Annotated in this window: 50 protein-coding genes and 1 pseudogene (1 of these 51 cut by a window edge); 21 read left to right on the top strand and 30 right to left on the bottom strand. The window is 71.2% G+C overall.

What is annotated here, in order from left to right:
- On the top strand, nt 1-979 hold the 3' portion of the coding sequence (locus ACFWXQ_RS12395) for an alpha-L-fucosidase (protein ID WP_383952346.1). It extends 287 nt beyond the left edge of the window; 979 of the gene's 1266 nt are visible here — the last part of the coding sequence; its start codon lies off the left edge, out of view; its stop codon occupies nt 977-979.
- Nucleotides 980-1003: 24 nt separating this feature from the next.
- On the opposite strand, the gene ACFWXQ_RS12400 is transcribed toward ACFWXQ_RS12395, so the two are convergent.
- From ACFWXQ_RS12400 to ACFWXQ_RS12440, 9 genes are all read right to left on the bottom strand, one after another.
- On the bottom strand, nt 1004-1285 hold the full coding sequence (locus ACFWXQ_RS12400; RefSeq protein WP_200400358.1) for a metal-sensitive transcriptional regulator: 282 nt from the start codon (nt 1283-1285) through the stop codon (nt 1004-1006).
- Nucleotides 1286-1379: 94 nt separating this feature from the next.
- A complete protein-coding gene (locus tag ACFWXQ_RS12405) occupies nt 1380-1940 on the bottom strand; it encodes a cysteine hydrolase family protein (protein WP_383952344.1) in 561 nt (186 codons plus the stop codon).
- Complete coding sequence (locus ACFWXQ_RS12410) at nt 1937-3430, bottom strand: purine-cytosine permease family protein (RefSeq protein ID WP_383952342.1); 1494 nt, start codon at nt 3428-3430, stop codon at nt 1937-1939. The genes ACFWXQ_RS12405 and ACFWXQ_RS12410 overlap by 4 nt, the downstream gene beginning before the upstream one ends.
- 127 nt (nt 3431-3557) lie before the next feature.
- On the bottom strand, nt 3558-5777 hold the full coding sequence (locus tag ACFWXQ_RS12415; RefSeq protein WP_383952340.1) for an NADP-dependent isocitrate dehydrogenase: 2220 nt from the start codon (nt 5775-5777) through the stop codon (nt 3558-3560).
- A 135-nt stretch (nt 5778-5912) separates the two neighbouring features.
- Nucleotides 5913-7403, bottom strand: coding sequence for a hypothetical protein (locus ACFWXQ_RS12420; protein ID WP_383952338.1), 1491 nt, complete (start codon nt 7401-7403; stop codon nt 5913-5915).
- A gap of 271 nt (nt 7404-7674) precedes the next feature.
- Complete coding sequence (locus ACFWXQ_RS12425) at nt 7675-10056, bottom strand: bifunctional salicylyl-CoA 5-hydroxylase/oxidoreductase (RefSeq protein ID WP_386268113.1); 2382 nt, start codon at nt 10054-10056, stop codon at nt 7675-7677.
- Between the two features lie 11 nt (nt 10057-10067).
- The gene (locus tag ACFWXQ_RS12430; RefSeq protein WP_383952334.1) at nt 10068-11774 is read right to left on the bottom strand and encodes an AMP-binding protein; all 1707 of its coding nucleotides are present in this window, start codon (nt 11772-11774) and stop codon (nt 10068-10070) included.
- 41 nt (nt 11775-11815) lie between these two features.
- Nucleotides 11816-12730, bottom strand: a complete 915-nt coding sequence (locus ACFWXQ_RS12435; protein ID WP_383952332.1) for an acyl-CoA thioesterase — start codon at nt 12728-12730, stop codon at nt 11816-11818.
- Complete coding sequence (locus tag ACFWXQ_RS12440) at nt 12727-13209, bottom strand: cupin domain-containing protein (RefSeq protein ID WP_055610413.1); 483 nt, start codon at nt 13207-13209, stop codon at nt 12727-12729. Before ACFWXQ_RS12440 ends, ACFWXQ_RS12435 begins: the two co-directional genes overlap by 4 nt.
- A gap of 165 nt (nt 13210-13374) precedes the next feature.
- Here ACFWXQ_RS12440 and ACFWXQ_RS12445 point away from each other — a divergent pair, with 165 nt between their 5' ends.
- Complete coding sequence (locus ACFWXQ_RS12445) at nt 13375-13794, top strand: RidA family protein (RefSeq protein WP_190228612.1); 420 nt, start codon at nt 13375-13377, stop codon at nt 13792-13794.
- Between the two features lie 106 nt (nt 13795-13900).
- On the opposite strand, the gene ACFWXQ_RS12450 is transcribed toward ACFWXQ_RS12445, so the two are convergent.
- From ACFWXQ_RS12450 to ACFWXQ_RS12470, 5 genes are all read right to left on the bottom strand, one after another.
- The gene (locus ACFWXQ_RS12450) at nt 13901-14935 is read right to left on the bottom strand and encodes a hypothetical protein (RefSeq protein ID WP_383956682.1); all 1035 of its coding nucleotides are present in this window, start codon (nt 14933-14935) and stop codon (nt 13901-13903) included.
- Between the two features lie 259 nt (nt 14936-15194).
- Complete coding sequence (locus tag ACFWXQ_RS12455) at nt 15195-15629, bottom strand: hypothetical protein (protein ID WP_383956679.1); 435 nt, start codon at nt 15627-15629, stop codon at nt 15195-15197.
- Between the two features lie 52 nt (nt 15630-15681).
- Nucleotides 15682-16146 carry an SHOCT domain-containing protein gene (locus tag ACFWXQ_RS12460; RefSeq protein ID WP_383956676.1) on the bottom strand — a complete coding sequence of 155 codons (465 nt, stop codon included), beginning with the start codon at nt 16144-16146 and terminating at the stop codon, nt 15682-15684.
- Nucleotides 16147-16251: 105 nt separating this feature from the next.
- The gene (locus ACFWXQ_RS12465; protein WP_383956673.1) at nt 16252-17604 is read right to left on the bottom strand and encodes a hypothetical protein; all 1353 of its coding nucleotides are present in this window, start codon (nt 17602-17604) and stop codon (nt 16252-16254) included.
- A 53-nt stretch (nt 17605-17657) separates the two neighbouring features.
- Nucleotides 17658-18359, bottom strand: a complete 702-nt coding sequence (locus ACFWXQ_RS12470; RefSeq protein ID WP_383956670.1) for an HdeD family acid-resistance protein — start codon at nt 18357-18359, stop codon at nt 17658-17660.
- Nucleotides 18360-18671: 312 nt separating this feature from the next.
- Between ACFWXQ_RS12470 and ACFWXQ_RS12475 the strand changes: the two genes are divergently transcribed.
- Together ACFWXQ_RS12475 and ACFWXQ_RS12480 are read left to right on the top strand one after the other, a co-directional pair.
- Nucleotides 18672-19166, top strand: a complete 495-nt coding sequence (locus tag ACFWXQ_RS12475) for an ion channel (RefSeq protein ID WP_386268118.1) — start codon at nt 18672-18674, stop codon at nt 19164-19166.
- Between the two features lie 40 nt (nt 19167-19206).
- The gene (locus ACFWXQ_RS12480) at nt 19207-20616 is read left to right on the top strand and encodes a DUF2252 domain-containing protein (RefSeq protein WP_383956265.1); all 1410 of its coding nucleotides are present in this window, start codon (nt 19207-19209) and stop codon (nt 20614-20616) included.
- Between the two features lie 75 nt (nt 20617-20691).
- On the opposite strand, the gene ACFWXQ_RS12485 is transcribed toward ACFWXQ_RS12480, so the two are convergent.
- The 4 genes from ACFWXQ_RS12485 to ACFWXQ_RS12500 all read right to left on the bottom strand — a co-directional run bounded on the left by ACFWXQ_RS12485 (nt 20692) and on the right by ACFWXQ_RS12500 (nt 26226).
- A complete protein-coding gene (locus ACFWXQ_RS12485) occupies nt 20692-20889 on the bottom strand; it encodes a hypothetical protein (RefSeq protein WP_383956262.1) in 198 nt (65 codons plus the stop codon).
- A 190-nt stretch (nt 20890-21079) separates the two neighbouring features.
- Entirely contained in the window at nt 21080-21598 is a 519-nt protein-coding gene (locus ACFWXQ_RS12490; RefSeq protein WP_383956259.1) for a hypothetical protein, read from the bottom strand.
- Nucleotides 21599-21637: 39 nt separating this feature from the next.
- A complete protein-coding gene (locus ACFWXQ_RS12495; RefSeq protein ID WP_383956256.1) occupies nt 21638-23275 on the bottom strand; it encodes an MFS transporter in 1638 nt (545 codons plus the stop codon).
- Nucleotides 23276-23475: 200 nt separating this feature from the next.
- Complete coding sequence (locus ACFWXQ_RS12500) at nt 23476-26226, bottom strand: LuxR C-terminal-related transcriptional regulator (RefSeq protein WP_386268121.1); 2751 nt, start codon at nt 26224-26226, stop codon at nt 23476-23478.
- Between the two features lie 284 nt (nt 26227-26510).
- Here ACFWXQ_RS12500 and ACFWXQ_RS12505 point away from each other — a divergent pair, with 284 nt between their 5' ends.
- From ACFWXQ_RS12505 to ACFWXQ_RS12525, 5 genes are all read left to right on the top strand, one after another.
- The gene (locus ACFWXQ_RS12505) at nt 26511-26684 is read left to right on the top strand and encodes a hypothetical protein (protein ID WP_383957151.1); all 174 of its coding nucleotides are present in this window, start codon (nt 26511-26513) and stop codon (nt 26682-26684) included.
- Between the two features lie 78 nt (nt 26685-26762).
- A complete protein-coding gene (locus tag ACFWXQ_RS12510) occupies nt 26763-27533 on the top strand; it encodes a response regulator transcription factor (protein WP_383957154.1) in 771 nt (256 codons plus the stop codon).
- Entirely contained in the window at nt 27520-29667 is a 2148-nt protein-coding gene (locus tag ACFWXQ_RS12515) for a sensor histidine kinase (RefSeq protein ID WP_386268123.1), read from the top strand. Before ACFWXQ_RS12510 ends, ACFWXQ_RS12515 begins: the two co-directional genes overlap by 14 nt.
- A gap of 123 nt (nt 29668-29790) precedes the next feature.
- A complete protein-coding gene (locus ACFWXQ_RS12520) occupies nt 29791-30150 on the top strand; it encodes a hypothetical protein (RefSeq protein ID WP_383942187.1) in 360 nt (119 codons plus the stop codon).
- 152 nt (nt 30151-30302) lie between these two features.
- Nucleotides 30303-30938, top strand: coding sequence for a class F sortase (locus ACFWXQ_RS12525; RefSeq protein WP_383942183.1), 636 nt, complete (start codon nt 30303-30305; stop codon nt 30936-30938).
- A gap of 25 nt (nt 30939-30963) precedes the next feature.
- Here ACFWXQ_RS12525 and ACFWXQ_RS12530 read toward each other — a convergent pair whose 3' ends face one another.
- Entirely contained in the window at nt 30964-31167 is a 204-nt protein-coding gene (locus ACFWXQ_RS12530) for a hypothetical protein (protein ID WP_383942180.1), read from the bottom strand.
- Between the two features lie 23 nt (nt 31168-31190).
- On the opposite strand from ACFWXQ_RS12530, the gene ACFWXQ_RS12535 reads away from it, so the two are divergent.
- Nucleotides 31191-31454 carry a WD40 repeat domain-containing protein gene (locus tag ACFWXQ_RS12535; protein WP_383942177.1) on the top strand — a complete coding sequence of 88 codons (264 nt, stop codon included), beginning with the start codon at nt 31191-31193 and terminating at the stop codon, nt 31452-31454.
- Here the strand turns inward: ACFWXQ_RS12535 and ACFWXQ_RS12540 are convergent.
- Nucleotides 31373-32290 carry an NADP-dependent oxidoreductase gene (locus ACFWXQ_RS12540; RefSeq protein WP_383942174.1) on the bottom strand — a complete coding sequence of 306 codons (918 nt, stop codon included), beginning with the start codon at nt 32288-32290 and terminating at the stop codon, nt 31373-31375. The genes ACFWXQ_RS12535 and ACFWXQ_RS12540 overlap by 82 nt on opposite strands.
- Before the next feature lie 543 nt (nt 32291-32833).
- Nucleotides 32834-33112: a hypothetical protein gene (locus ACFWXQ_RS12545; protein ID WP_383942171.1), complete on the bottom strand. Its 279-nt coding sequence runs from the start codon at nt 33110-33112 to the stop codon at nt 32834-32836.
- 644 nt (nt 33113-33756) lie between these two features.
- On the opposite strand from ACFWXQ_RS12545, the gene ACFWXQ_RS12550 reads away from it, so the two are divergent.
- Entirely contained in the window at nt 33757-35154 is a 1398-nt protein-coding gene (locus ACFWXQ_RS12550) for an MFS transporter (protein ID WP_383942168.1), read from the top strand.
- A 54-nt stretch (nt 35155-35208) separates the two neighbouring features.
- On the opposite strand, the pseudogene ACFWXQ_RS12555 reads toward ACFWXQ_RS12550, so the two are convergent.
- From ACFWXQ_RS12555 to lnt, 4 genes and pseudogenes are all read right to left on the bottom strand, one after another.
- Nucleotides 35209-37133, bottom strand: a pseudogene (locus ACFWXQ_RS12555) (helix-turn-helix domain-containing protein).
- A 58-nt stretch (nt 37134-37191) separates the two neighbouring features.
- A complete protein-coding gene (locus ACFWXQ_RS12560) occupies nt 37192-37992 on the bottom strand; it encodes a 3-hydroxybutyrate dehydrogenase (RefSeq protein ID WP_383942166.1) in 801 nt (266 codons plus the stop codon).
- Between the two features lie 60 nt (nt 37993-38052).
- Nucleotides 38053-38526, bottom strand: a complete 474-nt coding sequence (locus ACFWXQ_RS12565; RefSeq protein ID WP_383942163.1) for an NUDIX domain-containing protein — start codon at nt 38524-38526, stop codon at nt 38053-38055.
- Between the two features lie 77 nt (nt 38527-38603).
- Nucleotides 38604-40217 (bottom strand): apolipoprotein N-acyltransferase, encoded by a 1614-nt coding sequence (gene lnt, locus ACFWXQ_RS12570; protein WP_383942160.1) that lies wholly within the window; start codon nt 40215-40217, stop codon nt 38604-38606.
- Nucleotides 40218-40438: 221 nt separating this feature from the next.
- On the opposite strand from lnt, the gene ACFWXQ_RS12575 reads away from it, so the two are divergent.
- Nucleotides 40439-41512 carry an O-antigen ligase family protein gene (locus tag ACFWXQ_RS12575; protein WP_383942199.1) on the top strand — a complete coding sequence of 358 codons (1074 nt, stop codon included), beginning with the start codon at nt 40439-40441 and terminating at the stop codon, nt 41510-41512.
- 79 nt (nt 41513-41591) lie between these two features.
- On the opposite strand, the gene ACFWXQ_RS12580 is transcribed toward ACFWXQ_RS12575, so the two are convergent.
- On the bottom strand, nt 41592-42149 hold the full coding sequence (locus tag ACFWXQ_RS12580) for a hypothetical protein (protein WP_055610377.1): 558 nt from the start codon (nt 42147-42149) through the stop codon (nt 41592-41594).
- A gap of 96 nt (nt 42150-42245) precedes the next feature.
- Complete coding sequence (locus ACFWXQ_RS12585; protein ID WP_383942156.1) at nt 42246-43031, bottom strand: glutamate racemase; 786 nt, start codon at nt 43029-43031, stop codon at nt 42246-42248.
- A 58-nt stretch (nt 43032-43089) separates the two neighbouring features.
- Between ACFWXQ_RS12585 and ACFWXQ_RS12590 the strand changes: the two genes are divergently transcribed.
- Entirely contained in the window at nt 43090-44277 is a 1188-nt protein-coding gene (locus ACFWXQ_RS12590; protein ID WP_383942153.1) for a glycosyltransferase, read from the top strand.
- Between the two features lie 49 nt (nt 44278-44326).
- On the opposite strand, the gene ACFWXQ_RS12595 is transcribed toward ACFWXQ_RS12590, so the two are convergent.
- Nucleotides 44327-45637 carry a TerD family protein gene (locus tag ACFWXQ_RS12595; protein ID WP_383942150.1) on the bottom strand — a complete coding sequence of 437 codons (1311 nt, stop codon included), beginning with the start codon at nt 45635-45637 and terminating at the stop codon, nt 44327-44329.
- 294 nt (nt 45638-45931) lie between these two features.
- Between ACFWXQ_RS12595 and ACFWXQ_RS12600 the strand changes: the two genes are divergently transcribed.
- The 4 genes from ACFWXQ_RS12600 to ACFWXQ_RS12615 all read left to right on the top strand — a co-directional run bounded on the left by ACFWXQ_RS12600 (nt 45932) and on the right by ACFWXQ_RS12615 (nt 50616).
- Nucleotides 45932-46366, top strand: a complete 435-nt coding sequence (locus tag ACFWXQ_RS12600) for a DUF6643 family protein (RefSeq protein WP_383942147.1) — start codon at nt 45932-45934, stop codon at nt 46364-46366.
- Nucleotides 46367-46411: 45 nt separating this feature from the next.
- Nucleotides 46412-47236 (top strand): MOSC domain-containing protein, encoded by an 825-nt coding sequence (locus tag ACFWXQ_RS12605; protein WP_383942144.1) that lies wholly within the window; start codon nt 46412-46414, stop codon nt 47234-47236.
- Between the two features lie 161 nt (nt 47237-47397).
- Nucleotides 47398-48003 (top strand): hypothetical protein, encoded by a 606-nt coding sequence (locus ACFWXQ_RS12610; protein ID WP_383942141.1) that lies wholly within the window; start codon nt 47398-47400, stop codon nt 48001-48003.
- A 177-nt stretch (nt 48004-48180) separates the two neighbouring features.
- Nucleotides 48181-50616, top strand: a complete 2436-nt coding sequence (locus ACFWXQ_RS12615) for a right-handed parallel beta-helix repeat-containing protein (protein WP_383942138.1) — start codon at nt 48181-48183, stop codon at nt 50614-50616.
- Nucleotides 50617-50670: 54 nt separating this feature from the next.
- Here the strand turns inward: ACFWXQ_RS12615 and ACFWXQ_RS12620 are convergent, their stop codons facing one another.
- On the bottom strand, nt 50671-53073 hold the full coding sequence (locus ACFWXQ_RS12620; RefSeq protein WP_383942136.1) for a hypothetical protein: 2403 nt from the start codon (nt 53071-53073) through the stop codon (nt 50671-50673).
- Between the two features lie 291 nt (nt 53074-53364).
- Between ACFWXQ_RS12620 and ACFWXQ_RS12625 the strand changes: the two genes are divergently transcribed.
- Together ACFWXQ_RS12625 and ACFWXQ_RS12630 are read left to right on the top strand one after the other, a co-directional pair.
- A complete protein-coding gene (locus ACFWXQ_RS12625) occupies nt 53365-54201 on the top strand; it encodes a DeoR/GlpR family DNA-binding transcription regulator (protein ID WP_383942131.1) in 837 nt (278 codons plus the stop codon).
- Nucleotides 54202-54396: 195 nt separating this feature from the next.
- A complete protein-coding gene (locus ACFWXQ_RS12630) occupies nt 54397-54879 on the top strand; it encodes an SRPBCC family protein (protein ID WP_383942128.1) in 483 nt (160 codons plus the stop codon).
- 69 nt (nt 54880-54948) lie between these two features.
- On the opposite strand, the gene ACFWXQ_RS12635 is transcribed toward ACFWXQ_RS12630, so the two are convergent.
- Nucleotides 54949-56046: a PLP-dependent cysteine synthase family protein gene (locus ACFWXQ_RS12635; protein ID WP_384078965.1), complete on the bottom strand. Its 1098-nt coding sequence runs from the start codon at nt 56044-56046 to the stop codon at nt 54949-54951.
- A 417-nt stretch (nt 56047-56463) separates the two neighbouring features.
- Here ACFWXQ_RS12635 and ACFWXQ_RS12640 point away from each other — a divergent pair, with 417 nt between their 5' ends.
- Both ACFWXQ_RS12640 and ACFWXQ_RS12645 read left to right on the top strand, forming a co-directional pair.
- A complete protein-coding gene (locus ACFWXQ_RS12640) occupies nt 56464-56787 on the top strand; it encodes a hypothetical protein (RefSeq protein WP_383942125.1) in 324 nt (107 codons plus the stop codon).
- A 227-nt stretch (nt 56788-57014) separates the two neighbouring features.
- Nucleotides 57015-57548, top strand: a complete 534-nt coding sequence (locus ACFWXQ_RS12645) for an ATP-binding protein (protein ID WP_383942123.1) — start codon at nt 57015-57017, stop codon at nt 57546-57548.
- Nucleotides 57549-57671 lie beyond the last annotated feature (123 nt).

A 57671-nucleotide genomic window follows, 5' to 3' on the forward strand; every position in this document is an offset into this window, starting at 1 on the left:
CACTCCGGCGGGGCGCGACCTGGTCACCGGCTTCGTCGACGCGCTGCGCGCCCGTGACCTCAAGGTCGGCCTCTACTACTCGCACTCCGACTGGAACCACCCGGACTACGCGACCGAGCGGCACCCCGGACCCGTCATCGTGCCGCCCAACGAGTACTCGCACGCCGAGCCCGGCAAGGAGGACCCGGTGGCCTGGGGGCGCTATCTCGCGTACCGCGACGGCCAGGTCGGCGAGCTCGTCGAGCGCTTCCGGCCCGATGTCCTCTGGTTCGACGGGGAGTGGGAGCGCACCGAGGAGCAGTGGCGGATGGGCGAGCTCGCCGAGCTGATCCTCTCCGGCAATCCGGACACCATCCTCAACGGCCGCATGCTCAGTTACGGCGACTACGCCACGCCTGAGCAGGGCACCCCGCTGCGGGCCCCGGACGGCCCGTGGGAACTGTGTCTCACGATCAACGACTCGTGGAGCTTCCGGCCGCAGGACCGCGACTTCAAGTCGGTGCGCCAGCTGGTGCGGTACTTCACGGAGACGATCGGCATGGGCGGCAATCTGCTGCTGGGCGCCGGGCCCCGCGAGGACGGGACGATCCCCGAGGAGCAGATCGAACGTCTGGAGGGCCTCGGTGCGTGGATCGCGCGGCACTCCGACGCGGTGTACGGCACGGTCGCCGGGCTGCCCGCCGGGCATCACTACGGCCCCAGCACCCTGTCCGCCGACCGGCGCACCCTCTACCTGGTGTGCTTCGACGCTCCCCGCGACTCGGTCTCGATCCGCGGCCTGCGCAATCCCGTCCGGCGGGCCACGGTCCTCGGTACGGGTGCGGAACTGGGCCACCACGTCACCGGCGGTCTCGACGCCGTTCCCGGGGTGACGTGGATCGACGCGCCCGCGGCCGCCGATCTGGACGACCAGGCGACGGTGATCGCCGTCGAACTCGAAGGGGAGCTGGACCTCTACACGGGGGCGGGGCGCCTCTGACGGCGGCCTTCCGGCAGGGGCGCGTCAGGCGAGGGACAGGAAGAGCTTCTCCAGGCGCGCCCGCATCTGGTCGCGGTCCAGGTCCTGCTCACCGCTCTCGTCGGTCATGCAGTGCTGGAGCCCGGTCGCGATGATCGCGAACCCGGCGCGGTCCAACGCCCTTGAGGCCGCGGCGAGTTGAGTGACCACCTCTTCGCAGGAACGACCTTGTTCGATCATGTTGATCACACCCGCGATCTGCCCCTGGGCCCGCTTGAGGCGGTTGATCACGGACTTCAGCTCATCGGCCGCCATCTGCAGTTCCATGTGGAGCGCTCCCTCGGTATATACCCCACCCGGTATGGTACGCCTCGCCCGATGGAGCCTGGGGTGCTGTGTGAGGACTGCGGTGCTCAGGGACCTACGCGACCCGGGCGAGCACCTCGGCCACAGTCGCAACCCGGATCAGCGGCCGGTACAGGTCCATGATCTGCAGGGCTTTGGCATGCGAGGCGTCGTCCGCCCCGGCGCAGGCGTCGGCCGCCACCCACACCTCCACTCCGGCGTCGGCGGCGGCCAGCGCGGTGGAGAGCACACAGCAGTCCGTACTGACTCCGGCGAGCACCAGACGGCCCTCGGGACCGACCCGCTCGGCCAGCTCCGGAGTCCACTTTCCGAAAGTCGGGGCGTCCACCAAGTGCCGGGCGTGGGGCGCGAGTTCGTCCACCAGCTGCCAGATCCGGTCATGCGGCGGCCGCAGCGCGAAGGGCCACTGCTCGTAGTACGCACGCCAGGCGCCGGCGGGCTTCTCGGGTGCCAGGAACCGGGTGAAGGTGACCCGTTCCTCGAAGGCCGGCAGCAGACGGCGTACCCCTTCCACCGCCTCGGTGAAGCGGGGCGCGGCCCAGGAGCTGTCCGGCTCGGCGAAGACGCGCTGCATGTCGATGACGGCCAGCCGGCTCTGGGTTCCCGGTCGGCTCATGCGCCCGGCACCTCCACGTCCAGCGGGCGACTCGGGGGCCCCGCCTCCTGCGTACGGACCCTGCCGCGGCCGAGTGCGAGGGTGCCGAGGAAGCCGAGGGCGAGCGCGGCGAGTACGCCGAGGTTGGCGTAGGCCCAGGAGCCGTCCTTGCCGCCGAGGCCCAGCGGGCCGAGCAGATAGCCCTGCCACTCCAGCCAGCCGGCGGCCGTGTTGGTGACGAGGCCCCAGCCGATCGCGGTGGCGGCGAGGGTCAGCAGCAGCGGCAGCGGTTCGACGTCGCCGTAGCGGCCGCTGGTGCGGAACAGGTCCGCCTCGTCGTAGTCGCGGCGCCGCAGCAGCAGGTCGGCGAGCATCACACCGCACCAGGCGGCGACGGGCACACCGAGCGTGGTGAGGAAGCCGATGAACTGGCCCAGGAAGTCGTCCGTGAGGAAGACGATGTAGATCGAGCCCGCGATCATCAGGACGCCGTCCAGCAGGGCCGCCAGATAGCGCGGCACCCGCAGGCCCGCCGCGAGCAGGGCGAGACCGGAGGAGTAGATGTCGAGAACCGCGCCGCCGACCAGACCGAGTACGGCCACGGCGGCGAAGGGGATCAGGAACCAGGTGGGCAGGATCGTGGTCAGCGCGCCGATCGGGTCGGCCGCGATCGCCGTATTGAGCTCGGTGGACGAGCCGGCGAGCAGCAGGCCGAAGACCAGCAGGAGGAGCGGTGCCACCGAGGCGCCGAAGGCGGTCCAGCCGACCACGCCCCGGCCGGAGGAGTCGCGCGGCAGATAGCGCGAGTAGTCCGCGGCGGCGTTGACCCAGCCGAGGCCGAAGCCGGTCATCATGAACACCAGCGCGCCGATGAACTCCTGGGCGGAGCCGGAGGGTACGGCGCTGACTGCCGACCAGTGGATGTGGTCGGCGACGAGCCCGATGTAGACGACGGTCAGGACACCGGTGACCACGGTGATCACCGTCTGCAGCCGCATGATGAGGTCGAAGCCCATCACTCCGCCGACCACGACGAGCGCCCCGACGACGATCAGGGCGACCACCTTGGTCCCGGTGCCGCCGCCCCAGCCGAGCCGGTCGAGAACGGTCGCGGTGGCCATCGTCGCCAGGGCGGTGAGCACGGTCTCCCAGCCGACGGTGAGCATCCACGAGACGACCGACGGCAGCCGGTTGCCGCGTACTCCGTAGGCCGCCCGGCTGAGCACCATCGTCGGCGCGGATCCGCGCTTTCCCGCCACCGCGACGAACCCGCAGAGCAGGAACGAGAAGACGATCCCGATCACCCCGGCGGCCAGCGCCTGCCAGAACGAGATCCCGAACCCGAGCGCGAAGGACCCGTAGCTGAGTCCGAGAATGGACACATTCGCCCCGAACCAGGGCCAGAACAGGGTCCGGGGCGTGCCCTTGCGCTCGGCATCCCCGATCACATCGAGCCCATGCACCTCCACCTGAAGCTGCCGACTGCCTGCGCCTCTGTCGGAAGAGTCCACGGGAGAGTCCGTCATCATCGGCCTACCCATCTGGCGGGACCCGCGCCCCTTTAGGGGCGCGGGGAACTGCGCGACAAGCCACGACGCACCCGCAGACGACAACGGGCAACCAGCGGAGCGCTACGGCTCAGGCGAGCGTGTCGAGCGCCGCGTTGAGCGTCGCAGACGGCCGCATCACAGCCGCAGCCTTGACCGGGTCGGGCTGGTAGTACCCACCGATGTCGGCCGGCGACCCCTGCACCGCGATCAGCTCGTCGACGATCGTCTGCTCCTGCGCGGTCAGCGTCTCGGCGAGCGGGGCGAACACCTTGGCGAGCGCCGCGTCGTCGGTCTGCCTGGCCAGCTCCTGCGCCCAGTAGAGGGCGAGGTAGAAGTGGCTGCCGCGGTTGTCGATGCCACCGAGGCGACGGCTCGGCGACTTGTCGTTCTCCAGGAACGTGGCGGTCGCGCGGTCGAGCGTGTCCGCGAGGACCTGGGCACGCGCGTTGTCCGTGGTCTGCGCGAGGTGCTCGAAGCTGGAAGCCAGCGCGAGGAACTCGCCCAGGCTGTCCCAGCGCAGGTAGTTCTCCTTGACCAGCTGCTGCACGTGCTTGGGCGCGGAACCGCCGGCGCCCGTCTCGAAGAGGCCGCCGCCGTTCATCAGCGGGACGACCGAGAGCATCTTGGCGCTGGTGCCCAGCTCCAGGATCGGGAACAGGTCGGTCAGGTAGTCGCGCAGGACGTTGCCGGTGACCGAGATGGTGTTCTCGCCGCGGCGGATGCGCTCCACGGAGAGCTTGGTCGCCTCGACCGGGGCCAGGATGCGGATGTCCAGGCCCTCGGTGTCGTGCTCGGGCAGGTACTGCTTCACCTTCTCGATGAGCACGGAGTCGTGGGCGCGGGTCTCGTCCAGCCAGAACACGGCCGGGTCGCCGGTCGCGCGGGCACGGGTGACGGCGAGCTTGACCCAGTCCTTGATCGGGTCGTCCTTCGTCTGGCAGGCGCGGAAGATGTCGCCGGCGGAGACCGTCTGCTGGATGACGACGTTGCCGGCCTGGTCGACGAGGCGGACGGTGCCGGTGGTCGGGATCTCGAAGGTCTTGTCGTGGCTGCCGTACTCCTCGGCCTTCTGCGCCATCAGACCGACGTTCGGGACCGAGCCCATCGTCGACGGGTCGTAGGCGCCGTTGGCGCGGCAGTCGTCGATAACGACCTGGTAGACACCGGAGTAGCTGCTGTCCGGGAGGACCGCGAGGGTGTCGGCCTCTCCGCCGTCCGGGCCCCACATGTGGCCGGAGGTGCGGATCATCGCCGGCATGGAGGCGTCGACGATGACGTCGGACGGGACGTGCAGGTTGCTGATGCCCTTGTCGGAGTCGACCATGGCGAGCGCGGGGCCGTCGGCGAGCTCGGCGTCGAAGGAGGCCTTGATCTCGTCGCCCTCGGGCAGGGACTCCAGGCCCTTGTAGATGCCGCCCAGACCGTCGTTCGGGGTCAGACCGGCGGCGGCGAGCGTCTCGCCGTACTTCGCGAACGTCTTCGGGAAGAAGGCGCGCACCACGTGACCGAAGACGATCGGGTCGGAGACCTTCATCATCGTGGCCTTGAGGTGCACCGAGAACAGCACGTCCTCGGCCTTGGCACGGGCGATCTGCGCCGTGAGGAACTCGCGCAGGGCGGCGACGTGCATGACGGACGCGTCGACGACCTCGCCCGCGAGGACGGGTACGGACTCGCGCAGGACCGTGGTGGTGCCGTCGTCGCCCACCAGCTCGATGCGCAGGGAGCCGGCCTCGGAGATCACCGCGGACTTCTCGGTGGAACGGAAGTCGTCGACGCCCATGGTCGCGACGTTGGTCTTCGACTCGGGGGTCCAGGCACCCATGCGGTGCGGGTGGGCCTTGGCGTAGTTCTTGACCGACGCGGGGGCGCGGCGGTCGGAGTTGCCCTCGCGCAGCACCGGGTTCACGGCGCTGCCCTTGACCTTGTCGTAGCGGGCGCGGATGTCGCGCTCCTCGTCGGTCTTCGGGTCGTCCGGGTAGGCGGGCAGCGCGTAGCCCTGCGCCTGCAGCTCCGCGACAGCGGCCTTCAGCTGCGGGATCGACGCCGAGACGTTCGGCAGCTTGATGATGTTGGCCTCGGGCGTCTTGGCCTGGTCACCGAGCTCGGAGAGGGCGTCGGGGATGCGCTGGCCCCCCTCAAGGAACTCGGGGAAGAGGGCGATGATCCGTCCGGCCAGCGAGATGTCACGGGTTTCCACAGTGACACCGGCCTGCGACGCGTACGCCTGGACCACCGGCAAGAACGAATAGGTCGCCAGGGCCGGGGCCTCGTCAGTGTGCGTATAGATGATGGTCGAGTCAGTCACCGGGTGCTCCGCTCCACGTCTGCAACATTGCTCGACATCAAGATATCTCCTGATCGGACCTGACCGGACAGGAGGCCGCACAAGTACGTCACAGTCCGGCCGGAGGCCGTGTGCGGTCGGCCCGCCGCGCGGGCCTCAGCCTGCCGAGGGCGCGACGTGGAGGAGCAGTCCTGCGACGCGGTGCCGTTCCCAGGCCCTGGCGAATTCGGGCGGTCGCCCCTTCGATGTCGTGAGGGCGGCGACCGGCAGCCGCTCGGCGGCCCCGACGATGTCCGCCGGGGTGGTGTTGGCGTTGTGCCCCTGGGTCTGGACGGAGCGGCAGCCCGTGTAGAAGGCGATCGGGATGGCCAGGTGCCCGGTCAGCAGACAGGGCGGCCGTACGCCGAGCCGGTGCAGCTCGGCCGCCGTGCGGGCCCAGTCGCGGTGGGAGGCGGTGGTGCGGTCCACGGCGTGGTCCAGCACGGTGTACTGGACCGCCAGATGCCCGGCGAGGCCGAGCGCCACCAGGGTCGCGGCCACCGGTCGCCGTTTCTGGAGCGACGTGGTGACGAGGTGGGTGAGCGCGTCGGCGACCGGGATGGCCAGCAGCGCGTAGTAGGGGAGCAGGAAGCGCGGCGCGGCGTATCCGATCATGAACAGATAGGGGATGCCCGCCGTCGTGGCGCAGGCCAGGGGCAGGAGGGTGCCCGGGGTACGCCGGGCCCTGACCGCGACCGCAAGGCCGACGGCGGCGAGCAGCGGCAACACGAACCACCACACGATGATCGGTGTGGCCGGAACCGATCCCGCGCACGGGCGGCACAGGCTGCGTCCGCCCAGGGTGCGCAGCTGGTCCAGGACGGCGATGTTCCAGCCCAGGCCGCCCTGGATCCCGGAGGCGTCGGCCAGCCGCTCGCTCAGACCGCCGAAACCGACGTACGCCTCGACGACCCACCCCGCGGCCCCGGTCGCCAGTCCTGCGACGAGCGCCGCCAGCACGCGCGGTCGTCTCCAGCGAGGGAGGCACACCAGCACGGCGAACAACGGCAGCGTGAGCCAGACGGCGTCGGTGGGCCGCATCCACGCCATCAGCGCCGCGCTCGCGCCGACGCCCCACAGAGCCGCCCGGTCGCCGGGGTCGGCCTGGCCGCGCAGGAAGTAGCCGACACCCGCCAGGGCGCCCATCGCGACCCAGTAATTGGGCATGGCCTGCGGGCCGTAGAACACGGTCACCCACAGCGTGGCGAACAGGGCACCGCCGGCGCCGAGCACCCGGGCGGGGAAGAGTCCGCGCCAGGCACGCAGCGCCAGGAAGAGGCCGAGCCCGGACAGCAGGGCCAGATAGACCCGCAGCAGTTCTGTGGACGAAGACCACGAGGCGATCGGCGCGACCAGCAACGGAACACCGCGGGCACGCGGGGCACTGAAGAACGCCCCCGGGGTGTGACCGCTGACCTGGCTGACGTACACCGACTCGTCCCAGCCGAGGCCCATCCCCGGTCGTACGAGGGCCAGTTGGGCCAGCGTGAAGGCGACCGCGACCGCCGCCGGCCAGGCCAGGTCTCCGGTGCGTGGACCGCTGCGGGCGGTCCGCGTCGCTCCGTGGCGCTCGGCCGGGGCGAGCGCGTCGTTCAACGTCTTGGCCATCGTCCACCCTTCGTCCCCGCGCGGGCGCGGGGCCTCTTCCGTCTCTGCCAGGGAGGACAGGACGAAAGGTGTGATCCGGTGAAAACATGGCCAAATTAACGCGTGATCTTCGGGGGCGCAGTGCGGCAGGAGGGAGCCGTTCCGCTGTCCGGAGCAACGCCCCCGCCGCAAACGGAGCCCGCGGGCCTGACGCAGAAGAGCCGTACGGCGCGCTCATCGGCTGCGCCGCACGGCTCTCTGTACGGGTTTCGGAGGGATGCCCTCCGTCGGCTCAGGTGACCGTCGCCGGCTCGCGGGGCGGGGTCCAGCGCAGATGGACGTTCTGGTCGGAGTCGTCGGCCCGCAGCAGCGAGAGCCGGGGGCGTACGGCGTCGGTGCGCGAGGTGGGCGGCTTGCGGCTGCCGGCCCGGTACTGGACCGGCCACTCGCCCGCCGCGCCCCGGTACTCCTGCTCGGCCGCCGCGTGCAGCGTCCAGTGCGGGTCGTAGAGATGGGTGCGGCCGAGGGCGCACAGGTCGGCCCGGCCCGCCAGGAGGATCGAGTTCACGTCGTCGTAGGAGGCGATCGCGCCGACCGCGATGACCGCGGTGCCGGTCGCGGCGGTGACCTCGTGGCGGATCCGGTCCGCGAACGGGGTCTGGTACGAGCGGCCGTACGCGGGGTCCTCGTCCCTGGTGACCTGTCCCGAGGAGACGTCGATGGCGTCCGCGCCATGGGCGACGAACGCGCGGGCGATGCCGACGGCGTCGTGCTCGGTGTTGCCGTCCGGCACCCAGTCGGTCGCGGAGATGCGCACGATCATCGGCCGCTCGGCGGGCCAGACGGCCCGGACGGCGTCGAAGACCTCCAGGGGGAACCGCAGCCGGTTCTGCAGCGGGCCGCCGTACTCGTCGGTGCGGTGGTTGGCGACCGGGGAGAGGAAGGAGGACAGCAAGTAGCCGTGCGCGCAGTGCAGTTCGAGCAGGTCGAAGCCCGCCTCGGCGCCCCGGCGGGCGGCTGCGACGAAGTCGGCGGTGATCCGGTCCATGTCGGCGCGGCTGGTCTCGCGCGGGACGGCCGATCCGGGGCCGTACGGCAGCGGCGACGGGCCGACGGTCTCCCAGTTGCCGTCCGGCAGCGGATCGTCCATGCCCTCCCACATCAGCCGCGTCGAGCCCTTGCGGCCCGAGTGGCCGAGCTGGAGGCCGACGCGAGCGGAGCTGCGGTCGTGGACGAAGGACACGATCCGCGCCCAGGAGTCCCGCTGTTCCTCGGTCCACAGCCCCGTGCAGCCGGGGGTGATACGGGCGTCGGGCGAGACGCAGACCATCTCCGTCATCACCAGTCCGGCCCCGCCCATGGCCTTGGAGCCGAGGTGGACGAGGTGGAAGTCGCCGGGCACGCCGTCGACGGCCGAGTACATGTCCATCGGGGAGACGATCACCCGGTTCTTCAGCTCCAGCTCCCCGAGCCGGAACGGCTGGAACATCGCGGGCACGACCTCGTCGAGGCCCTGCGACTTGGCGAAGGCGGCGTCGACGCGGTCGGCGAACTCCTGGTCGCGGGTGCGCAGGTTGTCGTAGGTGATGCGGCGCGAGCGGGTCAGCAGGTTGAAGCAGAACTGGGTCGGCTCCTGGTGGACGTACATGCCGATGTTCTCGAACCACTCCAGGGAGGCCTGCGCGGCCCGCTGGGTGGACTCGACGACGGGTCGCCGCTCCGCCTCGTAGGCCGTCAACGCCCTCTCGATGTCCGGGTGTTCGTGCAGACAGGCAGCGAGGGCGAGGGAGTCCTCCATGGCCAGCTTGGTGCCCGACCCGATCGAGAAGTGCGCGGTGTGCGCGGCGTCGCCGACCAGGACGAGGTTGCCGTCGTGCCAGCGCTCGTTGCGTACGGTGGTGAAGGCCAGCCACTTCGAGTTGTTGGCGAACACCTGGTGGCCGGCGAGTTCCTCGGCGAAGAGTCCGCGCACGCGCTCCACGGCCCGCTCGTCGGAGGCACCCGGCGGGAACTCGGTCTCCTCGGTGTCGTCGAAGCCGGCCCTGCGCCAGACGTCCTCGTGCATCTCGACGATGAAGGTGGAGCCGCTCTCGGAGTAGGGGTAGCCGTGGACCTGCATGGTCCCCCACTCGGTCTGCCTGATGAAGAACTGGAAGGCCTCGAAGACCCGGTCCGTGCCGAGCCACATGTATCGGTTGTGCCGCCGGTCCAGCGAGGGGCGGAAGACGTCCGCGCGGGCCGCCCTGACCTGGGAGTTGAGTCCGTCGGCCCCCACCACCAGGTCGTACGAGGCGCTCAGGTCGTCCACCGGAGGGGCGAGCGTCGAGTAGTGCACGGAGACACCGAGTCTGCGGCAACGTTCCTGCAGCAGCCGGAGCAGGTCCTTGCGGCTCATCGCGGCGAAGCCCTGGCCGCCGACCGTGTGACTGCGGCCCCGGTAGTGGATGTCGATGTCGGTCCAGCGGGCGAACCGCCGTGCCATGGCGTCGGCGAACTCCGGGTCGGCGTTCTCGATGCCGCCGAGCGTCTCGTCGGAGAAGACGACACCGAAGCCGAACGTGTCGTCGGGGGCGTTGCGTTCCCAGACGGTGATCTCGTGGGCCGGGTCGAGCTGTTTCATGAGAGCAGCGAAGTAGAGGCCGCCGGGGCCACCGCCAACGATCGCGATCTTCACGGGAGTTCCTCTCACTGCTCGACGTCGGCCGTTGCGGCCTGCTCGTCCTCGACGATCCTGCGGAGCGCGAACCGCTGCAGCTTGCCGCTGGCGTTGCGGGGCAGCGCGTCGCAGAACCGCACGTCACGCGGGTACTTGTAGGGGGCGATGACCTGTTTGACGTGGTCCTGGATCTCCCTGGCCTTGGCGGCGTCGCCCGGCACGCCCTCGCGGAGCACGACGAACGCGCAGACGACGAAGCCGCGTTGCGCGTCGGGCTTCCCGACGACGGCCGACTCCAGGACGTCGGGGTGGGTGTCCACGGCGGCCTCGACCTCGGGCCCGCCGATGTTGTAGCCCGAGGAGACGATCATGCTGTCGCCGCGGGCGTGGTAGTGGAAGTAGCCGTCCTCGTCCCGGTGGAAGACGTCGCCTGTGACGTTCCAGCCGTCCACGGTGTAGTCCTTCTGGCGTTCGTCGTCGAGGTAGCGGCAGCCGACCGGGCCGATGACGCCGAGCCGCCCCGGCTCGCCGGGTCCGAGCTCCGAGCCGTCCGGGCCGAGGATCGTGGCGCGGTAGCCCGGCACCGGCTTCCCCGTGGCGCCGGGCCGAATGTCGTCACCGGCGGCCGAGAGGAAGATGTGCAGCAGTTCGGTGGCGCCGATCCCGTCGACGATCCGCAGTCCGAGCCGGTCCCTCAGCCGCTCCCAGACGGCCTGGGGTATGTGCTCGCCTGCCGACACCCCGACGCGCAGCCCGGCGAGCCGCTGTTCCTGCCCGTCCCGCAGGATCGCCTGGTACGCCGTGGGGGCTGTCGCGAGCACGGTGACGCCCAACTCATCCACGTACTGGGCGAGTTGGAGCGGCGTGGCGGCCTCTGTCAGCAGGGCGCAGGCGCCGGCCCGCAGCGGGAAGACGACGAGCATGCCGAGGCCGAAGGTGAAGGCGAAGGGGGCGCTGCAGGCGACCAGGTCGTCGGGGAGCAGGCGCAGCACATGGCGGCCGAAGGTGTTGTCGATGGACAGGATGTCGCGGTGGAAGTGCATGGTGATCTTCGGGACGCCGGTGCTGCCTGACGTCGGCGCGAGGAGCGCCACGTCGTCGGCGGCGGTGTCCACGGCGGTGAACTCGCCGGACTTGGTTCCGGCCCGCGCCACGAGGTCGTCCGGGCCGGTGCCGCCGAACTCCACGACCGTCAGCGCCGGCGCCTCGGCGTCCCGGTCGGTATGGGCGTCCTGCGCCTCCCGGGCGGCGTGCACGTCCTCGGCGAACCGCTGGTCCACCAGCGCTACGGAGGGGCGTGTCCGTTCGACGATCGGGGCGATCTCGCCGGCGCGCAGCGCGGCCATGATGGTCACGACCACTCCCCCGGCCTTGAGCACGCCGAGCCAACTCGCCACCGCCCAGGGGCTGTTGGGCGACCGCAACAGGACCCGTTGCCCGGGGACCAGCCCCAGGTCCTCGGTGAGCACCTGGGCGACCTGGTTCGTCCGGGTCCGCAACTCGCCGTAGGACCAGGTCTCGCCGGTCGGCGTGCGCAGCGCCGGACGGTCGGCTCCGAACGTCGATACGGGGACGTCGATGAGCTCGACGGCGGCGTTGAGCCGGTCCGGGTAGCGCAGTTCCGGTGTGCTGAACTCGATCGTCGGCAACAGGCGCGCGGGAGGCAGGTGATCGCGCGTGAAGGTGTCCAGGTGCGCGGAGATCGCGGATGTCGGGAGAGGCGACGGAGGAGTCAACGCGGGAATCCTTCCGGGAGCCCACCGGTGGAGGCGGCGGGTCAGGTGGGGCGGATCATGCCCTCCTGGACGACGGTGGCCAGGTGACGGTGGTCGCGGGTGAAGAAGCGACCCGAGCCGAGCCCGCGGCCCGCGTCGGCGGCGCCGGCCTCCTGGAGGTAGAGGAGCCAGTCGCCGACGGGTTCGGGGCGGTGGAACCACATGGCGTGGTCGAGGCTGGCGGTGACGAGCCCGGGTTTGGCCCAGGGCAGGTCGAGTACGCGCAGAACGGGTTCGAGGATCGTGTAGTCGCAGACGTACGCCAGCGCGGCCAGGTCGCGTTGGGCGTCGGTGAGCCCCTCGACGGGCCGGAGCGGGTCGAACGGCTTGAGCCAGACGGCCTGTTGGGGGACCTGCTTGCCCTCGACGGTGAGGTAGACCGGGCCGGGCACGTGCCGCATGTCGAAACTGCGGCCGCCGGACCAGTAGGCCTTCGACTCCTCGGTCATGGAACCGCCGCTCAGCTCGGCGAGATAGGCAGCCGAGCTGGGCAGATCGTCAGGGGCGGGCAAGTCCTCGGCGAGTTCCGGGAGTTCGGTCTCGAAGGTCTGGCCGGGCTCCCCCGCGGCGAAGTTGGCGAGGCAGACGTAGAGGGTCTTGCCGTTCTGGTAGCCGCGTACCTGACGGGTGCTGTAGCCGCGGCCGTCGCGCAGCACCTCCACCTCGTAGCGCACGCTCGCCCCGATGTCGGCCGGGCGCAGGAAGTAACTGTGCATCGAGTGCAGGGTCTTGCCGTCGGTCACCGACCGCATGGCCGCGGCGGCGGCCTGGGCGACCAGGTCTCCGCCGTACGCCTTGGGCCAGGGGCAGGGCTGGGTGACGGCGGTGAAGGCGAGGTCGAAGTGCTCGGGCTCGGCCGGTGTCAGCGCGACGGCCGCGGTGAAGATCTCCGAGGTGGGCGGGGTCCCGGTCGTCATCGGTCCAGCCAATCCCGCAGGTCGGCGTCCGCGATGTCGGGCAGGTTGACCACGATGTTCTCCGGCGTCCGGGTGGTCATCCACGTCAGTGGCTTGTTGCGCGAGAGGTTGCACTCGATGTGCGGCATGAACGGCGGCACGAAGACCCAGTCGCCCTCCCCCATGTCGACGTAGTCCTCGAACTTCTCGCCGAAGTAGATGCGGGCCCGGCCCGACAGGACGTAGCCGCCCGTCTCCGCCTCGCCGTGGTGGTGGGTGACCGAGCGGTAGCCGGGTTCATTGCTGACCTTGCCGAACCAGAGCCGCCGGGCCGGGGTGTGCTGGGCACTGACACCCGAGACACGAACGGCCCCACCGGAGTCCGCGGTGTTCCCGCTCTCGGAGCCGGCGCGGGTCACCACGGGCGCGACGAGCCCGCTGGGCAGCCGGTACATCGAGTTGTCGCCCTCAAGGCGGTACTTGCTGAGGTCGGGCTCCATGGAGGGGGCTCCGTTCCAGTCGTGACGGCTCAAACGACTTCGGTTCAGACGACGTCAGTCACGTTCGCGCTATCTCGTTTTTTTCACGACCGTCATTTACTGTCAATACATGCCACTGTACGGATCGTCGGATCGGACCGCGACCGACCTCGAACCGGAGGCCGCATGAAGCACATCCCCGTGAACCCGGCTGCCCTGCCGACGCCCAGTGGCTACTCCCACGGAACCCTGGCGGGGAACACACTGCATCTCGGCGGGCAGACGGCCCTCGACGCCGATATGAAGATCGTTCCCGGAGGCATCGTCGAGCAGTTCCGCCAGGCGTTCGGCAACGTCCTGACGACGCTCCGGGAGGCGGGCGGCCTGCCGGAGGACCTGGTCAGCGTGACGATCTACCTCACGGACATCCCCGACTACCAGGCACACGGCAGGGAGATCGGCAGGGTCTGGCGCGAACTCGCCGGGCCCGTGTACCCGGCGATGGCGGGTATCGGCTGCACCGCCCTGTGGCAGCCCGAGGCGATGATCGAGATCCTCGGCGTGGCCGTGATCCCGGAGGAACGGCTCGTACGACCGAGTCGGTGAACAGCGCGGGCCGCACGGTCATGTCCGCGGCACGAGAAACGGCCTCGGTGGCCGCCCCTGAGCCGGGGCGGCCACCGAGGCCGCATGTCCATCGCTGGACGCGCGCTCAGTCGGTGGGAGCCGCCTTCCGCAGGGCCGTGATGCACATGCCGACGGCCTGCTGGAGTTCCTCCAGGCGCTGGAGCATGTCGTCCTCGTAGATGGTGTCGAGGTCGTCCACGTCGTCGAAGGTCAGCTCCTCGAAGACCTTCGTCGCCTTCTGCAGGCTGCTGTAGAACTTCGTCCGGCGCTCCTGGAGGCGGAGTTCGGGGTTGGCCTGGACGGTCTGGGCGACCATGTCCTTCACCGTGTCGTAGGCGTCGGAGGCCCACTCGCCGGTGTCCTCGCCCTCGTCCAGCTCGTCGATGAGGGACAGGTGGCGCTCGGCCTCCGCGCGCAGTTCGGAGGTTGCCTCGATCGTCTGCCCGGCGGGGGTCTTGACCTGGCCGTTCTCCACGATCTGCCGGACATAGCCGATCCGGCTGGCCGCCTGCGTCTCGGTGGCGACCGCCTTCTTCAGATCGTCGGTACGGGCGATGTCACGCGCCAGCTCGGTCTGCAGGGCCGGGTCTTCCTTGAGCCGGTCCAGGAGCGCGGCCCGGGCCGCCTGGGCGGTGGAGGGGTCGGCGAGGATCGCGGCGCGCAGCGCGGTGGGGTTCTCCGCGACCTCCAGGGCCTTGGTCGGCCGGATGCCCTCGGCCTCGGCCGCCGCGGCGATCGCGGTGCCGCGGTCGGAGGTGGCACTGGAGCGGGAGGAGTAGTACGAGTGCCACACGTCGGAGTCCGGCAGCTCCACGTCCTGGCCCGGGGCCAGCGCCTCGAAGTACGGGACGAGACCGTCGTCGGCCGCCTTGTCCCACGCCTTGTAGTAGCGCATGACCCGCTCCGGCGAGCACCCGGCCAGCTCGGCGAAGTCCTTCGCGGAGATCTTCGCCGTCTCCCCCGCGGCCTCCCCGCCGGGCCGCACACTGCGGGCGACCTTCAGCGCGAAGGCCCAACCGCCGGCCCGGACGTACGCCCCGAAGTCCCGGGCGTCCTGAGCCACCACGTCGTTCGCGGTGCTCTGTGCCACCACGTCGTCCGAAGGCCTCTGCGCCACCACTTCGTTCGCGGTGCCCTGCGCCACGATGCCGGGCGCGGAGCCGGCCGGACCCCCGTCGTCCGGCGCTCCGGGCTCCTCCCAGAAGGCCTCGTCCGCGGGCGTTCCTTCTCCGGGTGTCTCGTCGGCGGACTGGACGGCCGGTGCGGGCTGAGCGATCTCCACGGTCACTGAGCGACTCTCCTGGGAAGGTGGTACGGGCTGCAACGGACAGAGCGTGCAGCCTATATGAGCCTGCTCATGACGCTTTGGAGCTCCGGACCTACGAGCGTTCGAACTCGTCGGAGTCGTCCTTCCGGACCACGCACAGTGCCCAGATGATGAACCCCGAGAAGGCGATCATCACGATCGACCAGACCGGGGAGTACGGCAGGGAGAGGAAGTTGGCGATGATGATGAATCCGGCGATGGTGACGCCCGCTACGCGCGCCCACAACGACGCCTGGAAGAGTCCCATGCTGACCACCACGGCGACGGCGCCCAGGATGAGGTGGATCCATCCCCAGCCGGTGAGGTCGTACGCGAAGACGTAGTCGCGTGTCGTGACGAAGACGTCGTCCTCGGCGATCCCCATGATGCCCCGGAAGATGTCGAGCACGCCTGCGATCATGAGCATGACGGCTGCGAAAACCGTCAGACCCTCGGCCCACGGCCGATGGGCCGTCCGCGGGTGGTGCGTGGTGTGTGTGGCGGTCATCGTGCTGCCTCGATTCAGTCTCGTGCGGTGTTCCCGGCCGGTGCGAGTGCTGTCAGCTCCCGGAGGCGGTGCTGCCCGCCCGTTCCGAGGGGCCGTGGCCGCTCAGGACCAGGTCCTTCGCCCTGCGGAACTCCTCGTCCGTGATGTCGCCGCGGCCGCGGATCTCGGAGAGCTTGGCGAGTTCGTCGACGCTGCTGGGCCTGCCGTCGCCGCCCTTGGCGGTTTCCCGGACGTAGCTCGCGAAGGCCTCCTGCTGTGCGCGTGCCTGCGCGACCTCCCGGCGGCCCATGTTCTTGCCGCGGGCGATGACGTAGACGAAGACACCCAGGAAGGGCAGGAGGACGACGAACACCAGCCAGCCGGCCTTGGCCCAGCCGCTCATGTCGTCGTCACGGAAGATGTCGACGACGATCCGGAAGAGCAGAACGAACCACATGATCCACAGGAAGAACACCAGCATGGACCAGAAGACGCTCAGCAGGGGATAGTCGTACGCGAGGTACGTCGGCCCGCTCATCTCTTTCCTCCGTCCCGGGCGTTCGCCCGCCGGCCGTTGTCTGTCGCTTCCACCCTGCCCACGGCCACGACCGGGCGGCCTCACCCGAGGCGGGTGAGGCACGGTTCACGGGATCGCCCGCCCGGGTTCCGTATCGGCCGGTGCGGGTTCCGCGGCGGCGGCGAGCACCGCCGCCAGGGCCAGGGCGAACAGGACCAGGCCGAGGACGAGCACCACCGCGCCGACCGTGGGGTGGTTCCAGAGCACGAGGGCCAGGGCGCCCGCCCCGATGGTGATTCCGGCGGTCCACGACCGGTGCTCGGCCAGTCGGCGCCCCAGGGAGCCGGTGCGCAGCCCGGCGCGGCTCAGCGCCCTGCCGGCCGCCGTGGCGCCCCGCCGGGCCACGTTCCGCACTCCGCGTGCCGCCCGCCCGGGTCCGTACAGATAGGCACTCAGCGCTGTGATCAGGGAGACGACGAGGAGCGTGCGCGTGCTCTCCCGCAGGAAGCGGACGAAGGTGTCGAAGATCGCCGCGGCGGCGTCGGTGGACTGCGCCCCCGGGGGGATCCCGTCCAGGTAGACACGTCGTACGACCGCCAGTGCGACGAGCAGGAGCACCATCATGAGGGCGATGCCGAGAGCCGTGACCAGCAGCATCACCCGGTGTCCGGGAGCGGTCCACACGGCGAGGGCGGCGAGGGCGACGCCGAGTACTGGCAGCCACGTACCCATGATGTCCAGCAGCCGCATCGCGTCCTGTGCCTTCCCCAGCTGCTCGGTCTCGAACAGCGTGATGGTGCGGTCGGTGTCCGGGATGACGGCGGCCTTCTCGAAGCCCTGGTCGACGAGGCGCTGCCGCACCTGGTCGACGACGGCCCCGATGTCCAGTTCGACGGCCTCGCCCGTGGCGCGGAGGGCACCTTCCCGCTCTCCGGTGAGCATGTTCAGCACCGCTGCGTGAGCCCTTCGGTTGGCGCCTTCCCAGGCCTGCTCGAAGGCGTCGCCGGCGATCACACGGCTGACGTTCCGGTGGACGACGGTCTGCACCGCGGAGCGCAGCGGAGCGGCGAGGTTCTCGGACGCGTCCACCACTCGGGGCGGTGCCCCGGTGTCCGCGAGGGCCTTCGTGAGCGAGGCCGCCACCGCCTCGACGTCGACGTTGTCCACCACGCGGTTGGTCAGGCGGTCGGTCACGAGGTTCCGGACCGCCGGATCGGAGGCCAGCGGCGCGACGGTCCGTACATACTGGTCGGTGTCGGAGACGGTGTCCTGGACCCAGGCCGCGACGACGGCCAAGGGCGCCAGCAGAAGGGCGAGAAGCAGCAGGACCGAGGCACCGGCACGGCGCAGGCGCCGGTGGCGTACCCCGGTCGACCGGCGCAGCCGCTCGTACTCCGCTCGTTCCGCGGCGGTCAGGGCCTGACGCGACTGCGCGTCCGGGCCGGAGGGGGACGGTTCGGAGGCCTTGCCTGAGGCCATGGCTCCTCCTTGGTCGCGGTGACACCCCCCTCCCGGCCGCTTCGAGCGGCGCCTCAGGCGGTCCGGGCGGGGTCGCGGGCCCCCGTGACACCGGCCCTGCGGAGTGCGGCGCGCCAGGCGAGGGCGAGGGCCACCTCGGCCAGGCCGAGCAGGACGAGCCACAGTCCGAGCAGGCGGGTCAGTGCCCGGGCGGACTCGGAGGGCAGGGCCAGCACCACGATCCCCGCGACGATGCCGATCACCGCGATGCCGAGGACGAAGCCCCGGTGGGGCAGGTCCCGGGCGGCCAGAGCCGTGTAGAGGGTGAGAATGCCGGACACCACCCAGACGATCCCGACGATCAGTGAGAGCGCGGCGATGGTCTGCAGCGGGTTCCGCAGGCACAGCACCCCGCCGAGGACGTACAGCACGGCGAGGAGCAGCCCGGGCAGCCGTTCGCCGTGCTCTTCCCTGGCGAAGGTCTCGACGAACCGGAACCCCCCGGTCACGAGCAGGTACAGGCCGAGGAGAACCGCCACCACGTGCAGGGTCCCGTCCGGCCAGACGAGAATCAGGATGCCCGGCACCAGCGTGGCGATCGCGGAGCCCAGGACCCACGTCCAGGAGCGCCCGAGTTTCGCCAGTACCGCCGCGGGGTCGGCGGCGGGGACGGGGCCCCCGTAGGGCATGTGGTCCGGCCCGCCGGACGCATGGGCCGCCCCGTCGGGCTTGTGTGCCGGTCCGCTGCCCGGTTCCGGATCACGCGACACGGTCATGGCTCCTCCTCGCGCGATCGACAGGGTCGCTCCCGGACCGCCGGCGAGGCGGCACACGGGGATCGCAGGGCAAGCGTCCCGCCCGTCGCCGGTCACCGGGTCACCCCCCGCGGGTGATCCGTGCGGGCCGCCGGAGCGATGAGGTGAGGGCGGGAGGACACGCGCCGGCCTGCGGCGCGCACGACGAAGAGACACGAGATGGATGATCGAGCGGCTGCCCGGAGCGATCCCGTGGCCGCCCCGACGGAGTCCGCCCGGTCCGGGCGGACTCCGTACCGGAGACGACCGGGTCCGGGGCGGCGGGAGACAGTCGTGCCCGTCGCGCGAGCCGTGTGCCTCGCGGCGGGTCTGGTCACCGCGTACTACCTGCTTCCCCTGGACGGGCGCGGCACGGCCCGTACCGTGGCGCTGCTCACCTGCGGACTGCTGGCGGTCGTCCTGGTCTTCCTGTGGGAGGTGCGGGCCATCGTGCGCTCGCGCTCGCCCCGGCTGAAGGCCGTCGAGGCACTGGCAGCCACGCTGGCGCTGTATCTGGTGCTGTTCGCCGGCGTCTACTACGTCATGGAGCGTTCCTCCCCGGGGTCCTTCAGCGAGCCGCTGACCAGGACCGACGCGCTGTACTTCACCCTGACCACGTTCACCACCGTCGGGTTCGGCGACATCGCGGCCCGGTCCCAGACGGGACGCGTGGTGACGATGCTCCAGATGGTCGGCGGCCTGATGCTCGTGGGCATCGCCGCCCGGGTGCTCGCGGGCGCGGTCCGGGCGGGTCTGCGGAGACAGGGCCGGGAGCCACCGCCGGAGTAGGACTCCTCGGCACAGGAACACCGCACAGGAGGTGTGAGTCATGGCCGTACCGAGCGCATTCACAGCGTCCCTGACACCGGCCGAGCGAGCCGCGTACGGAAGGCAAGCGCGTACGCGCGCCTCGCGTTCGTGCCACGGCTGGTTCGAGACGGGGAAGGAACGACCCGACCCCATCGAGGTGATAGAGTATCAGTCGGCCACACGTCTGCCCGAGTTGGTGCCCATCCGCTACGGCCGCATGCTCGAATCCCCGTTCCGCTTCTACCGGGGTGCCGCGTCGATCATGGCGACGGACCTCGGCCCCGTCCCGAACACCGGACTGACGGCTCAGCTCTGCGGGGACGCCCATCTGCTCAACTTCCGGCTGCTGGCCTCACCCGAACGTCATCTCGTCTTCGACATCAACGACTTCGACGAGACCCTCGCCGGACCGTTCGAATGGGACGTCAAGCGACTCGCGGCGAGCTTCGCGATCGCCGCCCGGGCCAACGGCTTCTCGGTCAAGGAACAGAACGGCACGGTACGGACCTGCGTGCGGGCCTACCGGCAGCGGATGCGGACGTTCGCCGGCATGGGCACCCTGGACATCTGGTACGCCCAGGACGACGCCGACCGGCTACGGGAACTGCAGGCCTCCTCGATGGACAAGGAGACCAGGCGCCGCACCGCCGAGGCGACGACCCGGGCCCGTACGCGCACCCAGCTCCAGGCCTTCGCGAAACTCACCCGGATGACGGCCGAGGGCCGGCGCATCGCACCGGACCCGCCGCTGATCACCCCGTTCCAGGACCTGCTGCCGGACTCCTCGGAGGGCGACGAGGAGAAGGAGCTCCAGATCGTCCTGGACGGGTACAAGCGGACCCTGTCGTCCGAACGCCGGCACCTGCTGCGCCACTACCACCTGGCCGACATGGCCCGGAAGGTGGTGGGCGTCGGCAGCGTCGGTACGCGCTGCTGGATCGTGCTCCTCCTCGGCAGGGACGACTCCGACCCGCTGCTGCTGCAGGCCAAGGAGGCGCAGGAGTCGGTCCTCGCCGCCCACACGGGCGGCGACCAGTACGACAACCAGGGCCGCCGGGTGGTGGCCGGACAGCGGCTGATCCAGACGACCAGTGACATCTTCCTGGGCTGGACCCATGTCGTGGGCCTCGACGGACGCGAGCGCGACTTCTACGTACGCCAGCTCAAGGACTGGAAGGGCATCGCGCGGCCGGACACCATGGACCTCGGCATGCTCCGCCTGTTCGGGCAGTTGTGCGGGGCCAGTCTGGCGCGGGCCCACGCCCGCTCGGGCGATCCGGTGGCCATCGCCGCCTACCTGGGCGGAAGCGACCGTTTCGACCGCGCGCTCGCCGAGTTCGCCCAGGCCTACGCCGACCAGAACGAGCGGGACTTCGAGGCACTCGGCACCGCTGTCGCGTCCGGCAGGGTCCGGGCGGAAAGCCTGTGACCGCTGCTGCTCGTGCGGATCGTCGTACGTACGGGGCTGAATCGCGCCGATCGTCGTACGCGGCCGAACGCCGTGTCACTCCGGCAGTTGGCGCATCTCCAGGACCCGTAGTCCCAGCGAGCGGCAGCGGGCCAGCAGGCCGTACAGGTGTGCCTCGTCGATCACGGAGCCGTACAGGACCGTGTGTCCGGACATCATCACGTGATCCAGCTCCGGGAAGGCACTCTTCAGTGTCTCCGACATGTGTCCTTCGACGCGGATCTCGTAGCGCATGAGCTGCTCTCCCGCGGGTGGCCTGGGACAGGCGGGCTGCGGCCTTACGGTGCGATCCTCCGCCTCGGCGGACCGCCCGGCCTCACCCCGTAGAGGTGATACGCCGTCCGGCACGCGCTTCACCTGCGTCGATGCACACCGGCACGGGCCTCCCCGCCTCAATGCCGTCGCCTCAATGCCGTCGACGCCCTCAATGCGTCAGGTAGATCTTGAACGCGATGATCAGCAGCCCGAGCAGCAGGTTCACCGTGGCGGTGGCGGTCACCAGGCGCCAGGAGGCGCCTGCCCGTCGTGCCGCGGCCGCCGACCAGCCCACCTGGCCGGCCACGGCGACCGCGAGTGCCAGCCACAGGGAGCCCGACAGGTCGAGGCCCAGGAGGGGGCTGACCGCGACGGCGACGGCAGGAGGGACGGCGGCCTTGACGATCGGCCACTCGTCTCGGCACGCACGCAGCACGGTCCGGCGGTCGAGACCGAGCTCCGCCAGACGGGCCCCGAACAGCTGGGCGTGCACGTGCGCGATCCAGAACGCCACGCCGGTGAGCAACAGCAGCAGCACCAGTTCCAGACGCGGGAACTCGCCCAGGGATCCGGCCCCGACGATCACGGAGGCGGCGAGCATGGATCCGTAGACGGCACCGGTGTAGTCGGCGCGTTCCCGGCGCTCGACGCTGCCCGCTCGGGCCGCGGTGTGCTCGGCCTCGGACATCGCTGCCTCCCTCCAGGTCGGCCGGCCGGAGCCGATCGGTCAGCCGGTCGAGCCGGTCGGGCTGCTCGCCCCGGTGGGCGCGCCGGTGTCGGGTTGCTTCGGACGGCCGGCCCCTCGGGTCGGCAGATGCGGCGTGACCAGGAAGCTGGCGAGTGTGATTCCGCCGGTGGCGAGGATCGCCGCCTTGAGGCCGTCGAGCTGCGCCGTGGCGTACGAGTCACCGAGGGCGTCGACCTCGGACGGCGGCAGCCCGGCGCGTTCGGCGGCCGAGCGCACCTGGTCGGTGGGCACGAAGGTGATGCCGGCTTCGAGAGCGACCCCGGTCTGCTTCCGGGCCTCCTCCGACAGCTGCGGGTTCTTGTCCACCTGGGTGGTGAAGGCGTGGGCCAGGGCGCCGATGAGCAGTGATCCGATGAGGGCGGTGCCGAGTGCGGAGCCCAGGTTCTGGGCGGTGAACTGCAGTCCGCCGGCCTCGCTGCGTTCCTCCTCGACCACGCTGGACTGGACGACGTTGCCCAGCTGCGAGGCGAGCAGGCCCATGCCCACCCCGAGCACGGCCATGGCTCCGGCGAACTGCGCGTCGTCGATGACGGGATCGATGGTGGCCAGCAGCCACACGATGGAGCCGGTGAGGGTCAGCAGGGCCAGCCGGACCACCCGGCGCGGTCCGGCCGCCCGTCCCAGCCGGGCGGCGACCATGGAGGCCGCGAGCATGGTGACGGACACCGGGAGCAGTCGCAGACCTGTCTGGAAGGCGTCGAAGCCCTGCACAACCTGCAGATAGAGCGGAATGGTGAAGAACAGTCCCAGGAGGATGAGGTTCTGGCTCACCAGTGTCATCAGGCCGGATCGGAGCGCGGGTTTGCGCAGCAGGGGCAGATGCACCAGGGGCTCGGCGCCGCTCGCCTCCCGCCGTTTCTCCCAGTGATGGAAGAAGGCCAGTACGGCGATCCCCGCGGCGACGACGAACAGCGTCGGCGCGAAGCCGAAGACGGTGAAGGGCGGGTTGCGGGGCTGCACCCATCCCCAGGAGCCGCTCTGCAGCACACCGAGGACGCCGAGCGCGAGCCCGGTCGCCGAGAGTGCGGCGCCGACCCCGTCCAGGCGGGGGCTCGGACCGGTCCTGGGTTCTTCAGTGATCGCCCGGCGGAAGCAGAGCACGATCAGGACGACCACGACCTCACCGGCGAACACCAGCCGCCAGGTGAGGTACGTCGTCACCCAGCCGCCCAGCAGCGGGCCGACCGCGATTCCGGCTCCGGCGAGTCCGCCGATGACGCCGTACGCCACGGCCCTGTCCCGCCCTCGGTAGGCCTCGGCCACGAGGGCGGCCATGGCGGGCAGCACCAGCGCGGCGCCGAGTCCTTCGATGACCGACCAGCCCAGCGCGAGGACCCACAAGGTCGGGGCCGCGGCGGTCAGGGCCGATCCCGTGGCGTAGACGACGAGCCCGAACAGGAACAGACGACGGCGTCCGAAGATGTCTCCGAGCCGGCCTCCAATGATCATGAAGGCGGCCATGACCAGCGCGTACAGCGTGATGACGGCCTGGATCGCGGTGACCTCGGTGTCGAAGTCCTCCACCAGCTGGCTGATGGACACGTTCATGACGGAGGTGTCCAGGACCATCAGGAACTGGGCCGTACCCAGGACCATCAGCGCCCGCCAATGCCTCAAGATGCCCACCTCGCCGAGTCGCCCCGGGACCCGGCCAAGTCCACCGGGCAGCGACCGGCCGATGCCCTGCCGCCACCCCCATCGCACCCGACGAACGTGGCCGGCGCCTCACCCCGCACGGGCGAGCCGGGCACCCCGCGAAAGCCCCCGGCCGGGCAGGGGTCCCCGCCAGGGCAGGCCAAGAAGACGCAGCCACGCGCTCACAGCAGCCGCAGCTCGCGTGCGCGGTGCACCGCGTCGTGGCGCCGGTTCACCGACAGCTTCCGGTAGACGCTCTTGAGGTGGGTCTTGACCGTGTTCACCGATACGTACAGATCGGCGGCGATCTCCTCCGTCGACATCATCTGGGCGAGCCGTTCCAGTACGTCGTGCTCGCGTCCGCTCAGCTCCTCCACGACCGGTGCCGGCGGCAGGTCTCCGGGGCGAGTCCGCGTCGCGTCACACGGCGGCGGTCCGGGGGTGAGCCAGCCCTCGGCCAGCCCGCGCAGTGGCACCGTGCCCAGCAGGGGCCGGATCCACGGTCCGGCTTCGAGGAAGGGGCGCCGCAGCCGTTCGCGCCGTGCCTCGTGGAGGGCGTGGGCGACGAGTCTGCGCGCGGCGGCGGAGTCCCCCGCGCGGTCCGCGGCCTGGGCCCGCACCAGAGAGGCCCGGACGGTCACCGCGGGCCCCGTACGGCCGTCGGGACCGGTACGGGCCTCGGGTCCGGTACGGGCCTCGGGTCCGGTACGGGTCTCGGGGCGCAGTCGGTCGAGCAGGTCGAGCGCCTCGACGGGCCGGCCCGCGGCGAGCTGGGCCCGCGCGGCCGCCACGACGCACGCCGGCTGGTCGCCGGGCACCTCCTGCAGCAGCTCGGCAGCGGCCTGCGGCCGGCCTTCCGCCAGGTGCGCGGCCGAGGTCACCAGTGCCGTGTGCGCCGCCGACCAGGGTGAGACCACGTCGGCGGCAACGGCCGGTTCCGCCGCTTCGAGCGCGGCGTGCGTTTCGCCGCGGGCCAGGAGCAGGCGCGCGGTGGCGAGGGCCCGGCCCGCCCGCATCACCGGTTCCCGCATCGGGTGATGGGCGTCGGCCGCCGCGTCGAGGAATGCCTGGGCGCGGTCGAGTTCGTTGCGGTCGACGGCCACGGCGGCCAGGACGAGCAGCTCGATGCCGGAGCCGGACTCCTCCCTCAGGCCGAACCGCTCGGTCTCGGTGGTCGCCGCCAGTGCCTTGCGCTCCGCCTTGCCGGGCCAGCCGTTCAGATAGTCGATCAGGGCCAGATGGCCGAGGGACTCCTCACGCGGAAGCGCCGTAGAAGCTCCCCCTGAGCAGGCGACCGCACTGCTCAGGGAGTCACGTGCGTCGTCGAAGCGCCCGGCCCACAGCCGCGTCGAGCCGAGATGGGTCGACAGGAGGGCGGCGAGTTCGGGATGCGCGTCCAGGAGCCGGGCGGGCACCTCCTGCTGAAGTTCCGCGGCCGACTCCGCCGCCGACTCCGCCCTCGCGGGCGAACCGGTCAGCCGGGCAGCCAGTGCTTCCAGCAGGGCGCAGCTCAACCGGGCCGCCGCGAGGCCGGGCGGGCCATCCCCTGCCGGTGTCCGCTCTTCCGCCGCCAGGCTCTGCTCGGCATGCCGCAGGTGGGCCAGGCCGTGGTCGAGGTCGCTCCGCGCCAGCTCACGGGCCGCCCGGACGAGATCCGTGGCGGGGCTCGTGGCCCCGGGGCCCATCCCCGAGAACAGCTCGGCCAGATGGTCCGAGCGGAGACCGGTGAAGAGCTGGCCGATGGCGAGGTCGTCGACGAGGGCGCCGGCGGTGAATTCCCAGTCGCCCGCGGCGGCGCCATGCCCGAGCGTCTCCGCGAGGGATCCGGAGTCCCGCAGCCACGCCGCGGCCCGTCGGTGGAGTTCGGGCTCCAGACCGGGAGAGCGCATCCGCAGATGGGCGTGGAGGATCTCCCCGAACAGCGGGTGGAGCCGGTACCGGGCGTGCCCGAGGTACTCGACGAACGCGTTCTCGCGGTGCAGCCCGGCCAGGACGGACTCTGCGTCGGTTCGCCCGGTCAGCGCGTTCGCCAGCTCGGGACCGAAGCGGTCGAGGACGCTGACCCGCAGCAGGAGGTCCTGCGCCTCGGGGCTCTGCCGCTTGAGCACCTCCGCCAGCAGGAAGTCGGCCACCGTGGTGCGATCGGCCTCGAACTCCTTCAGATACGTCTCCGGATCTGGGCTCTCCTGCGCGGCCAGGGCACACAGCCGCAGTCCGGCGGCCCAACCCCGGGTGCGCTCCACGAGGGCCCGAGCGGCGGACACCGGAACGCGCAGCCCGTGCAGGTCCAGCAGCGCGGCCGCCTCCTCGGGGGTGAAGGCCAGGTCCGCGGCCCTGATCTCGGTCATGTCGCCGACCGCCCGATAGCGGTGCAACGGGAGCAGGGGCTCGGTGCGCGTGACGAGGATCAGGCGCATACCCCGTCCCGCGTGGTGCAGGACGAACTCCAGTTGCTCCGCGATCTCCGGCGCGGTCACCCGGTCGTACTCGTCGAGCACCACGATCACGGGCCGGTCCCGCTCGCTCAGGCCCGCGGCGAGGCGCGTCAGCAGCGTCTGGTCCACGCGGCTCGCGTCGGCGGGAGAACCGACCTCGGCGGGCGGGGGCACACCGGAGGCGGTCAGGGCCTGCAGGAAGTACGCCCAGAACATGCCGCAGCCCTGGGCCGTGGCGTCGTTGGTGAGCCAGGCCACGGGCCGGTCCCCTCGCGCGGCCCAGTCGGCGGCCAGCAGGGTCTTGCCGGCTCCCGCGGCCCCGCTGACCATGGTCAACGGCGTCCGCAGAGCCTGGTCGAGATGCCTGACCAGCCGCTCCCGTCGCAGAAACGTCGCGGGACGTGCCGGTATCACGAACCGCGTGTGCAGGAACGGGTCTCCTTGGGGATCGGCACACGACGTGGTCGGTTCCGGACCGTTCTCCTCCAGCCCAGCCATGGCGCTCACCACCACTGTTCGTCAGATCATGGGCAGCGCTCCCCCTCAGCATCCCGCGGATTCTGCGCATGTGCGCGCCAAAACAGACGCCAGTGGTCTCTCCGGGGCGGCAGCGGCGTCCGCCGCCGAGTCCTGTGGGTTCGTACGAGGACCGCGCCCGTCCGACAGCGCCCGCCCGGTCGTCCGCCGGCGGGACGGCCATGGTCAGGCCAGGCGCGTGACGGCCCGCGGCTCGTTACCGGGCCGCTCCCCGTCTGGCCGACCTCCTCTCCGACCGGGCCGAGGTGATTGGTGTAGGCAGGCATCTCGTCGACGGCGTACGCGACTGGCCCGGGCCGTCCCGCCGACGCGAGCGTGTGGACGTACAGGAAGCCGCCCGGAAAGCACGTGCCGACCGTCGCCCGGCGGGCGTCGCCGCGACCGCGCCGGAGCGGTCCGGCTTCACGGCGGTGGCCTGAACTCCCCGCCTCAAAAGGTCACTTACCACCGGCCCCGGCTCCACGCTCGTTACGCTCTCCGGCGTGTGCGCAAACATCATGGTCGCTGAAGACGACACGAAGCAGGCCGAACTGGTGCGCCGTTATCTGGAGCACGAGGGACACACGGTCACGGTGGTGGAGGACGGCCGTACGGCTCTTGAGCAGGTTCGGCACCAGGAACCCGACCTGCTCGTCCTCGATGTGATGATGCCCCGGGCCGACGGCCTCGACGTGGTACGGATCCTGCGCGCCGAGGGCCGCGAAGTGCTGGTGATGATGCTGACGGCCCGCAGTACCGAGGACGATCTGCTGCTCGGACTGGACCTCGGTGCCGACGACTACGTGACCAAGCCGTTCAGTCCGCGTGAGCTGGTGGCCCGGGTGCGTACGCTCCTGCGCCGCAACCGGAGCTCGGACGGGTCCGTCCCCGCCGCCGACCCCACGCCCGGCTCCGCCGGGGACAAGGCGCTGTCGGTGGGCGCGCTCAGAGTCGATCCGGATCGGCACGAGGTGTCCGTCGGCGGGACGCCCGTCGTGTGCACTCCCGGCGAGTTCCGCATCCTGGCCGCGATGGCGGCAGAGCCCGACCGGGTCTTCACTCGGCAGCGGCTCCTGGAGGAACTGCACGGCTTCGACAAGTACATCAGCGGCCGCACCGTCGACGTACACGTCATGAACCTGCGCAAGAAGATCGAGCGCGCCCCTCGGCGGCCGGACCGGCTGCTCACGGTTTTCGGCGTCGGCTACAAGCTGACGGATCCCGCCAGGACCAGTACGAGGACCGACACGAGGACCAACGCGAAGGGCGTGCGCCGTGCGTCGTCGTGACGAGCGGGCGCGGCTGCCGCTCCGCAAGAGCCTGCTCGGACGGCTGCTGACCGTGTCGGTGCTGGTGGCCTCGTGTTCGGTCGCCGCCACCGCCTGGCTCGCCGTGCAGACGACCTCCGGCGCGATCCGCCAGGAGCAGGGCCAGAACCTCAGCGCCGACGCCGAGATCTACAACACCCTGCTGGGGTACGCGGCGACCCACCCGGGCTGGGAGGGCGTCGACGGCACCGTACGCAAACTGGCCGGGAAGTCGCAGCGCCGGATCGTGCTGACCACCCAGGACAAGCGACCGCTGTTCGACTCCTCCGACGACTCGAACGGCACCTCTTCCCCCGCCCCGCTGCCACCGCAGGCCTCGGCTGTCGTCGACCCGCTGTCCGTCGACACCGTGCTGGTGCCCGACACCGCCTCCGCGGGCGCGGACCGCGTCGATCCACGCGCGGTGGGGCCGTTCCTGCTGCCCGCGCAGGAACGTACGCTCCTGCGGAAGGCCAGCGCCGACAGCGCGCAGTGCCTCGGTGCGGCGGGCATCGCCGCGGACGTCGTCGAGAGTCCGAGCGGGCGGTCCCGCGTCCAGTTCGTGAGCAGTGAGACCGACCGTTCCATGGAACTGAAGTGTCTGACGTCCTTCGCGGCCGGTCCCACGCCGACCGAGAAGAAGGCCCTGAGCGCGCTCAACCAACTGGCCGACGCCTGTCTGAAGCGCCAGGGCCGTACGGGCGTGAAGCTGAACCTGGACCTGTCCTGGGAACGGGGATTGGGGTCGGGAGGCACGGACACCGGCCTGCCGGTCGCGCTTCCCACGACCGGCCTCACCAAGGAGGAGGCGGACGCCCAGCAGCGGGCCGCGGAGCAGAAGGCGATCGAGGAGAAGGCGGCGCTCGCCAGGGCGACCAAGGAGAAGGCGACCGACGACGGGCGCATGCCCCAGGCTCACAGCAGCAAGCACGACCGGGCCATAGCCGCCTGCGTCGGCAGCGCCCGCCGCGAACAGCTCACGTCGTATGTCGCCGCGCCCGCACTGCTGTTCATCGACAGCACCGACGCCGCCGCCGGTGTGCCCGGTTTCGATCTCTCCCCGGCCAACACCGCACGCATCGCCGGGGTCACGGCCCTGGTCCTCGCCCTCACCGTCGGCGCCTCGGTGATCGCCGGAGCCCGGCTCGTACGCCCGTTGCACGCGCTCACCGGCGCCGCCCAGCGGATGCGGGACGGCATGGACTCGGCGCCCGTACCGGTCGGCTCGGACAACGAGATCGGACGGCTGGCGGCGGCCTTCAACGACATGGCCGCGCACCGGGCCCGGCTGGAGGAGCAGCGCAAGGTGATGGTCAGCGACGTCGCCCATGAGCTGCGTACCCCGCTGAGCAATATCCGTGGCTGGCTGGAGGCTGCACAGGACGGTCTCGCCGAACCGGACCCGGCGTTCGTCTCCTCGCTGCACGAGGAGGCGGTGCAGCTTCAGCACATCGTCAACGATCTCCAGGACCTGGGCGCTGCCGACGTCGGCGCGCTGCGCCTGCACCTGGAGCGGGTGCGCGTGGACGACCTGCTCGGCCAGGTCGCCGCGGCACACCAGGGTCTGGCCGAGACCGCGGGTGTCACCCTGGCGGTCTCCGTGGCACCGCCCGACGCCCCCCGACCGCCGCTGCTCGACGCCGACCCCGTCCGGCTGCGGCAGGCGATGAGCAACCTGGTCTCCAACGCCGTACGCCACACACCGTCCGGTGGCAGGGTGACGCTTCGCTCGTACGTCACCGATTCCGGGGACGAGGTGGCCGTGGAGGTGGCCGACACCGGCAGCGGCATCCCCGCGGGCGATGTCCCCCATGTGTTCGACCGGTTCTGGCGGGCGGAGAAGTCCCGCAACCGGAGCACCGGCGGCAGCGGGCTCGGCCTGGCGATCGTCCTCAAGCTCGCCGAGGCCCACGGTGGCACGGCGAGCGTGGTGAGCACGGAGGGAAAGGGCTCGGTTTTCACCCTCTGGCTGCCGGTCACACGGGACGAAACAGCCTCCACCGGACCGGAAAACGAACCCGAGAACGGACCGGAGAACGGACCGACGAACGGACCGGAAGGAACTGCGAAGGACCGCGGAATTCCGGGGGCCGGGGAGACCCCTGGCCAGCCCTGATGCGATGACCATGAGCTTCTGACAGCTTCTTCACAAGTGGGCGCGAGTGTGGGGCCATGCCCGGAACCTGGTGCGGCTCGCCAACCAGGTACCACCAAGGCCGGGCTGGAACTGGAGCGATACATGTCCCGCCAACTCACCCTGCGTTTCGCCGTTCTGACCGCCGTCGCGACCGGCGCGATGCTCGTCCCGGTCGGCGCGGCTGTCGCCGACGACCCGACCCCCACGCCGAGCGCGGTCACAGGAGAGGACAAGACCGCGGCCGAGAAGAAGGCCGAGGACGCCAAGAAGGCGAAGGAGCTCGAAGCCAGGAAGGCCGCGGCCGCCAAGGACCTTCCGAAGGGCGGCGTCGCCGCGGGCGAGGCCCCGGCCGAAGACACCGGCACGGCCACCCTCGTCGGTTCGGCCACCGGCGCTCTGCTGCTCGCGGGCGCCGGCACCATCGTCCTGCGCCGCCGCGCCGCAGGGCGCCACAACGGCTGAGGCTCGGCACGGCCCGACCGGGCACACGGTGGCGCCGCCCTTCTCCGGGCGGCGCCACCACGTATGTGCCTGGCCCCGTCAGTCGTTCAGGCCCCTTGGTCCCTTGGTCCCTTGGTCCTGCTGGTTCTGCTGGTTCTGCTCTGGAGTCCGTTGTGTCACCTGCACCCCGTCCGGTACGGCGCTTCGGCACGCTGCCGGCTCTTGCCCGTGTCGCCCTCGTCGTACCCGTGGTCCTCGCCGTGCTCACCGGCTGTTCGTCGGCCGCCGACAAGCCTGCCCCGGCGTCCCCGAACACCCCCGCTGCCGCCGGTACCGCCTCGCCGGGCGCTCCGGAGGCCACACAGCCGGGCGTCCCCACCGAAGTCGCCGTCCCCTCGATCGGGATCACCAGTTCCCTGATGGAGCTCGGTCGCAACACGGACGGGACCGTGGAGGTCCCCCCTCCCGAGAAGGGCATGACCGCCGGCTGGTACATCGGCGGCTCCGTGCCCGGTGAGGTCGGTCCCGCCGTGATCATCGGCCACAACGACACCCGCTTCGGCAAGGCCGTCTTCCACGACCTCAAGAAGATCACCAAGGGCGCGGACATCACCGTCACCAACGACCGCGGCGAATCGGCGCACTTCACGGTCACGGACACCGAGAGCGTCAGCAAGGACTCCTTCCCCACCGAGAAGGTCTACGGCCCGACGAAGGACCGCGCCCTACGCCTGGTCACCTGCGACGGCGACTTCGACAGCGAGGGCCACCCGGTGAACAACCTCATCGTCTATGCGACGTTGGCGTGAGGGGTGAGGTGTGAGGCATGACAACTCACCTACGCCGCAACCTGTGCACGGTGCCCGTCGCGCCGGACTGCTCGACGTCGGTGTTGTGGGCGTCGCCGCGTCTGTTCGGAACATGACCCACCTGCCAGCCGGAGGGCGAGCGGACGGCCGCCATCGCGTGGATCGTCGAAGGCACCTGGCGCGCCTGTGTGGACGCCGCCCGCACCCGCGCCCCGGAGGACTCCGACATCGTCCTGCTCCAGGTGACCGGCCGTGGGATCCCGGGCATCGCGCACGGCGCCTTCGCCGGCCTGCTCCTCCAAGACGCCGCCGACCGGCCATGCAGACGGCATCACCCACGCAGCGTTCCACCCCAACGAACACCTGCTCGCCACATCCGGCGACGGCTGCACAACGCGGTTCTGGGCATGGCCGGGACTGCCGACCGGCGGGGGCTACGGGCGGAGCACGATCTTGCCGTGGGTGTGCCCCCGTTCCAGCTCACGGAACGCGTCTCGCACCTGCTCCAGCGGGTAGGTGCGGGCGATCGGTACCTCCAGCTCACCGCGTGTGGCAAGCCGGGCCAGCTCGCCGAGCACGACCGCGCAGGCTGCCGCGCCTTCTCCGTAGGTTTGCGCCCCGACCCTGGCCGCGGCCTGCCAATCGCGGATCGTGTTGATCCGCTCGGGCCGAACACCCAGTTCCACTGCCAGCTCCACATAGCCGTCGCCGAACGTGTCGATGAACGCGTCGACGTGCCCGCCGGAAGCCTCCCGGATTCGTTCGGCCGCGCCCTCCCCGTACGCGACCGGGACGACGCCGCGCTGCTTCAACCAGTCATGGTTCCCCTCGCTCGCCAGCCCGATCACCGTGGCGCCGCGCCGCCGCGCGAGCTGCACGACAAAGGACCCGACGCCGCCCGCCGCACCTGACACCACGACGGTGTCCGCCGGCCCGGGATCCACCGCGAACACACAGGCGTACGCGGTCGTGCCGGCCACGTACAACGAGCCGGCCACGTCCCAGGACAGCCCCGGTGGACGCGAGACCACGTCCACGTCGTCGACCGCGACGAACTCCGCATGGCTGGCCCTGTCATGGGTGAAGCCCAAGACCTCATCGTTCACCGCGAAGCCGCGCACCTGCGGGCCGACCTCCACCACGACACCGGCCAGGTCGCTGCCCTGCCCGGAGGGGAACGCAGCGGGCCAGCGTCCGTGACGCGCGCCCTCGCGGATCATCACCTCGCCGGGCTGGATCCCGGCCGCGCGGACCTCGATCAGCACCTGTCCGGGGCCGGGCGTCGGCCGCTCCACCTCCTCCACCCGCAGCACATCGATCCCGCCGTACTCGTGGAACCGCACCGCCTTCATCGCGTGATCACCGCATTCCCTCGTTCGGACAAGTCCTGGACGGGCCACGTACCGGATGCCACACACCGACCGTGCCATCGCGTTCAACGGCCCAGGGACGGGGTTGTCTTCCCAGCACTGCCGCCGACAGCGATAACTCCCACCCCCACATCGGCCCCGCCGGGAAAGCACCCCCGGCCCGACCGCACCGTGCAATCCGAGCACCCGGGACGTCGCCGGAGAGCGTCGACAAGGGCCGGTACGGTAGTGCTCTTCGGGCTGCTCAGCTCCGGAGTCCAAGCCGCTCGCGCCCACCGGCCCGGGAACCGAACCACCGCATCCGGACGCACTCGCTCGCGAGCAGCCCTCTCGGCGTCGGTGAAGCCCGCACCTTGCCGCATACCTCACAGCCCCAGCAGCACCGGACCAGGAGCCCTGATCTGCCGGACGCCCCGACATCCCGCGTTCAGGTGCAAAAGCGTTTTCGGTTTCCTCGCCGCGTGTTGATCCCATTACTGATCAAGACGACGATACCGAGGGTGCCGAGGCCCACCCCGGCAAACGTCAGCCAGCGGGTTCGATACGGAGGACGGCGGCGGTGTCGCGGATTTCGACTACCTTCAGGCTCATGGCGTCGTTGATGGTCGCGGCGGGTCCCTCGCCGCAGGTGAGCCCGACGCCGCCGCTGCCGTTCGAGGACACACCGCCGCCACCGGAACAGCCCGAAACGCTGTAGCCCGACCCTGTCAGCGGCGCAACCATCTCGACTTCACCGCCGGTGATCGCCGTCACCTCGATCGGCCCGAGGCCGTACTTTTCCGGCACCGTCACGACGTCCCCCACGGCGACCTCGATCTCACATGTCCCGTCAGCGCACGGCCCGGCCGGTGAGGGCGACGGCGTGGCCGTCTCCGTGGGAGTCGGCCCGGGATCCGACGCCGGTGCCCTGGAGCCGGTCCCACTGGGCCGCCCCTCGACGGGAGACCCGTCCGAAGAATCAGCGGAACACGACGTGACAGCGGCGAAGACGACAGCGACAACGATGACGGCGGTGGATGACGTTCTACGCATCATGGCCGCCATTGAACCGCGCCACGACCGGGACCCCTCCCCACCGTCGTCCCGGCAGTCGTGCCACCGAGTCGCCCAGGGACGTTCCTCTCGGGCGGTCCGCCCGCAATGGCGTCAGCCCGGCGGCAGGCAGTGGTGGTCGGGCGTGACGGTCCCCCGGATACGGTGACCGATGTCGCGCAACTGCCGCTGGTGTCAGTGCCGTGTCAACAAATAGCCCCCGAACAGCACAACTGGGACGGCCTACCTCGTGGCCCGCCGTAGCCCTCGCAGAGATTCCGGCAGCGTCCCCATGGTGGCTGCGCTCATGCCCACACCCAGAACTATGGTGTCCCACCACATGTGCCACTGACCTGGGCCTTCCTACGGTGTGGCGACACGAAAGCGTCCCCGCCAACCGCCTGGAAGTGGTGCCGATGTCCTCCCCCGCAACCGCTCCCCCACCCCCCGCCAGCCTCAAGCGCATCGTCGCCGCGAGCCTCATCGGCACCACCATCGAGTGGTACGACTTCTTCCTGTACGGAGCCGCCGCCGCGCTCGTCTTCAACAAGCTGTTCTTCCCGGACTCCGACCCGCTCGTCGGCACATTGCTGTCGTTCCTGACGTACGCGGTGGGCTTTGCCGCGCGGCCGATCGGGGCGCTCGTCTTCGGGCACTACGGCGACCGGCTCGGGCGCAAGAAGTTGCTGGTCCTGAGTCTGATGCTGATGGGCGGGGCGACCTTCGCGATCGGGCTGCTGCCCACGCACGCGACGGTCGGTACGGCGGCGCCGGTGCTGCTGACCGTGCTGCGCCTGGTGCAGGGCTTCGCGCTGGGCGGGGAGTGGGGCGGCGCGGTGCTGCTCGTGTCGGAGCACGGGGACGCGCGGCGGCGCGGGTTCTGGGCCTCGTGGCCGCAGACCGGGGCGCCCGCCGGGCAGTTGCTGGCGACGGGCGTGCTGTCGCTGCTGACCGCCGTGCTGTCGGACGCCGCCTTCACCTCCTGGGGCTGGCGCATCCCGTTCCTGCTGTCGGGCGTGCTGGTGATCGTCGGTTTGTGGATTCGTCTGTCTGTCGATGAGTCGCCTGTCTTCAAGGCGGCCCTCGCCCAGGCCGAGGCGCGCAAGGCGACCCAGGACGGTGCTCCCGAGAAGCTGCCGTTGGTGTCCGTGCTCCGCCACCACTGGCGGGACGTCCTGATCGCCATGGGCGCGCGCATGGCGGAGAACATCAGCTACTACGTGATCACCGCCTTCATCCTCGTGTACGCCACCACCTCGGCCGGTCTGTCCAAGCAGACCGCGCTGAACGCGGTGCTCATCGCCTCCGCCGTCCACTTCGCGGTCATCCCGCTGTGGGGCGCCCTCTCCGACCGCGTGGGCCGCCGGCCGGTGTATCTGCTGGGCGCGGCCGGTATCGGACTGTGGATGTTCCCGTTCTTCTCGCTCATCGACACCGGGAGTTTCGGGAACCTGATCCTCGCCGTGACCGTGGGCCTGGTCCTCCACGGGGCGATGTACGCGCCGCAGGCCGCCTTCTTCTCGGAGATGTTCGCGACGCGCATGCGCTACTCCGGCGCTTCGATCGGCGCGCAGTTCGCGTCGGTCGCCGCGGGCGCGCCCGCACCCCTCATCGCGACCGCGCTCCTCAAGGACTACGACAGCTCCACGCCCATCTCCCTGTACGTGATCGGGGCGGTCGTGCTGACGCTGATCGCGGTGGGCGTGGCGAAGGAGACCCGGCACCGCGACCTCGCGGACATTGAAGGAGACGACAGCACCGAGGCAGACGACGCGAAGGCGTCCGCCCGCACCGCGGACGCCCATACCGTCTGAGCCGGTGGCCCCGGACCGACCCCCGTACGCCCGCGCGTACGGGGGTCAGTGCTGTCAGGGATGCCCCGTGGACGTCAACCGGTGCAGCCGCAGGGCGAGTTGGATCTCCAGTGTGCGGGCCGGGCTCTGCCAGTCGGACCCCAGCAGGCGGCCCACCCGTTCCAGGCGCTGCGCGACCGTGTTGACGTGGACGTGCAGCTCGTCCTTGGTGCGCGCGGGGCTCATGCCGCAGGCGAAGTAGGCGTCGAGGGTGTGCAGGAGATCGGTGCCGCGCTTCTCGTCGTAGGTGACGACCTGGCCGATGGTGCGCTCGACGAAGCCCGAGACGTCTCTGCTCCCGGCGAGCAGCAGCCCCAGGAACCCGAAGTCCTCCGCGGCGGCGCCGTCCCCGGTACGGCCGAGCAGCCGCAGGGCTTCGAGGCATCGCTGCCCTTCGGTGTAGGCCTCGGCCACGGTGTCCGGGCGGACGGCCAGGTCCCGGACCGGTGCCGAGGCGCCGACGGTGACCGCCTCGTGCACGGCGGTGCCAGCTCCTTGGCCGTGCGGCGGGCCAGCTCCGTCGCGGTGTCACCGGAGTTCAGGGGCAGCAGCAGGACGGTGCCGCCGTCGCGTGCGGCGGCCAGTCCGTGCCGGGTGGCGGCGAGGTGGGACGCGGCGGACCACAGTCTGCGGCGGGCGGCGGCCTCCTGGTCCGCGTCGGCTGCCGTGGCGTCGAGACGGGAGGCCAGCACCACGTGGGTGGCGTCGAGGTCGGCGTCCAGCCGGGCGGCGCGCTCGCGCAGCAGCCGGGGATCGCGGTCACGCGCGTCGAGCAGATCGTCCAGCAGCTCACCGCGGACGCGCTGTTCGGCCTCGGCGGCCGAACGCCGGGCCAGCAGCAGGAGCGAGGTGACCATGGCCGCCCGCTCCAGAGTGCGCTGGTCGACGGGGTCGAGTCCCGGATGGCCGCGCAGCACCAGCGCGCCGAGCAGTTCGCCGCCGGCGGTCACGGCCGCGACCCAGTCGTCCCCGTGCCGTACGGCGTGTCCCTCGGCCCGTGACACCTCCAGGGCGTCACCGGGCGCGGTGCCCGCGTCGGCGAACTGCACACTGCCGTCGAGGATCTCGGACACCGCGGCCGACACGTCGTGGACCCCGCCGCCCCGCAGCACCAGCTCGGCCAGCCGGTCGTGGACGCCGGAGGCCCGCTCGATGACCCCGCTGCGGTCGCGGATGATCTCGTTGGCCCGCTCCAGGTCCGCCAGCGCCTCGCGGGTCTCGGTGAGCAGGTTCGCCGTGTCGATGGCGGCGGCCGCCAGGGCGGCGAACGAGCCGAGCAGCGCGATCTGTTCCCGCTCGAAGACCCGCGCCCGGCGGTCGGCGGCGAACAGGACGCCGATGACGTGCGGCCCGAGCATCAGCGGCACACCGAGGATCGCCACCAGGCCCTCGTCCCGTACGCCCGTGTCGATGGTCGGGGTGTGCTGGAAGCGGTCGTCCTGGAAGTAGTCGTCAGTGACATAGGGGCGGGCCGTCTGGGCGACGAGTCCGCCGAGGCCCTCCCCCATGCCGAGCCGCAGCTGCTGGAAGCGCGCCGCGACCGATCCCTCGGTGACCCGCATGTACGTGTCGCCCTCGGCCGGGTCGTTCAGGCTCAGGTACGCGACGTCCGTGCCCAGCAGGGAGCGGGCGCGCTGCACGATCGCCTGGAGCACGGCGTCGAGGTCGCGCAGCCCCGCCAGGTCGTGGGCCGTTTCGAAGAGCGCGGACAGCTCGGCCTCGCGTCTGCGGCGCCCCTCCATCTCCGAGCGCACGCGCAGGGCGAGGAGCTTGGCGCGCTCCAGAGCGGCGATCCGGTCGGGCGGCAGCCCGTCCGCGCGGGCGAGCAGCACCGGCTGCTCGTAGGCGTCGGCGGACGCGCCCCGGGCCAGCAGCTCCAGGAACGGCGCCTCGGCGCTCGCCTCGGAGCGCTCGGCGGACTGCAATTGATCGCGAGACATGTGCACCAGGATTACCCGTCGCACCGACAGCCTGACCAGCCCTGTGGACAACTCATGCTCAGTGCGCGGTCCAGCCGCCGTCGAGGACCAGTGAGGTGCCGGTGACGAAGGACGTGGCCGGGCCGCACAGGTACGCCACGGCCTCGGCGACCTCGTCCGGTTCGATGAGACGCTTGACCGCGCTGTCCTGCAGCATGATCTCGCCGAGCACCCGCTCCTCGGGGATGCCGTGGGCGGCGGCCTGGTCGGCGAGCTGCTTCTCGACCAGTGGGGTGCGCACATAGGCGGGGTTCACACAGTTCGAGGTGACGCCGTGGGGGGCGCCCTCCAGGGCCGCGGTCTTGGAGAGGCCCTCCAGACCGTGTTTCGCCGCCACATACGCCGACTTGAAGGCGGAGGCGCGGAGCCCGTGTACGGACGACACATTGACGATGCGGCCCCAGCCCTGCCCGTACATGTGCGGAAGCGCCCCGCGGATCAGCCGGAACGGGGCCTCCAGCATCACGGTCAGCACGGTGTGGAAGGTGTCGGGCGGGAACTCCTCGATGGGGCGCACCAGCTGGAGCCCGGCGTTGTTGACGAGGATGTCGGTGCCGGCCGCGGCGGACTCGGCGGCGTCCAGGTCGGTGAGGTCGAGGACGTGTGGTTCGACCGTGCCCGCGAGGCCGCGGGCCTGTTCGGTGAGGGTGTCCAGTCCCCCGGCGTCCCGGTCGACCGCCCGCACCTTGGCCCCGGCAGCGGCGAGCCGCAGTGCGCAGGCGCGGCCGATGCCACCCGCGGCGCCGGTGACGAGGGCGGTGCGGCCGCCGAGGTCGAGGGACGGGACGTGGGTGCCTGCGAGGGCGCTGGGCGCGGTCATGCCCCGACCCTAGGCAGCGGCGACGCCCCTACCGATGTGGGTGCAACCCACACTTCGCGCTCAGGTCATGGGGTCGAACCACGTGGGCTCGTCGGACAGCGCCTGCTTGATCCGGAACAGTCCGTGCTCGGTCAGCTCCGGCAGCGCGTCCACGTCGAACCAGCCGACCTCCAGCGACTCGTCGTCGTTGACACGGGCCTCGCCGCCGACGGCCCGGCAGCGGATCGTGATGTCCATGAACTGGCAGATGTCGCCGTTCGGGTATGTGGTCGGCGTCAGTGCCTGTACGAGCACTACGCGCTCGGCGACACACCGGACGCCCGTCTCCTCGTGCACCTCCCGCACGGCACAGGCCGCGGGCTGCTCCCCCGGGTCCGTCATTCCGGCGATGACGGCCCACTTGCCGGTGTCGGCCCGGCGTCCCAGCAGCACTCTGCCCTCGTCGTCGAAGACGACGGCGGTGACTCCGGGGAGCCAGAGCAGTTGTTGGCCGGCGGTGGCCCGGATCGTACGGATGAAGTCAGGAGTAGCCATGGGCCGACCCTAACCGCCTGGTTTCGCCGGCTCGGCGCGTTCAGGACGCGTACGAGCAGCGCACCACCGGCGTACGGCTACGCGTCACCGGCGCGTCGTCCGCGCACTCCGGCCGTCACGGCCCAGCCGAGGCCGCCAGCGGCGATCAGCACCAAGACCATTTCCGGCGCGATTCCGACCCGTGTGGCAGGTGTCTCGGAGGAGCGCAGCGGGACCTTCTGGACGAGGGAGTCCGCCACGAACATGCCGGTCCGCTGGGTGATCTTCCCGTCCGGCATGATCACGGCACTGACGCCGCTGGTCACCGGGACGGTGACGGTACGGCTGTGCTCGACGGCGCGGATCCGGGACATCGCGAGCTGCTGGTAGGTCATCTCGCTGCGGTCGAACGTGGCGTTGTTGCTTGGTACGGAGATCATCTGTGCGCCGTGGGTGACGGTGTCGCGCACGGCCCAGTCGAAGGCGGCTTCGTAGCAGGTCGCGAGGCCGACCCGGGTGCCCGCCATGGTGAACACGCCCGGCTCGGTGCCGCGGCTGAAGTCCTGGCGGACCATGGAGGTCCAGTCGTCGTTGATGGCTCCGATGAGCGACCGCATGGGGAGGTACTCGCCGAACGGCTGGACCTGCCGCTTGTCGTAGGTGGCGCCGGGGCCCTTCTGCGGGTCCCAGAGGATCTGCTCGTTGTAGAGCTTGCCGTTCTTCTCGACGACGCCGCCGACCGAGATGGGCGCGCCGATCGCCTTGGCCGCCTTGTCGATCACGGCGTAGGCGTCGGGGTTGCGGAACGGGTCGATGTCGGAGGAGTTCTCCGGCCAGAGCACGAAGTCGGGCTGGGCGACCTTGCCCGCCTTGATCTGCGCGGCGAGGCGCTCGGTCTCGCGTGCGTGGTAGTCGAGGACGGCGCGCCGCTGGGAGTTGAAGTCGAGGCCCGCGCGCGGCACGTTGCCCTGGATGACGGCGACGGTCGCGGTGCCGTTCTCGGCCTTGTCGCTGACCAGGGGCCTCGCGGCGAAGGCGCCGAGCACGGGGAGGAGGAAGCTGAGCAGAGCCACCGCGGCGGCCCCGCGTCGTACGGCACGGGTGCGCCGCGTCTCGACGGCCAGGCGGACGATCTCGTACAGGCCGAAGCCGCACAGGACGACGGCGAAGCCGAGCACGGGGGTGCCGCCCAGCGCGGCGAGCGGCAGGAAGACGCCGTCCGCCTGGCCAAAGGCGATCTTGCCCCAGGGGAAGCCGCCGAACGGGGCACGCGCGCGTGCCGCCTCGCCGGCGATCCACAGGGCGGCGGCCCACAGGGGCCAGCCGGGCAGCTTGGACACGACCGCGATGCCGGCGCCGACGAGCGCGACATACACGGCCTCGATGACGACCAGAGCGATCCACGGTCCGGGACCGACCTCGACGCCGGTCCACACGAGCAGGGGCAGCAGGAAGCCGAGGCCGAAGAGGTAGCCGAGACCGAGGCCCGCCTTCCAGGTGCGGCCGCGCAGCAACCAGCCGAAGAGCGCGAAGGCCGGCAGGGCCAGCCACCACAGCGTGCGCGGCGGGAAGCTGACGTAGAGCAGCACTCCGGAGAGTGCCGCGGTGGCGGCCGGAGCGAGCCGCCGCATCAGCCGAACCACGCGCGAAACGGGCCGGGCCTGCGGTTCGAGCTGCTCCGGCTCGTCCACGGAGGTTGCTGTGACGGTCACCCCCGGAGTGTACGGCGGGTGGTCACGACGCCGACAGCGCGGCCCTGGTCACCTGCCCGCACTCCCCTCCCACCTGCTGCATCGTTTCTGCGCAACTCGTCCACAAACCGGCGCATCACCCGTTACGGTGTGCCGGAGCCTCTGACGTACGGGCCGTGGCAGGCCGGCCGGGCGGTCGGGGCCCTTCACAGGCCGGGGGCGACGGGGTGGGGTCCACAGGAATGGCGTCGGCGGCCGGTCCGGCGTCGGCGCACGAGAGACGCAGCGCGTCGGACGCGACGGGCGTGGTCGTGCTGGGAGCGTGCGCGGCCTGGTCCCTGATCACCGCCGCGGCACATGGCGGGCGTCCCGAAGGGGTACTCCTCGCGGTGCTCGCCGTCGCCGCCGGCTATGCCTCGGGGCGGATCTGCGGAGAGCTTCTTCCGGTCGCCGCGCCCTGCGCGGGCGCGCTCGCCGGACTCGGTCTGGCGATCGCCTCCCCGCACGCCACCCAGGGCACACAGGTGATCTCGCCGCTCGGGCAGACCGGCGCCACCGCCGCGCTGCTGGCCGTCTCCGCGGGGTCCGCGTGCTGCGCGGCCTGGGCGGCCCGTCCGCCGGGACTGCGGCTCGTGCTCCGTCTGCTGGCCGCCGGTATCGCGGCGACCGCGGCCGTCCTGGGGTCGACGTCGGGCTTCGCGGCCTGTCTGGCGGTGCTGCTGTGCTCCCTGGCCGCCGACCGTATGCGACACCGTGGTCTCGGGCTCGGCGGCCTCGCGCTGGCCGCTGTCATGGTGACCGGGGCGACCTGGGCCGTCGCCGAGAACGTGCTGCCGGACGGTCTCACCACGTCTCTTGAGGGGCAGCTCACCCCGCATCGCGTGCTGCTGTGGCAGGACGCGCTCGACATGGCGGGCCGGGAGCCTGGGCTGGGCGTGGGGCCCGGACGGTTCTCCGAACTGAGCCCGACCGTCACACAGACGCTGCTGCCCGACGGCAAACCCCACTCGGCGCCCTTCCAGCAGGTGGCCGAACAGGGCGTGGTCGGCGTGGCCCTGCTGGCGGCGGTGTTCTGCTGGATCCTGTACGCCCTGTGGCGGTCGCCGCGCCCGACGCCGGTCGTACTCACAGCGGGTGCGGCCCTGACGGCACTGGCCGCGATCGCCGCTGTCGGCAACGCGCTGAGCTTCACCACGGTGACGGCGGGCGCCGGCCTGCTCGCGGGCCTCGCCACGGCACGTCCCATGCTCGACGAGGCCCCGCAGAACGTGATGGAGCCCGGCGGACATGCCCGAAAGGACCCACTGTCCCCGTGAGAGCCGCGGGGAGCCGAACCCCTTGGCGCGGGACGCCGAACGTCTCTTCGCAGTCAGCGGGGCGGGATCTGTTCCGCCGTCAGCGGGTCGTGCCCGAGGCGGCCGCCTTCAGCCGGCGACGGATGTCCCGTACGGCCGCTTCCGCGTTGTCCACCGTGATCGTGAACGTATGGCCGTCGCCGAGCCGGAGCACCAGGCCCTCACCACGCCGGACGACCACGGCGGTCCCCTGTTCGGGCCGCCAGCGGTAGCCCCAGCCGCCCCACTGCCGGGGCGTCACCCGGGGCGCGAAGTCGGCGCCGATGATGTGCGACAGCGGGATGCGGCGGCGCGGGAGGCCCATGTGGCCGCAGCGCACCTCCAGGCAGTCCTTGTCGACCTTCACGGCGACGTGCACGAACGCGAGGGTGCCGAAGAGCACCAGGAGTCCCGCGGCGATGCAGCCCACCACGGACATGACGAGGGGTGCGACGCCGGACGTCCAGGTGGAGTCGACGGCCAGCTCGATACCGAGCGCCAGACAGGCGGCGCCACCGCTCGCGAGCAGCCACTGCACACGGTTGGAAGCGCGGCCGTGCCAGACCTCGGGGTGCGGGGCGTCGGCAGCGCCCGGTTCGCCGTGGGGGTGGTCCCTCATGCCTGAGAGCGTACTCAGGTTCCGCGGTGCGGGCACCAGGTTGCGGGCTGTTACTGCTCCGGGTGGACGCCAAGTGTCCGCTTCGTGGCGGGAGGCTCAGCGGGCGGGGCTCATCGCCTGCAGCAGACGGCCCTCGTCGTACGTCAACGCGGTCTCGGGCAGCGTCCCCTCGCGTCCGCCGAGCAGCACGGTGAGGCTGCCGTGCGCGGGCGCGTCCGGCGCCGGGTGCTCGCCGATCCGGCGCAGCGCTTGGGCGGCCACCGCGCCCGCGGAGCCGTGCAGGACGAGCGGGGCGGCACCGGGCCGCTGCACGGCCGCGCGGATCCGCTCGGCGACCAGTTCGTAATGGGTGCAGCCCAGGACGACGGCCCTTACATCGTCTGGGGTACGTGCCGCGGCCGCGGCGATCGCGGCGTCGATGCCTGCCTGGTCCGCGTGCTCCACGGCGTCGGCAAGGCCGGGGCAGGGCACTTCGGTGACGGACACACCGTCGGCGAACTCCCGGATGAGGCCGCGCTGGTAGGGGCTGCCGGTGGTGGCGGGCGTCGCCCAGATCGCGACGGGTCCGCCGCCCGCCGCGGCCGGCTTGATCGCGGGGACCGTGCCGATGACGGGCACCCCCGGCTCAAGGCGGGCGCGCAGCGCGGGCAGGGCGCGCACGGAGGCGGTGTTGCAGGCGACGATCAGGGCGTCGGGCCGGTGCGCTGCGGCCGCCTCGGAGACGGCGAGGGCGCGGGCGGTCACGTCCTCGGGTGTGCGGGGTCCCCACGGCATGCTGCCGGGGTCCGAGGAGAGAACGAGCTCCGCGTCGGGCCGCAGACGGCGTACCGCGGTGGCGGCCGCGAGCAGTCCGATTCCGGAGTCCATGAGCGCGATCTTCACCCGGTCACCATAGACGATCCGCCTCGACGGGCCGCCGGGGTGGGGCAGACTTCGACGGGTGAGCGCCCTTGTGTGGACCGCTGTCGGATCACTCGCCGCCTGGCTGTGGCTGCTCCTGGGCCAGGGCTTCTTCTGGCGTACGGACCTGCGGTTGCCGCCGCGCCGGGAGCCGGACGGCTGGCCGTCCGTGTGTGTCGTCGTACCGGCGCGGGACGAGGCCGCCGTGCTGCCGGACAGCCTGCCCTCGCTCCTCGCGCAGGACTATCCGGGGCAGGCCGAGATCTTCCTCGTGGACGACGGCAGTTCGGACGGCACCGGGGAGCTGGCCCGTGAACTGGCGCGGCTGCACGGCGGGCTGCCGCTCACCGTCTCATCGCCCGGGGAGCCGCCCGCGGGCTGGACCGGCAAGCTCTGGGCCGTACGCCACGGAATCGGTCTGGCACGCGCGCGTGCACCCGAATATCTGCTGCTGACGGACGCCGACATCGCGCACGCGCCGGACAGCCTGCGGGAGTTGGTGGCCGCGGCCCGTACCGGGGGCTTCGATCTCGTGTCCCAGATGGCCCGGCTGCGGGTGAAGAGCGTCTGGGAGCGGCTCGTGGTGCCCGCGTTCGTGTACTTCTTCGCGCAGCTGTATCCGTTCCGATGGATCGCCGTGAAGGGGTCGCGGACCGCGGCCGCGGCGGGCGGCTGTGTCCTGCTGCGCACCGAGGCCGCCGAGCGCGCGCGGATTCCGGACGCCGTCCGGCACGCGGTGATCGACGACGTGGCGGTGGCGAGGGCGGTGAAGGGCTCCGGAGGGCACATCTGGCTGGGGCTCGCGGAACACGTCGACAGCGTGCGCCCCTATCCGCGGCTGCACGATCTGTGGCGGATGGTCTCGCGCAGCGCGTACGCCCAGCTGCGGCACAACCCGCTGGTGCTGGCCGGGACGGTGGCCGGTCTCGCCGTGGTGTACCTGGTGCCGCCCGTGGCGCTGTTCGCGGGCCTCGCGGCCGGCGACGCCGGTGCCGCGGTGGCGGGTGGGCTCGCGTGGCTGGTGATGACCGTGACGTATCTGCCGATGCTCCGGTACTACCGCCAGCCGCTCTGGCTCGCCCCCTCGCTGCCGGTCACCGCGTTTTTGTACCTCCTCATGACGGTGGATTCCGCGGTGCAGCACTACAGGGGGCGCGGTGCGGCCTGGAAGGGACGCACCTACACCCGCCCCGATACCCGTCCCGACGCGGCGCCCGAGCAGCCCTGAGCGGTCACGCCCGGCGCAGTCACCCCCGACCCCGACGGGCGCCTGTCGGTCACTTCCTGCCGGGCGTCCAGTTCATGCCCCACCCGTACGCGTAGTCGACGGTGCGCTGCGGGCTCACGCCTCGGTCGGGGACGAGGAAGCGGGCCTCGCGCTGGACGACGAGGTCGCTGCCGGTGTTGGTGATGAGGGCGAGCGCGCACACCGTCGAGGGGACCGTGCACTCGCCGAGCGAGAAGTCGACGGGCGCGCCGTGCAGCGGCTGCAGGGTCACCGTCGCGTCCAGGTCCGCGAAGGAGCGCGCCCCTGCGTAGATGGTCACGAAGATGAGGACGCGCCGGAAGTTCCGTGTGTGGTCGAGGTTGATGCTGAGGTTCTCGCCGCTCGTCGAGCCCCCGGTGCGGTCGTCGCCGTCGAGATGGATGAACGGCGGCTGATGCAGGGCTCCGAAGGCGTTGCCCAGGGCCTGGACGACACCCTTGCTTCCGTCGGACAGCTCGTACAGGGCGCACAGGTCGAGGTCGAGGTCCGCGTGCATGGCGACGGCCCGGCCCAGCTTTGCCTGCCACCCGGAGAACTGTTTGCGCACCTGCCAGTTGAGGTTCACGCGCATCACGCCTGAGGTACCGCCCTGCTTGGTCAGCGAGACGGACGGAGCCTCCTTGGTGAGCGTGACCTTGGTCAGGCGTACCGGGGCCGTGGGCGGGGCGGGCGGTGCCGGAGGGGCGGACGGCGGTGTCACCGGCGCGGCCGTGACCGGCGGGACGGTGACCGGAGGGGCCACGGGGGCGGACGGCGGGGCCACGGGGGCCGGAGCCGCCTGCTGCGGTTCGTCCACCGAGATCCCGAAGTCGGTGGCAAGGCCCCCGAGACCGCTGCTGTAGCCCTGTCCCACGGCGCGGAACTTCCAGGCGCCCTGGCGGCGGTAGAACTCCCCGAGCACGAAGGCTGTCTCGACGCTCGCCCCCTCGCTGTCGAAGCGCGCGACCTCCGTGCCCTGCTGTGCGTCGAGGACCCGGATGTAGAGGCCGGGCACCTGCCCGAACGTGCCGCCGTCCGTGGACGCGGCGAGCACCACCGTCTCGATCCCGGGCTCCACGCGCGTGAGGTCGACGAGCAGCGTGTCGGTGAACTGGCCGTCCACCTTCCGCTTGCCCTCGTGCCGCACCGCGCCGGAGGAGTGGTTCGCCTGGTTGTAGAAGACGAAGTCCCCGTCCGAGCGGACCTTCCCCGAGGCCAGCAACAGGGCCGAGGCGTCGGCGTCGGGCACGCCCGGGCCGGCCCGCCATCCCAGCTCGACACGCAGTCCGGTCGTCGGCACCGGAACGTTCGATCCCTTAGGCATTGACATGTCCGCCCCCATCGGGTGTCTCCGCGCACGACCGCGCCTGGTCACGTTCAGTTCATTCGGCTCGTTCAGCCGTTCTGCGCCAACCTAATCCCCCGAGCGGCGAACGCCCATCACCCGGTGCGGGAGATCAACGACCAACCCACGAGTAACCCACCTGGAACTCGGCTTTTACATGAACTGAGTGCCGGCCGCCGCCCCTTTTCGCCAAGTTCGCTCGCATTGACGATCCCACGTCACGGCCGACACGGAAAACAACCCTCTTATCGGTCTCCCCAACCAGCACATCGTGGGCTTAACTTATGTGCCATGACCTCCCCCCGCTCCACCTATGGCGGCGGTTACTACTCCGCCTCCTTCCCGGACACTCCGATCTACGACTCTCTCGTGGCCGAGCGGGGAACCCCGCAGATCGCCCCGATCCGGGTTCCCGCGGCCTATGACACGGGCAGTCACCTGCCCGCGCTGCCGTCAGCACTGCCCGCACTGCCTGCCGGACCCTCTCAGCAGGCTCCTTCGTACGCCTACCCGCAGGCCCAACAGCCCTCGCCGCTGCAACAGGCCGCGCCCTACATCCCTCAGCAGGCCGGTGCGCCGCGCGGCTACCCGGGCCAGCAGGCTCCCCAGCCGCAGCGTCCGATGTCGGGCGGTACGGGCTACGAGGCGATGCGTCCCGCCGCCCCGCGTCCCGCCCCGGCCCCGTACCAGGAGCCCTACAACAACCAGCAGTACCGCGGTTACTGAGGAAAATCGGCCGAGGTCGTCCGTGTCCGCTGGCACGATGACCTCATGTCGAAGCCGGTTCTGCACTCGATCCACGTCTATCCGCTGAAGGCGGCCGGGGGTCATGCCCTGCGCGAGGCCGTCGTGGAACCGTGGGGTCTGTCGGGTGACCGGCGCTGGGTGCTGATCGACGAGAACGACAAGGTCGTCACCCAACGTCCACAGCCGCGCATGGCGTTGTCCGCCGTCGAGCAAGGGCCCGACGGCGGCATTTTGCTGTCCGCGCCCGGCCGTGAGCCGCTCGCCGTGCGCGTGCCCGAGCCGACCGGGACGACGACGGTGGAGATCTGGAACGACAAGGTGGAGGGGGTCGCCGCCGACGCCTCGGCGCATGCCTGGTTCAGCGACTGGCTCGGTATCGGCGTGCGTCTCGTGCACCTGGACGACCCTGCCGTCCGCAGGCCCATCGACCCGGAGTTCGCCCGGCCCGGCGAGACGGTCAGCTTCGCCGACGGCTATCCCCTGCTGCTCACCACGCTGGGTTCGCTCGACGCCCTCAACGCGCTGATCGCGCAGGGCGACCGGCCCGGCGAGGGCCCGCTGCCCATGAACCGCTTCCGGCCGAACGTGGTGGTCGAGGGCACCGCCGCCTGGGCCGAGGACGACTGGTCCCGGATCGCCATCGGCGAGGTCACCTTCCGGGTCGCGAAGATGTGCGGGCGCTGCGTCGTGACCACCACCGACCAGGGCACCGCCGAGCGCGGCAGGGAGCCGCTGCGCACCCTTGCCCGCCACCGCCGATTCGGCGACAAGCTGGTCTTCGGGCAGAATCTCGTGCCGGAGTCCCCCGGCTCGGTCCGCGTGGGCGATCCGGTCAGGCTCCTGGAATAGGCCCTCGCCGTGGGAACACCGACGCCCGGCATGCCCGTTGAGCCTGTGTGAGAAGTTCATGAGAGGCCGGGCGCGAGGGGTGACTTCGCTCTCTCTTCGCCGGCACCGCGCGTGAACGACTCCGGTGGGGGTTATCACGGACGCGGAAGGGGGTCGGGACGTTGCGGGCCATCAGAGGACTCTGGCGCTGGCGGCACAACCCGCTGCGGCGTACGACGGATCTCGCCGAGGCGTGGCTCGCGCTGGGGGCGCTGCTGCTGATCCTCGTCGCGGCACCCCTGGCCGGTGTCCTGATCGGCGGGCTCGCCCAGGACGCCCTGCAGCAGTCCGTGCGCGAGCAGCGGCTGGACCGTCATCCCGTGGTCGCGATCGTCGTCAAGAAGGCGGACCGTACCCCGCTCGACCCCGATCCCGAGACGTCCTCGGGGCGTGACTCGCACACCCGTGTCATCGCCGACTGGACGGCCCCCGACGGCACCGCGCGGCGGGACACCGTCATGGCGGCCCTGAACTCCCCGCAGCGCGGCGACCACTTCACGGTCTGGACGGACCTGCACGGCCGAATAGTCGGCCGGCCACTGGACACCGCTACGGCGGCCACGCATGCGGTCCTGGCCGGGTTCGGCACGGCCGTCGCCTGCGCGGGTCTCGTCGAGGGTTCCCGGCGGCTGGTGGTGTGGCGCATGGTGCGGCGCAGGTACGACCGCCTCGACCAGGCATGGTCGCAGGCAGGCCCCGACTGGGGCAGGACGGGCACCGGCAGCTGACGGCCTCGCCGCTCCGGTCAACCGGCCGGCTCCGCGCACGCTACGGTGGACCGGCCGAGATGTTCGGCACCGTCGTGAGAGGCTGTTCTCGTTCCCCGTGCGCGGAGTTGACGCGGCCGGGTGTCGGGAAGAGCCTCTCAGGACCCGTGTACGACGAGGTGGGGGCACAGCAGCGCCATGGCACAGGGCACGGTCCAGGTGACGCACACCGGTACGTCGAGGTGGCGGCGCCGCACGGGTGAGTACGCATCGCTCGCCGCCGCCCTGGAGGCCGCGGCCGACGGTGATGTCCTCACCGTCGCCGCCGGAACCTACCGGGAGAACCTCGTCGTCCAGCGGGCGGTGACACTGCGCGGCCCCGAGGGCTCGTCCGGTTCCGTGCGCATCGCCCCGATCGACGGGGTGCCGCTCACCGTGCGCGCCTCCGCGGTGGTCCAGGACCTGCTCGTGGAGGGCCAGGACTCGGCCGCGCCCGCCCTGCTCGTCGAGGAGGGCACGCCCGAGCTGATGGACATCCGGATCGTCACCCGGTCCGCGGCCGGTATCGAGGTGCGCGGCGGCGCGCGCCCGACGGTGCGGCGCTGCACCGTGGACAACCCCGCGGGTGTCGGTATCGCCGTACTGGACGGCGGGGGCGGGGTGTTCGAGGAGTGCGAGGTCGTGGCCGCCGGACAGTCGGGCGTCTCCGTGCGCGGCGGCGCGCATCCGCGTCTGGAGCGCTGCCGGATCCACCACACCTCGGGCGCCGGCCTGTCGGCGACGGGCGAGCAGTCGGCCCTTGAGGCCATCGGCTGCGAGGTGTACGAGGTCAGGGGCAGCGGAGTACAGGTCACCGCGCGGGCCACGGCGCATCTCACCGACTGCGATGTGCACCGTACGACCGCGGACGGCATCACGCTCGACACGGACGCCGTCCTCACCCTCGCCGACTGCCGGATCCACGACATCCCGGAGAACGCGGTCGATCTGCGGTCCCGTTCGGTCCTCACCATGACCCGTTCCACCGTGCGGCAGTTCGGGCGCAACGGCCTGTCGGTCTGGGACCCGGGCACGCGCGTGGACGCCAACCAGTGCGAGATCCACGACAGTACGGGTGACTATCCGGCGGTGTGGGTCAGCGATGGCGCGACGGTCGTGCTCGACTCCTGCCGGGTCCACGACGTGCCGGACGCCCTGTTCGTCCTGGACCGAGGCTCGCGCGCGGACGTCGTCGACAGCGACATCTCGCAGGTCCGCAACACGGCCGTGTCGGTGAGCGACGGCGCGACCGCGCAGCTCGACGACTGCCGGATCCGGGACGCCGCGACGGGCGCCTGGTTCCGCGACCACGGCAGCGGCGGCACGCTGAACGGCTGCACCGTGGACGGCACTCAGACGGGCGTGATCGTCACCAAGGGCGCCGACCCCACCATCGAGCGGTGCACGGTCACCTCGCCCGCGGAGGCCGGTTTCTATGTGTCGGCGGGCGGCCGCGGCACCTTCCACGGCTGCCGCGTCACGGACAGCGGCGGCTACGGCTTCCATGTGCTCGACGGCTGCCGTACGACGCTGAAGAAGTGCCGTACGGAGCGGTGTGCGCGCGGTGGTTACGAGTTCGCGGACGCGGGCGGCGACCAGGCATCCGGCACCGGTCCCGTGGTCGAGGACTGCACGAGCGACGAGAGCGCGGGGGTCCGGCCTCCGGCGCAGGAGACCGCCGTGCAGACCACGAGTCAGTCCCCCGGTCTGCTGGGGGCGATCCCCGGGCAGCGCATCACCGAGCAGGAGCCGCTCGTCGCTCCCCAGGAGCCCGAGCAGCCCGCGCGCTCGTCGACGGCCGTGCTCGGTGAACTCGACGCGCTGGTGGGCCTGGAGAGCGTCAAGCGCGAGGTGCGGGCCCTCACCGACATGATCGAGGTGGGCCGCCGCCGCCAGGAGGCGGGTCTGAAGGCGGCCTCGGCGCGACGCCATCTGGTCTTCACCGGCTCCCCGGGCACCGGCAAGACGACGGTCGGCCGGCTGTACGGCGAGATCCTTGCCTCGCTCGGTGTCCTGGAGAAGGGGCATCTCGTCGAGGTGTCCCGGGTGGACCTGGTCGGCGAGCACATCGGCTCCACGGCCATCCGCACGCAGGAGGCCTTCGACCGGGCGCGCGGCGGTGTGCTGTTCATCGACGAGGCGTACGCCCTCTCGCCGGAGGACTCGGGGCGCGACTTCGGCCGCGAGGCCATCGACACACTTGTGAAGCTGATGGAGGACCACAGGGAGGCCGTGGTGGTGATCGTCGCGGGCTACACGGCCGAGATGGAGCGCTTCCTGACCGTCAACCCCGGTGTGGCGTCCCGCTTCTCACGGACCATCACCTTCGGCGACTACGACTCCGGGGAGCTGCTGCGGATCGTGGAGCAGCAGGCCGAGGAGCACGAGTACCGGATCGCGCCGGGTGCGGGCGAGGCGCTGGTCAAGTACTTCACCGCGATCCCGAAGGGGCCCGCGTTCGGCAACGGCCGCACGGCGCGGCAGACGTTCGAGGCGATGGTGGAGCGGCACGCGGGGCGGGTCGCCCAGCTCCCCGAACCGAGCAAGGACGACCTCACCCTCCTGTACGCGGAGGACCTCCCGGAGCTGCCCTGAGGCCCTGCCGCGCCGGCCGCCCCGCATGGGCGCTGCGTGCCTCGGCGTCTGGCCTCACATGGGCGTCGGTTCCAGCCGGGGCTCCTGGGACTCCTCGGGTCCGCTGTCCTCCCGTGGTCCCGGCACCTCCGGCCTGAGCCGTGCGAGCAGCTTCTCCCGCTCCTCGGCGAAGGCGGGGTCGGCCTGGTAGTCGGAGTGGCCGAGGATCGGCGCGGGGAGCGGGTGGTCCTCGGTGCGGCCGTACGCGAGAGGGTCCTTCAGCGCCTCACGGTCGACCTGGGGGCCGCAGTCGCCGGGCAGCCGCATGGGGCCGCCTATGGGGTCGGTGGCCCGGTGCAGGTTGCGCCAGCAGTCGACCTCGCGGTGCAGCCCACTGAGCGCGTCGGGCCCGAAGTGGGCCGGGAACCAGCGCCCGTAGAGCCGCTCCAGCGGGGAACCGTAGGTCAGCAGCGCGACCCGCCTGCGCACCGACGGCTTGAGCTGCCAGGCCGCGGCGGCCGCGAGGACGCTGCCCTGCGAGTGGCCGGAGAGGACGAGCCGCCGACCCTCGGCGGCACTGGTCCAGGTCGCCATGCGCCAGGTCAGATCGGGCACGGCGCGCTCGGCATAGCAAGGGGGCGCGAAGGGGTGCGCCGCGCGCGGCCAGAACGTACCGACGTCCCACAGGATGCCGATCGTGCGCCGGGCCGAGGCGTCCTTGTAGGCGCGGCGTCCCCAGGTGACGAACAGTATGAAGCCGACGCCGATGAGCCAGGAACCGAGCGCCTGCGCGACCTCCGCAGCTCCCTCTACGACGGCGTACGTACCGTGCGCGGCCTCGCCGGGGGTCTCGTCGGTGGTCATCGCGCCCACCAGGGCCAGGGTCCCCAGGAGCAGCGTCACGATAGAGGTGATGCCGATGATCCGGGGCGCCCGGTCGGTGAGGGCGGCCATGGCGCGCATGCGGGCGATGCGTTGGGTGCGGCCGGTGTCGGCGGGCTCGTCCTCGTAGTCGAGTTCCACCGCGGCGGTCTCGATGCGGCGCAGCTGTACGGTGCGTCTGGCCAGCCAGCCGACGAGGACGAGCACGACGATCAGCAGCGGCGGGATGACGGAGGCCTGCCAGGTCAGCAGGACGGGCGGGCCCTCGATGGTTCCGCCGGTGCCGTCCAGCCAGTCGGCGACACGCTGGGCCACCCCGCCGGACATGACCCCGCCCAGGGCGCAGGCCAGCATCGCGACGGCGGGTCCGGCCAAGCCGCGCATCGCGGTACGTGAATCGGGGTGGGCGCGGTACAGGAGGTGGGCCACCACGCCGAGCACGATCACGAGCAGGCACTGGACGAGTGCGATGCCACCGAAGATCGCGGCGCCACCGGGCAGTTGGCCCTCCGACCTCCACTCCGGGCGCGACCAGCCGGCGTACAGAAGGGTGAGGGCGAGCAGGACGAGTGAGCCGATGGGCAGCCAGCGCACCAGGGCGGCGTCGAGGTGCCGGTCCAGCCGGTGCTCGCTGCGGCCTCGGCGGCAGACCACCCACACCACGACGACCCCGCCCACCACGAGCGTCGCCTCCACGATCCGGCCGAGTGCCTCCAGGACGGGTGGCCCGCCGGGCTCGCGGTCGTATCGGGCGGCCGAGGTGCCGACCGCAGCGACGATCGTCAGCAGGCCCGCGGCGGTGTGCGCCGCGCGGAGCCTGGCCACCAGCCGGCGCCCGTACCAGAAGCCCGGGCGGCCGAGTCCGGCCCGGCCGGTCTCGTCGTCCGACTCGGGCCCGTAGTCGATCGGCGGCTGGGACTCGTACGCGCTCCAGGTGCGGTGCGAGAGATACCAGAGGAGGACGGTGAGGGCCGCCGGCACCAGGGCGGCGAGGGCGAGCCGGCGGCCGGGCAGGCTCCACCAGCCGGCGTCGGGACCGGCCGGAGAGAGGAAACCCAGCCAGGAATGCTCCTGGGCGCACCCGCCGGTACCCGCGCACTGCCAGGCGGCCAGATCGAGGGCGACCTCGCAGGCGGCGGCGACCAGCAGCACGGTGAGGGTCAGGCCCGCGAGTCGGACGAGCAGGCCGTAGAGCCGTACGGTCCGCACTCTGTTGTCCCTGACCGTGGGCCGCATCCAGTGGGCGAGGTTGACCACCATGAACGGCAGGAGCAGCAGCCACAGCGCGCGGGAGCCGTTGCCTGAGGTGAGATTGCACCAGACGTACGCCTCGGGGACCGGTTTGCCCGGGGCCTCTTCGAGCCGCTTCGCCGCCTCCTTCTCCGCTTCGACGTCGTCGGCGCGGCGAAAGACGGCGGCCGTGTCGTCGCCGGTGATCCGGACGGTGCGCGGATCGTTGAGCATCTCCTGGGGCGTCGTACCGCCGACGCCGTGGACCAGGAGTTCGAGTGCGGTGTCGGCCGTCGCGGGCCGCCGATCGGAATCGTGCGCCTCGTGCGCGTCATGCGGCGAGGCATGCCTCTGTGGACGCTCCACTGTTCTGCTTCCCCCGTGCTGCCCGTACGGCACATGTCATGTCCAGGTACAAGGATCCCGCCTCCGGGAGCGTCGCGCACCACTCGTCACGGAATCTCCCCGATCCGTGTGACAGTGACGCACGGAAGATGGCAGCGTGACGTGTGCGCGTCGCCACAGGCAGTGGCGCGACCTGCGGTGACCCGTGCGAGGATGGGGCATCCCATGGACCGGAGGTGAGGGTGAATGTCCTTGTCGGAGGGGGTTCGGGGACATGCCGGACGTGTCGAGGCGAAGGGAACCGGAGCGGACGTGAGTGAGAATCAGAACCTCCTCGCGGAGCAGCGGCGCGCTCTGATCCTCGACGAGGTCCGACGGCGCGGCGGTGTCCGCGTCAACGAACTCACCAGGAAACTCGGCGTGTCGGACATGACGGTCCGTCGCGATCTCGACGCGCTCGCCCGCCAGGGTGTGGTGGAGAAGGTGCACGGCGGAGCGGTACCGGTGGTCGAGGCGAGCACGCACGAGCCCGGCTTCGAGGCCAAGTCGGGCCTGGAGCTGACCGCCAAGGAGGACATCGCGCGGGCCGCCGCGGCGATGGTCGCACCGGGCACGGCGATCGCCCTGTCGGGCGGCACGACGACCTACGCGCTCGCCCATCAACTGCTCGACGTGCCGGATCTGACGGTGGTGACCAACTCCGTGCGGGTCGCCGATGTCTTCCACGCGGCGCAGCGCACCTCGGGACAGCGGCAGGGAGCGGCGACGGTCGTACTGACCGGTGGTGTGCGCACGCCGTCGGACTCGCTGGTGGGGCCGGTCGCGGACCAGGCGATCGCGGCGCTCCACTTCGACGTGCTGTTCCTGGGTGTGCACGGCATATCGGTGGAGGCCGGCCTGTCGACGCCGAACCTGGCGGAGGCCGAGACCAACCGGCGGCTCGTCCAGTCGGCACGGCGTGTCGTCGTGGTCGCGGACCACACCAAATGGGGCACGGTGGGCCTGAGTTCGTTCGCCGCGCTGGAGCAGATCGACACGCTGGTAACGGACGACGGGCTGCCCTCCGGGGCGCGCACGGAGATCTCCGAGCATCTGCGGCGCCTGGTGGTGGCGGGCGAGCCCGAGGACGAGAGCGAGCCGGAGGACTGACGCGGACGGCCTCACGCGGACGGACGCCTGACGGCGGCGGAGGTCCGACGGCGGCGGGGCATCGGTGGGCGGTACAGACAGCTGACGGGCCGCCAGCTATGGTGACGGTGCCTCGTCAACCGCCTCGTTGTGGGGCTGCGTTCGGATTCGTTCCCCGTCTGTTCCCGCGAGTTGTTCCCGCGAGGGGGTCCGTACATGGCACACCGACTGCGTCCGGTGGGGCTCGACTTCGTCGAGACCGCTCCCCTGCGCCTGGTCTTCGCGAGAGAGATCGCCTCGTCACCCGAGACCGTCTATCGCGCGCTGGCCGAGGACGTGGCCGGCTGGTCCGAGTGGTTCTCGGCGGTGACAGCGGCCCGCCCGACCGACGACGGGGCCGGGCGGCAGGTCCGGCTGAAGGGCGGGACACGCTTCGAGGAGACGATCCTCGCGGCCGAGCCCTCCGAGGTCTACACGTACCGCGTCGACGTGACGAACGCTCCCGGTGCCCGCGCCCTCGTGGAGGAGTGGCGCCTCACCCGGGACGGCACGGGTACGAGAGTCCAGTGGACCTGGGCCGCCGACGGAACAGCCCCGTTCCGCTTCGCGATAAAACTGGGCCGAGCGGGCCTGGGCAGGGCATTCCGCGACGCGGTGACGAAGCTGGACAGGAAACTGAGTTCAACGCACGCGCCCTGAAGGGGCGCGGGGAACTGCGCGACCAGCCACGACGCACCCGCAGACGCAGTTGCACGCGCAGCGAACCCCTCAATCCGGCCAGACCCCCGTGGCCAACAAAGACTCGATCGCCCCCGCGTACGGCTCGATGTCCAGCCCCTGACCGGCCACCCACTCGTCCGAGTAGTACTTGTCCAGATACCGATCCCCGGGGTCGCACAACAACGTGACCACGCTCCCGGTACGCCCCGCGGCCACCATCTCCGCCACGATCTTCAGCGCGCTCCACAACCCCGTACCGGTCGAGCCCCCCGCCTTGCGCCCGATGGCCGCCTCCAGTGCCCGCACGGCGGCCACGCTCGCCGCGTCCGGCACCTTCATCATCCGGTCGATGGCCCCCGGCACGAAGCTCGGTTCCATCCGCGGCCGGCCGATGCCCTCGATGCGCGACCCGCAGTCGGTGGTGACGTCCGCGTCGCCCGTGGTCCAGCCCTCGAAGAAACAGGAGTTCTCCGGATCGGCCACACAGATACGGGTGTTGTGCTGCATGTAGTGCACGTACCGGGCGATGGTCGCCGACGTACCACCCGTGCCGGCCGTGGCGACGATCCAGGCCGGTTCGGGATAGCGCTCCAACTGCAGCTGGCGGTGGATCGATTCGGCGATGTTGTTGTTGCCGCGCCAGTCGGTGGCCCGCTCCGCGTAGGTGAACTGGTCCATGTAGTGCCCGCCGGTCTCGGCCGCGAGGGCCGCCGACTCCGCGTACATCGTCCGCGGGTCGTCCACGAAGTGGCACTGGCCGCCGTGGAATTCGATCAGGCGGCACTTCTCGGGGCTGGTCGTGCGGGGCATGACGGCGATGAAGGGCACCCCGATGAGCTTCGCGAAGTACGCCTCGGAGACGGCGGTGGAGCCGCTGGACGCCTCGATGACGGGGCGGTCGCGGCGGATCCAGCCGTTGCACAGGCCGTACAGGAACAGCGAGCGGGCCAGGCGGTGCTTGAGGCTGCCGGTGGGGTGCGTGGACTCGTCCTTGAGGTAGAGGTCGACGCCCCATTCCTCGGGCAGCGGGAAGCGCAGGAGGTGGGTGTCGGCCGATCTGTTCGCGTCGGCCTGGACCTTCCGTACGGCTTCTTTGAGCCAGTGCCGGTACTCCGCGTCGCTGTGATCGACATCGAGTGTGGCCATCGGCTCATGGGTGCGGGCCTGCTGTGGGGTGGTCACGGCGGGGCTCCTTCGGTTGTGCCGACGCCGGTTCACGCGGTCGGACACCTCGATCATATGCACCTTCCGCACGCTTCTCACCTGCATAAACATACCTTTGGGCACCTCAAAGGAACCCCTGGCGCAGCCCGCTTCGGGCGGTGGGGGGCGCATTCGCGCGAGTGCGCCGGAGAGCACCCGTGACGTCGTCATGCGCACTGGTGCTCGACACCGAAGGCGGGCAGACTGCACCGCATGGGACGCCGGTCCGGGCGGGGACGCACACTGGAGCGGGATCCACCCGGGTCGCGGCGTGGCCGGACCGGAGCAGGTGCGGCCGGACAGAAGCAGACGTGGCAAGACCCAGACACAGAGGCCGAAGCGCACAAGGGGGCGGGGCACATGGCGGAGCCGGAGTTCACAGCCACGGGCGTGCGGATCGGAAAGAGGCTGCGTTCGCTCACCCGGGCCGGACAGGTCCGGATCAGCGACGGCAGGCTGGAGTTGCTCACCAGTTACGGCAGCGAGATCGACAGCGCGCCGGTGCAGGCGGTCCGGGCGTCCAAGCCCTGGTTCGCCCATGACGACCGGGCCTTGGCGGATGTCAACGGCACGCGCTATCTGCTGACACTGGGAGATCACGATCCGGCTCCGGGGGAACCGGGCCCACCGGCTGCCAGCCGGTTCATCGAGGCCGTGCGCAGGGCGGCGGGGCGCGGGCGCTGAAAGCCCTCACGTTGTCGGTCCGGTTGGCGGGGACATCGCCAGGGGCACCGCGAGTTGCGAGACCGCACCTCCTGCGTCACGCTGTTCTCACGTCACTCTGGGTTTACCGGCGATAACGCTGCGAACCAGCCCGCCGGGCACCAACCGCGGGCGGTCGTTTGCACTCAGGCCGCCCGCTGGATCCGTACTCCGTCTTCTTCCGGACCTCAATTCGGGGAGTCGCAGCCGTGATCAGCCAGCCAAGCAGGCATTGCACGGTGGAGCTCCAAGCCCTGCCGTCGCGGATCGGCCAGGTCCGCAGAATCGTATCTGCGCAATTGCGCTACTGGCATCTGGATCCCTTGATAGACCGGGCGGCGCTCGGTGTGACAGAGCTGTTGACCAACGTCCACCGGCACGCCGTACCCGACAAGCTGTGCACCGTGGAGATCGAGCTGCTGCTCGACCGGCTCACGGTCTCGGTGCACGACAACGACCCGCGCCTTCCCGAGGTGCGGGAAGCCGACTGCTCCGCGACCTGCGGACGTGGTCTCGCGATGGTCGCCGCGTTCAGCGAGAGCTGGGGTGTGCGGCCGGACGGCGAGTCGGGCAAGGTCGTGTGGTTCACCCTTCCGGCCTCCTCCGCCACGGCGGGTCTGCCGGCCTGCCCGCCGTACGGCGCGGCCGCCGAGTCGCCCGCGCGCAGTTTCGCGGAGGTGGAGCACGCCGCCGGCACGCTCAGGACCGGACACGCTCCCGCCCGGTCGGCCGTTGCCGGCTGACCGGGCGGTGACCGGGGCCTCCTCCTCCCTTCGGTGGCGAAGGCCCACTGTTCGGTCCACTCGGTGGCGGGTGCGTACCCGTCCGTCCACTCGGCGGGGGTGGCACGCCCGCCCGGCTGCTCG

The sequence above is a fragment of the Streptomyces sp. NPDC058697 genome (genome assembly GCF_042715345.1).
Lineage (GTDB): Bacteria > Actinomycetota > Actinomycetes > Streptomycetales > Streptomycetaceae > Streptomyces > Streptomyces liliifuscus.

Excerpts from the sequence above, each read along its gene's own strand:
- ACFWXQ_RS12400 (WP_200400358.1), bottom strand. The coding sequence starts at position 1,285 with ATGGAACTGCAGATGGCGGCCGATGAGCTGAAGTCCGTGATCAACCGC.
- ACFWXQ_RS12405 (WP_383952344.1), bottom strand. The coding sequence starts at position 1,940 with ATGAGCCGACCGGGAACCCAGAGCCGGCTGGCCGTCATCGACATGCAG.
- ACFWXQ_RS12420 (WP_383952338.1), bottom strand. The coding sequence starts at position 7,403 with ATGGCCAAGACGTTGAACGACGCGCTCGCCCCGGCCGAGCGCCACGGA.
- ACFWXQ_RS12435 (WP_383952332.1), bottom strand. The coding sequence starts at position 12,730 with ATGACGACCGGGACCCCGCCCACCTCGGAGATCTTCACCGCGGCCGTC.
- ACFWXQ_RS12440 (WP_055610413.1), bottom strand. The coding sequence starts at position 13,209 with ATGGAGCCCGACCTCAGCAAGTACCGCCTTGAGGGCGACAACTCGATG.
- ACFWXQ_RS12445 (WP_190228612.1), top strand. The coding sequence starts at position 13,375 with ATGAAGCACATCCCCGTGAACCCGGCTGCCCTGCCGACGCCCAGTGGC.
- ACFWXQ_RS12455 (WP_383956679.1), bottom strand. The coding sequence starts at position 15,629 with ATGACCGCCACACACACCACGCACCACCCGCGGACGGCCCATCGGCCG.
- ACFWXQ_RS12460 (WP_383956676.1), bottom strand. The coding sequence starts at position 16,146 with ATGAGCGGGCCGACGTACCTCGCGTACGACTATCCCCTGCTGAGCGTC.
- ACFWXQ_RS12465 (WP_383956673.1), bottom strand. The coding sequence starts at position 17,604 with ATGGCCTCAGGCAAGGCCTCCGAACCGTCCCCCTCCGGCCCGGACGCG.
- ACFWXQ_RS12470 (WP_383956670.1), bottom strand. The coding sequence starts at position 18,359 with ATGACCGTGTCGCGTGATCCGGAACCGGGCAGCGGACCGGCACACAAG.
- ACFWXQ_RS12480 (WP_383956265.1), top strand. The coding sequence starts at position 19,207 with ATGGCCGTACCGAGCGCATTCACAGCGTCCCTGACACCGGCCGAGCGA.
- ACFWXQ_RS12485 (WP_383956262.1), bottom strand. The coding sequence starts at position 20,889 with ATGCGCTACGAGATCCGCGTCGAAGGACACATGTCGGAGACACTGAAG.
- ACFWXQ_RS12490 (WP_383956259.1), bottom strand. The coding sequence starts at position 21,598 with ATGTCCGAGGCCGAGCACACCGCGGCCCGAGCGGGCAGCGTCGAGCGC.
- ACFWXQ_RS12500 (WP_386268121.1), bottom strand. The coding sequence starts at position 26,226 with ATGGCTGGGCTGGAGGAGAACGGTCCGGAACCGACCACGTCGTGTGCC.
- ACFWXQ_RS12510 (WP_383957154.1), top strand. The coding sequence starts at position 26,763 with ATGGTCGCTGAAGACGACACGAAGCAGGCCGAACTGGTGCGCCGTTAT.
- ACFWXQ_RS12520 (WP_383942187.1), top strand. The coding sequence starts at position 29,791 with ATGTCCCGCCAACTCACCCTGCGTTTCGCCGTTCTGACCGCCGTCGCG.
- ACFWXQ_RS12530 (WP_383942180.1), bottom strand. The coding sequence starts at position 31,167 with ATGTCGGAGTCCTCCGGGGCGCGGGTGCGGGCGGCGTCCACACAGGCG.
- ACFWXQ_RS12540 (WP_383942174.1), bottom strand. The coding sequence starts at position 32,290 with ATGAAGGCGGTGCGGTTCCACGAGTACGGCGGGATCGATGTGCTGCGG.
- ACFWXQ_RS12550 (WP_383942168.1), top strand. The coding sequence starts at position 33,757 with ATGTCCTCCCCCGCAACCGCTCCCCCACCCCCCGCCAGCCTCAAGCGC.
- ACFWXQ_RS12560 (WP_383942166.1), bottom strand. The coding sequence starts at position 37,992 with ATGACCGCGCCCAGCGCCCTCGCAGGCACCCACGTCCCGTCCCTCGAC.
- ACFWXQ_RS12565 (WP_383942163.1), bottom strand. The coding sequence starts at position 38,526 with ATGGCTACTCCTGACTTCATCCGTACGATCCGGGCCACCGCCGGCCAA.
- ACFWXQ_RS12575 (WP_383942199.1), top strand. The coding sequence starts at position 40,439 with ATGGCGTCGGCGGCCGGTCCGGCGTCGGCGCACGAGAGACGCAGCGCG.
- ACFWXQ_RS12580 (WP_055610377.1), bottom strand. The coding sequence starts at position 42,149 with ATGAGGGACCACCCCCACGGCGAACCGGGCGCTGCCGACGCCCCGCAC.
- ACFWXQ_RS12595 (WP_383942150.1), bottom strand. The coding sequence starts at position 45,637 with ATGGGGGCGGACATGTCAATGCCTAAGGGATCGAACGTTCCGGTGCCG.
- ACFWXQ_RS12600 (WP_383942147.1), top strand. The coding sequence starts at position 45,932 with ATGACCTCCCCCCGCTCCACCTATGGCGGCGGTTACTACTCCGCCTCC.
- ACFWXQ_RS12605 (WP_383942144.1), top strand. The coding sequence starts at position 46,412 with ATGTCGAAGCCGGTTCTGCACTCGATCCACGTCTATCCGCTGAAGGCG.
- ACFWXQ_RS12615 (WP_383942138.1), top strand. The coding sequence starts at position 48,181 with ATGGCACAGGGCACGGTCCAGGTGACGCACACCGGTACGTCGAGGTGG.
- ACFWXQ_RS12630 (WP_383942128.1), top strand. The coding sequence starts at position 54,397 with ATGGCACACCGACTGCGTCCGGTGGGGCTCGACTTCGTCGAGACCGCT.
- ACFWXQ_RS12635 (WP_384078965.1), bottom strand. The coding sequence starts at position 56,046 with ATGGCCACACTCGATGTCGATCACAGCGACGCGGAGTACCGGCACTGG.
- ACFWXQ_RS12640 (WP_383942125.1), top strand. The coding sequence starts at position 56,464 with ATGGCGGAGCCGGAGTTCACAGCCACGGGCGTGCGGATCGGAAAGAGG.